This is a genomic window from Azospirillum sp. TSH20 (genome assembly GCF_003115935.1).
Lineage (GTDB): Bacteria > Pseudomonadota > Alphaproteobacteria > Azospirillales > Azospirillaceae > Azospirillum.
Window position 1 is genome coordinate 1 of the sequence record NZ_LGQU01000050.1, and the last position, 53,432, is coordinate 53,432.

Consider the following 53,432-nt stretch of genomic DNA (forward strand, 5'->3'; position numbering starts at 1 on the left):
GGGACAAGGCCCGCCACATCTCCTTCATCGGCAGCTGTTCCGGCCGCTTGCCGGTGACCGCGACGACGCCACGGTCGAAATCGGCAAGCACGCCGTCGAGGTCGAGGAACAGCGGCGACGCCACCTCACGCCCCGCTCAGTTCCGTCCGTTCGCGGAATTCGTCCAGCGCCTGCGGGTTGGACAGCGCCTCCGTATTCTTGATCGGACGGCCGTGGACGGCGTCGCGCACCGCCAGCTCGGTGATCTTGCCGGAGCGGGTGCGCGGGATGTCGGTGACTTGGACGATCTTCGCCGGAACATGGCGGGGGGAACAGTTGTCCTTGATCCGCTTACGGATGGTGCCGGCGAGAGCCTCGTCCAGCTTCAGCCCCTCGCGCAGGACGACGAACAGCACGACGCGCACGTCGCCGTCCCATTCCTGGCCGATGCAGACCGCCTCCATGATTTCCGGAAGCTGTTCGACCTGGCGGTAGATCTCCGCCGTGCCGATGCGCACGCCGCCGGGGTTAAGCACCGCGTCCGACCGGCCATAGATCACCCAGCCGCCATGCTCGGTCTGTTCGATGAAATCGCCATGGACCCAGACATTGGGGAAGCGGTCGAAATAGGCGGAGCGGTATTTCGACCCGTCCGGATCGGCCCAGAAGCCGATCGGCATGATGGGGAAGGGGCGGGTGCAGACCAGTTCGCCCTTCTCGCCGCGCACGGCGTGGCCGTTGTCGTCGAACGCCTCCACCGCCATGCCGAGGCCGCGCGTCTGGATCTCGCCCTTCCACACAGGGGAGATCGGGTTGCCCAGCACGAAGCAGGACATGATATCGGTGCCGCCGCTGATGGAAGCGAGATGGACATCCTGCTTGATCGAGCGGTAGACGAACTCGAAATTCTCCGGCATCAGCGGCGAGCCGGTGGAGGCCAGGGCGCGGACGCTGGCCAGAGAATGGGTCTTCATCGGCTCCAGCCCCGACTTCTCCAGCGACTGGATGAATTTGGCCGAGGTGCCGAACAGCGTGATCCGCTCCGCATCGGCATAGTCGAACAGGATGTTGCCGGTGGGCGCGAAGGGCGAGCCGTCATAGAGAACCAGCGTCGTGCCGCTGGCCAGCCCGGTCACCAGCCAGTTCCACATCATCCAGCCGCAGGTGGTGAAGTAGAACAGCCGGTCACCGCGCTTCAGGTCGCAATGCAGCCGGTGCTCCTTCACATGCTGAAGGATGGTGCCACCGGTGCCATGGACGATGCATTTCGGCTTTCCGGTGGTGCCGGACGAATAGAGGATGAACAGCGGATGGTCGAAGGCGACGCGCTCGAAGGTCGGCTCGGCCACCGGATGGGGTGCCATGAAGTCGTGGAAGCCGACGGCGCCGGGGATCGTCGACAGGTCGGGCGCCTTGTCGACGTAGGGAATGATGACGGTGGCGACGACGGTCGGCAGATCCTTCAGCACCTCCGCCACCTTGGCACGCACGTCGTGGCTCTTGCCGTTATACCAATAGGCGTCGGGGGCGAAGACCACCTTCGGCTCGATCTGGCCGAAGCGGTCGGTGATGCCCTGGATGCCGAAATCGGGGGAGCAGGAGGACCAGACCGCGCCGAGGCTGGTGGTGGCGATCATCGCCGCCAGCGTTTCCGGCATGTTCGGCATGATGGCGGCGACGCGGTCGCCCTTGCCGACGCCCTTGGCCTTCAGCGCCTGCTGCAGGCGGGAGACGGTGGCCTTCAGTTCCGCCCCGCTCCAGCGGTACTTCACCTTGTCCTCGCCCCAGAAGACGACCGCATTGTCGTCCGGTGCGCCGGCCAGCAGATTCTCGGCATAGCTGAGGCGGGCTTCCGGGAACCAGCGGGCACCCGGCATCTTGTCGCCGTCCAGCAGATCGACGCTGCCAAGGTCGCCGGTCAGCCCGGCCCATTCCCACAGGAAGCGCCAGAACCGCTCCTTCTCCGCGATCGACCAGTTGTAGAGCGCGTCGTAATCGTCCAGCCGCAGTCCGAATCGCGCATTCGCCGCCTCGCGGAAAGCGGTCAGGTTGGCCTGCGCGATGCGCTCCTCACTCGGGCTCCACAGCGGAGTGTCCATTCTCGGTTCCCTCAGCGTCTCGTTGTCCGCCGGCGCCAGCCGCCGGCTCACCTGCCGGGTTGCTTGTTCGTGCCCCGGATTGCCGTGCAGCATAGCGCATGGCCGCACCGGTTGTCTGCGTCCGGGTGGGCGAAATCGGATAGTGAGGACGAGGGAACTCTAACAAAATCAGAGGACTGCAAACGAAAAGGGCGGGGAGTTGCCTCCCCGCCGCCCGTTCGGTCCGCCTCTTCGATCTGCCCGCTCAGGCAGCCTTCTTCTTGCCTGCGCCGATCTTCGGCTCCTCGCCTTTCAGCAGGCGCCGGATGTTTGCCTCGTGGCGGATGAAGACCAGCGCCGCGATGAACAGGCAGAGGCCGCCGACCAGCGGCCCACCAAAATACCAGCCGGTCAGCGGGCTGATGCCCAGCGCCGTCAGCGCCGACAGCGACGAGATGCGGAACAGCGCCGCCATCACCAGCCAGGTCAGACAGGCCAGCAGCCCAACCGGCCAAGACACAGCAAGCAGAACGCCGATCGCCGTGGCGACGCCCTTGCCGCCCTTGAAGCCCAGCCACACCGGGAAGCTGTGGCCCAGCATGGCGCCGCCGGCGGCCAGCACCGCCGCTTCCGGTCCGGCCAGCCACTGCGCCAGCAACGCGGCGATGGCACCCTTGCCGCTGTCGAGCAGCAGGGTGGCGAGCGCCAACGGCTTGTTGCCGGTGCGCAGCACGTTGGTGGCGCCGATGTTGCCGGAGCCGATCTGGCGGATGTCGCCCAGACCGGCCATCCGGGTCAACACCAGCCCGAAGGGAATCGAGCCCAGCAGGTAGCCCAGCAGGGCGGCGAACAGGAGGATCGGCACCGGATCAGTCCTCCGCCTGCCAGACGGTGCGGCCGTCGACGATGGTGCGCAGCGGCCGGCCCTGGACCGGGCGATTCTCGAAGGGCGAGTTCTTCGACTTCGACTTGAAGCGGGTGACGTCGATCTGCCACGGCACGTCAGGATCGAAGACGACCAGATCGGCCGGCCCGCCCTTGACGATGCGGCCCACGGCCAAGTCGAGGATCGCCGCCGGGTTGGCGGTGACGCAGGCGAGAGCCTTCAGAAGCGGCATCTTGCCCTTGTGCACCAGTTCCAGCGTCAGCGGGAACAGCGTCTCCAGCCCGATCACGCCGGGGGCGGCCTGGGCGAAGGGCAGGCGCTTCTGGTCCTGGTCCTGCGGCACATGGTCTGAGGCGATGGCGTCGATGGTGCCGTCGGCCAAGCCCTCGACGATGGCGCGCCGGTCCATTTCGCCGCGCAGCGGCGGGGAGACCTTGGCATAGGTGCGGTAGTCGCCGACGTCGGTCTCGGTCAGGGCGAAATAATGCGGAGCGGTGTCGCAGGTCACCTTCTGCCCGCGCGCCTTGGCGCGGCGGATCAGGTCGACCGATTCACCGGTACTGATGTGGGCGAAATGCAGGCGCCCGCCGGTCAATTCGGCCAGCCGCAGGTCGCGCTCGATCATGATGATCTCGGCTTCGCGCGGGATGCCGACGAGGCCGAGGCGGGTCGCGATCTCGCCCGAATTCATCATGCCGCCGGATGCCAGCGACGGCTCTTCCGGATGCTGGACGATCAGCTTGCCGAAGGTCTTGGCGTAGCTGAGCGCCCGGCGCATGGTCTTGGCGCTGGCGATGGCCTTTGTGCCGTCGGTGAAGGCGACCGCACCGGCCTGACCCAGCAGGCCCATCTCGGTGATCTCGTTGCCTTCGGTGCCGCGGGTGGCGGAGCCGTAGGCGAAGACCTTGACCAGCTTCACCTCGCGGGCGCGGCGCGCGATGAACTCCAGCCCGGCGACCTCGTCCAGCACCGGGTCGGTGTTGGGCAGCAGCGCCATGGCAGTGATGCCGCCGGCCGCGGCGGCGCGGGACGCGCTCTTGATCGTGTCCTTCTCTTCCTCGCCCGGTTCGCCGATCAGCACCCGCATGTCGACGAGACCGGGGGCGAGGCACTGGCCGGCGAGGTCGATGACCTCCGCACCCTCGGGCGTGGAGTCGTTGAACAGGCCGGGACCGAAATCGGCGATGGTCTCGCCGTCGATCAGCAGGTCGCCGCGCTGGTCCAGGCCCGTCGCCGGGTCGAGCAGGCGGGCGTTGCGGTAGACGATACGGCTGCTCATCAGACGGCTCCCGCAAGGTCGGACTGGCGGCGTTCACGGGTCAGCAGGTCGAGCACGGCCATGCGCACGGCCACGCCCAGCTCCACCTGATCGAGGATCATCGAGCGCTTGAGGTCGTCGGCGACTTCCGAGTCGATCTCGACGCCGCGGTTCATCGGCCCCGGATGCATGATGACCGCGTCGGGCTTCGCCACCTCCAGCTTCTCGTAATCGAGGCCGTAGAAATAGAAGTATTCGCGGGTCGAGGGGACATACTGGCCGCTCATCCGCTCGGTCTGCAGGCGCAGCATCATCACAACGTCGGCGTCGCGCAGGCCGGTCTTCATCGAATGATGGACCTCGACGCCCAGCCGTTCGATCTGCGACGGCAGCAGGGTCGGCGGCGCCACGCAGCGCACCCGGGCGCCCATGGCGTTCAGCAGATGGATGTTGGAGCGCGCGACGCGGCTGTGCAGGATGTCGCCGCAGATCGCCACGATCAGACCATCCAGCCGGCCGAGGCGGCGGCGGATCGCCAGCGCGTCGAGCAGGGCCTGGGTCGGGTGTTCGTGATGGCCGTCGCCGGCATTGATGACGGAGCAGTTGACCTTGTCGGCCAGCAGCTTCACCGCGCCCGAATCGGCGTGGCGCACCACCAGCGCGTCCAGGTGCATGGCGTTCAGCGTCATCGCCGTGTCGATCAGGGTCTCGCCCTTCTTCACCGAACTGCTGTCGGTCGACATGTTGATGACGTCGGCCCCCAGCCGCTTTCCGGCCAGCTCGAAGCTGGTGCGGGTGCGGGTGGAGTTCTCGAAGAACAGGTTCACCTGCGTGCGGCCGTCCAACAGGTTGGACTTCTTCACGGGGCGGCGGTTCTGCTCGACATAGCCATCGGCAAGGTCGAGGATCTGGGTGATCTCGCCGGCCCGCAGCCCCTCGATTCCGAGGAGATGGCGGTGCGGGAAGACCGTGTCGGGGGACGGGTTCGCGCTCATGGGCGCGGACTATAGGAGCGGTCCGTTACGCCCGCAAGCCGCTCAATACGGCGCTTTTCAGACCGCTTCCGCCTCTTCGAACAACCAGTCGTGGAAGGCCTTCACCTTGGGCCGGGAAAAGTAATGCTGCGGCGCCACGACATAGTAGGCGAGGCTCCCCGGCAGCCGCACTTCGAACAGGCGGACCAGCCGGCCGGCCGCGATGTCGTCGGCCACCAGCACGCCGCGGGCCAGCGCGATGCCGTGGCCGTTGATCGCAGCCTGCAGGGTGAAGGACGAGTCGTCGAATCGCAGGCCGCGGTCGGTATCCACCCCCTCGATCCCCGCCGCCCGGCACCACACCGCCCAGGAGATGTTGTAGTCGTCGTGCAGCAGCGTGTGGTGCCGCAGATCCTCCGGATTGACCAGCGGCCGGTCGCCGGCCAGCAGCGATGGGTGACCGACCGGGAAGATGTCCTCGGTCAGCAGCCGTTCGACCCGCAAATCCGGCCACAGGCCATTGCCGAAGCGGATCGCCAGATCGACGTCGTGGCGGGCGAAGTCCACCACCTGTGAGGTGCTGTGGACCCGCACATCCATTTCCGGATGGCGCTTCTGGAAACGCACCAGCCTCGGCACCAGCCATTTCGACGCGAAGCTGGGCATGGTGGAAATGGTCAGCGTGCCGCTGCTGTCGGCGCGGATCAGGCGGTCGGTCGCCTGGGACAGCGTGTCCATCGCCTCGCGTACCGGCGGCAGGTAGTTCTGCCCGGCCTCGGTCAGCGCCAGCGCCCGGTTCATTCGGCGAAACAGCGGTAATCCGAGCCACTCCTCCAGCGCCTTGATCTGGTGGCTGACGGCGGCCTGCGTCACATGCAGCTCGTCAGCGGCTTTTGTGAAGGAAAGATGGCGTGCGGCGGCTTCGAAGGCGCGCAGCGCGTTCAGCGGGGGCAGGCGGCGGGACATGGCGGGGGAGGGACCAGCGGCTGGATTCGGATTAGCTTAGCTAATCGATTCTATGAGAAAGCGTCGTTTGTCGGCAAGCGGTCTCTGTACCATCCTCAGTTTCACAAGCGATCTGACCAACGGAGCGGCGAGGCCGAGGCCCCGCTCCCCATTCACCGGAAGGAACCGGATCATGGCAAAGGGAACGCATTCACCGATGTCCGGCGCAGAACTGTTCGTCCGCAAGCCGGCCCCGGCCGGCGTGGGGCTGGGCGAGCGCGTGGTGGCGCTGTTCGACCGCCTTGCGACCTGGAACGAGCGCCGCCGGCAGCGCCGCGCGCTGGAGGCTCTGCCCGACCATCTGCTGTCGGATATCGGCATTTCCCGCGCCGATGCGGACTATGAGGCTGAAAAGCCGTTCTGGCGGGGCTGAGCGATGGGCGACGTGAAGGCAAGCGGGGAGGGGGAGCGGGTCTGGACCGGCGGCTGTCTTTGCGGCGGCGTGCGCTATGCCAACGACACCCGGCCGGAACCGATCTCCTTCTGCCATTGTTCCCAGTGCAGGCGCCAGCACAGCCATGTCGGCGCCTACGCCGGCCTGCCCCGTGCGGCGTTGCGTCTGCTCACCGACTCGACTCTGACGTGGTACGCCTCCTCCGAGCGCGCCCGGCGCGGCTTCTGCGCGCGTTGCGGTGCCGGGCTGTTCTGGGAGGCGTTGGAACAGGCCGGTGCGGAGCGCCGCATCACGGTGACCGCCGGCAGCCTGGACGATCCGTCCGGGCTGCGGGTGGATCGCCATATCTTCGTCGACCACAAAGGCGCCTATTACGACATCGGCGACGATGGTGTCGAACGCCGGATCAGCACGGGAGAGGTGGTGGAATGAGCGAAGGCGTGACGGGGCGGGAGCGGGCGCTGGCCGGCGGTTGCCTGTGCGGCGGCGTGCGCTTTCTGCTGGCGGAACGGCCGGATGGGGTCGTGACCTGCCATTGCGGCCAGTGCCTCCGCTTCCACGGCCACATCGGCGCCTATGTCACGGTTCCGCGCGATACCGTCACCTTCGACGCCGATGAAACGCTGTCCTGGTACCGCTCCTCCGACATTGCGGAGCGGGGATTTTGCGGGCGCTGTGGCTCGTCCCTGTTCTGGAAGGGCGACGGCAAGACCGAGATCGAGATCGCCGCGGGCAGTTTGGACCAGCCCACCGGGCTGACGACGCTCCGCCATGGCTATGTGGCCGACAAGGCCGACTACTATGAGATCACCGACGGGCTGGAGCAGTTTCCCGGCTCGTCGGAAGCTTGAGCGCCTGACAAAACAGGGTTTGAGCTATTGGGAGGCGGATGGCTGCACATCACGTCTCCGACGCCCTTTGGGTAGTGGTTGAACTGTTGCTCGCTCCAGAGCCTCCGAAGCCGAGTGCCGCCATCGGGCGGGGCGAGACCAACAGCGCATTCCAGATTCCGTAAATCCGCCGGTCCTTGAACACAGTGACCACGTCACGGCGCGTGGGCACGGCGGGACGAAAGCCCCTGATCCGCGCCGCAACGGAAGCCACCGCTCCAGGGAGCGCTGCTTGGTTGTGAAAAACTTAGCCAATCGGCGAAGTGTTTGCTTGCAAGCGCGATGTCGCGCTGATACTTAGCGACATGGCTAAGCATGAACCCGATCTCTCGCTGCTCTTCCACGCGCTTGCTGATCCGACCCGACGGTCAATCCTGACCCGGCTCGCCAGAGAACCCGCGCGTGTAACGGACTTGGCCGGTCCCACTGGACTGCGTCTGCCCACCGTGATGCGGCACCTTTCCGTGCTCGAGGAAGCTGGGTTGATCTCAACCTCTAAGGAAGGGCGAACACGGATCTGCGCCATGGTGCCGGAGGCCATGGAGCCGGTGCGGACATGGCTGGATGAACACCGGGCGATTTGGGAGGCCCGTCTCAGCCGACTGGATGCATTTGTGATGAACGTCATGAAGGAGCGCAAAGAATGACATCGGACCCCGTTTCGACCGGCATGGCGCCGGATGACAGGCCGGATGACAGGAAGGATCGCTTTGCGACGCTGACCTTTGAGCGGGAGGTGGCCGCGCCGTTATCGGTGCTGTGGCATGCGTGGACGGCCCCGGCCGCCCGGATGGTTTGGGCCGCCCCCACGCCCTTGATCATCGTGGAGTTTCTGGAGGCCGACACCAGGGTGGGAGGACGTGAGGTCTCTCTCTGCAAGGTGGAGGGGCAGCCCGATATCCGTTGCGAGGTTGGCTGGCTGGACCTGCAGCCTGCGCAGCGCAGCGTGAATTACGAGGTGGTTTCGTCCGGGCAGGTGACACAATCAGCCGCGCTGGTGTCGGCAGATTTCTCAGGGACGGACAAATGCAGTCGGCTGGTCGTTACGGTGCAGCTTTCCTCGATGGCCAAGAACATGGAGGCCGGATACCGGCAGGGCTTTGGTGCGGGACTGGACAACCTCTCGGGCGTGGCCGAGCGGACCATGGTGCTTGAGCGAGTGATACAGGCACCCCGGTCCCTGGTCTGGGGGGCGTGGATGAACCCTGAGACGCTCCCGCAATGGTGGGGCCCGGACGGGTTCTCGTGTCGGACGACGCGGATTGATCTGCGCGCGGGCGGCGAATGGGTCTTCGACATGATTGCGCCGGATGGAACGGTGTTTCCGAACCACCATCGTTATGGGGAGGTCCGGCCCGAGGAAAGAATCGGCTACACGCTTCTTTGGGGCGAGAACGGGCCGAAACATGCCGACGCCTGGGCCATGTTTGAGGACCTAGACGGCGCAACGAAGGTGACGTTGGGCATGGTGTTCACCACAGCTTCCGAGTTCCAGGAGGCGAAGGGGTTCGGCGCCGAGAAACTGGGGCAGCAAACGCTGGGCAAATTGGAGCGCTTCGTCGCATCCCGTTGAAACGCCGAGGCTTCGCGTCGTCTCGACCTGGGCATGTCGAGACGGGCGAACCTGGGTAGGTGGCACGCTACGCCGCCGGGGTGCGCGATTCCGTCGCAGGTGCGTTGCGGAGCCTGCGGGTGCCTTTTCATTTGACCCCGGGGGACTTGAGTGAGAATGATTTTCAGAAGCAATGGCCCACCAGCCCCTGAGGTTTTCCGCGAATGCGTCGTGTCTCTCTGCTTTCCGCCGCCTTCGGCATCGCCCTGTCCGGAGCCGCCCTGATCCACGCCGTCCCGGCGCAGGCTGCCGATACGGTGACCATCGTCATCAAGGATCACAAGTTCGAACCGGCGGAGGTGAAGGTTCCGGCCAACAAGCGGGTGACCCTGCTGGTCGACAATCAGGACGCCACGTCGGAAGAGTTCGAAAGCGGCGAGATGAAGGTCGAGAAGATCGTCGGCGGCCGCAAGCAGATCAAGGTCATGGTCGGTCCGCTGAAGCCGGGGCGCTATCCCTTCTTCGGCGAATTCCACGAAGCGACGGCGCAGGGCGTCGTGATCGCCGAGTGACGTTGTCCCAGCAGACCGCCCAGTACCGGAGACGACCATGCTCGCCAGTCTGATCATCGTCTTTCGCGAGGTCCTCGAAGCGGGCCTCATCGTCGGCATCGTGCTGGCCGCGACCCAGGGAGTGCCCGGCCGCGGCCGGTCGATTTCGCTGGGCATCGTCGGCGGCATGGTCGGGTCCTGCATCGTCGCCGCCTTCGCCGACGGCATCAGTTCGCTGTTCGCCGATACCGGACAGGAGATGTTCAACGCCACCGTACTGCTGATCGCCGTCGTCATGCTGGCTTGGCACAATGCCTGGATGGCGCAGCATGGCCGCGAACTGGCGCGCGACATGAAGGCGGTCGGCCGGGCGGTGCAGAGCGGGGAGAAGTCGCTGGCGGCGCTGGCCATCGTCATCGGCGTCGCCGTGCTGCGCGAAGGGTCGGAGGTCGTGCTGTTCCTGACCGGCATCCTTGCGTCGGAAGAGGGCGGCATCGCCACGGTGGCCACCGGCGGGCTGGGCGGCATGGCGCTGGGCGCGCTGGTCTCCGTCCTGCTCTATGCCGGGCTGCTGCAGATCCCGACGCGGCACCTGTTCGCCACCACCACTTGGCTGCTGACGCTGCTGGCCGCCGGCATGGCCGCCACGGCGGTCAATTTCCTGGCACAGGGCGGCATCCTGATGGCGGGCGGCACCGTGCTGTGGGACACCTCGGACGTCCTGCGCGACAACAGCCTCGTCGGGCAGGCGCTGCATGTGCTGGTCGGCTACACCGATCGTCCGACGGAGGCGCAGTTGATCGCCTATGTCGGCGTGGTCGTCGGCATCCTCCTGCTGACCCGCTGGGCGGCCAATGGGGCGCCGCCGTCGAACAACTCGCACGTGGCTTCCGCGGCCGAATAATCAATAGCATCTAGGTATATGGCCGGGCTGACGGTTAAGTGTCTGGCATCGGCCGTTGAAATCGCGCCATAGTGCCCCTGCGACAGTCGAGCGGCGGGGGACATGGCGGAGCTTGTGACGTTGGTTGTGCTGCTGGCGGCGATGGTGGTCGCCGTGCCGGTGGCAAAAAGGTTCGGGTTCGGTGCGCCGCTCGGCTATCTCGCCGCCGGGCTGGCGGTTGGTCCGGCCGGGCTCGGGCTGGTCACCAATGTGGGGGCGATCGCCCACGCCTCGGAACTCGGCGTCGTCATGCTGCTGTTCCTGATCGGGCTGGAGCTGAGGCCCGCCCGCCTGTGGGTCATGCGGAAATCGGTGCTGGGGCTTGGCGGTGCGCAGGTCGCGGTGACCGGCGCCGCGATCACCGCGCTGTGCGGCTGGGGGCTGGGGCTCGCCTGGCCGACGGCGGTGGTTCTGGGCTTCGGCTTCGCCCTGTCCTCCACTGCCATGGCGCTGCCGATGATGGCGGAGCGCGGGCTGCTCGCCAACCAATCCGGGCGCAATGCCTTTTCCGTCCTGCTGTTCCAGGATCTCGCCATCATTCCCGCGGTGGCGCTGTTGCCGCTGTTGGGCAACGGCAGTGTTCCCCAGGCCGACGGTGCGTGGCTGTCCGTCGCCAAGGCGGTGGTCGCGGTGGTCGTGGTGCTGATTGGCGGACGCTATCTGCTGCGGCCGATCTTCCACGCGGTCGACCGCGCCGGCGCGCCGGAGATCTTCACCGCCACAGCCCTGCTGATCGTCATCGGCACCGCCGTCCTGATCCAGGAGGCCGGTCTGTCGATGTCGCTGGGTGCCTTCATGGCCGGTGTCCTGCTGTCGGATTCGGAATACCGGCACGAGGTGCAGGCGGACATCGAACCCTTCGAGGGCTTGCTGCTCGGGCTGTTCTTCGTGTCGGTCGGCATGGGCGCCGACGTGCCGACGCTGATGGCGCATCCCGTCCGCTTCCTAGGACTTGCCGTGGCGCTGCTGCTGGTGAAGGGACTGGCGATGCTGGTGCTGGCCCGCATCGCCGGGGTTCCCTGGGCCGGGGCGACGCGGATGGCGACGGTGCTGAGCCAGGGCGGCGAATTCGGCTTCGTGCTGTTCGGGCTGGCGGTCGGCGGCGGCGTGATGGCCGGGGAACAGGCGTCGGCGGCGATGCTGGTGGTCACCCTGTCGATGCTGGCGACGCCCTTCCTGTTCGCGGCGGAGGAGCGCTGGTTTGCGCCGCGCCTGATGTCGGCGAAGCCCAAGCGTCCCTTCGATACCCCGCCCGACGACAACCCGCCGGTCATCATCTGCGGCTTCGGCCGGGTGGGGCAGGTGGTCGGCCGCGTGCTGCGGGTGCGCGGCATTCCCTTCACAGCGCTGGAGAGCAGCGCGGCCCAGGTCGATTTCGTCCGCAGGTTCGGCAGCAAGGCCTACTACGGTGACCCGACCCGCGTGGAGCTTCTGCGCGCCGCAGGGGCGGAGAAGGCCAAGGTGCTGGTGGTGGCGCTGGACGACATGGAGCAGTCGCTGCGCGTGGTGGAGATGGCGACGCGCCATTTCCCCAATCTGACCATCTTCGCCCGCGCCCGCAACCGCCGCCATGTCCATCATCTGATGGACCGAGGCGTCACCCACATCGTGCGCGAGACCTTCGATTCCAGCCTGCGCATGACCGGCGATGTGCTGCGGCAGATGGGCTTGGCGGAAGGCGAAGTGACGCGGACGCTCGACACCTTCCGTGCCCATGACGAACGGACCCTGATCCGCCAGCATGCCGTCCATAATGACGAGATCAAGCTGATCCAGACCTCCCGCGATGCCGCCGCCGAGCTTCAGTCGCTGTTCGAGGCGGACCGGGAAGGCGAGGCCAGGACGAAAGCGGAGGCTTAGCCGATCAGCAGGCTGTCGTCGCTGATCTCCACCCCGCCGCGCTGCTTGGCGAACAAGGCCAACAGGTGCGGCACATCCAGCCCGGCGCGCTCCTCGCCCGCCACGTCGAGCACGACGCGGCCCTCGTGCAGCATCAGCGTGCGGTCGCCATAGTCCAGCGCCTGCCGCATCGAATGGGTGACCATCAGCGTGGTCAGGCGGTTGTCGCGGACGATGCGCCGGGTAAGATCCAGCACGAAATCGGCGGTGGCGGGGTCGAGCGCCGCGGTGTGCTCGTCCAGCAGCAAGATCTTGGAGCCGGCCAGCGTCGCCATCAGCAGGCTGACCGCCTGACGCTGCCCGCCGGACAGCAGGCCCATGCGGTCGTGCAGCCGGTTCTCCAGCCCCAGCCCCAGCGCCGCGATGCGGTCGCGGAAGTTCCTGCGGCGGTCGCTGCCCAAAGCGAGCGCGAGGCCCCGGCGGCGTCCGCGGGCGGCGGCCAGCGCCATGTTCTCCTCGATGGTCAGGGCGGCGCAGCTGCCGGCCATCGGGTCCTGGAAGACGCGGGCGACCAGCCCGGCGCGACGCGGCGTGTCCCAGCGGGTGACGTCGGTGCCGTCGATGGAGATGCGCCCTTGCTCCGCCAGCACGTCGCCGGCCAGCGAGCCGAGGAAGGTCGACTTGCCGGCGCCGTTGGAGCCGATGACGGTGACGAACTCGCCTTCGGGGATGGTCAGGTCGACGCCGCGCAGCGCGTGCTTTTCCAGCGGCGTGCCGCGGCCAAAGGTGACGTGGATGTCCTCGACGACGATCATTTGGCGGCACTCGGGCTGCGGGAGACGCTACGCGAGGCCTTGGCCTTCAGGCGCGGCAGGATCAGGGCGACGGCGACCAGCACCGCGGTCACCAGATTGAGGTCGGAGGCCTGCAGGCCGATGGAGTCCGCCGACAGCGCCAGCTGCACCGCGAGGCGGTAGAGGATCGAGCCGGCGACGCAGCCGACCAGGGCGAGCGCCAGGGCGCGGGCGGGCAGCACCGTCTCGCCGACGATCACGGCGGCGAGGCCAACCACGATGGTGCCGATGCCGGTGGTGACGTCGGCGAAGCCGTTGGTCTGGGCGAACAGGGCGCCGGCCAGACCGGTCAGGGCGTTGGACAGGGCGATGCCGGCATAGACATGGGCGTCGGTGTCGACGCCCTGCGCCCGCGCCATCCGCGCGTTGACGCCGGTCGCCCGCATCGCCAGTCCGAATTCGCTGGACAGGAAGCGGGCGAGCAGCAGCACGACGACCGCGACGATGACGCCAACCACCAGCGGGCGGACGATGTGGTCTGGGATCCCAAGGCCGTAGAAGGGCGTCAGCACCGTATCCTGCATCAGCAGAGCCACGTTCGGCCGCCCCATGACCCGCAGATTGACGGAGAAAAGGGCGATCATCGTCAGGATGCTGGCGAGCAGATGCAGGATCTTGAAGCGCACGTTCAGCGTCGCCGTGACCAACCCGGCCGCAGCGCCAGCGAGGGCGGCGGCGAGGCTGGCGAGCCAGGGATTGACTCCGGCGATCAAGAGCACCGCGCAGACGGCCGCCCCCAGCGGAAAGCTTCCGTCCACCGTCAGGTCGGGGAAGTCCAGGATGCGGAAGGACAGATAGACGCCGATGGCGACCAGCGCATAGACGAGGCCGATCTCGATGGCGCCGAAGAGGGCGATTTCAGTCATTGCGGTGCTTTTGAAGAAGGCTTGGTTTGGGGAGCGTTTTGCCCCCTCCCTATCCCTCCCCCGCTTGCGCGGGAGAGGGGACAGGAGCTTTGTCGGCGTTCGGCGGAAGTTCCCTCTCCCACCGCAGGTGGGGGAGGGCTAGGGAGGGGGCAGAGCACTACCCCCAGACATTCCCTTACTGCCCGACCACCTTCGTCGCGCGCTTCACCACCGCGTCGGGCAGGGTGACGCCCATGGCGGCGGCGGATTTCGGATTGACGAACAGGTCGGTGCCCTTGGCGAGCGACACCGGGATGTCGCCGGGCTTCTCGCCCTTCAGGACGCGGGCAACGATGGCGCCGGTCTGCTTGCCGACCTGGAGATAGTCGAAGCCGATCGAGGCAACGGTGCCGCGGGCGACGCTGTCGGTGTCGGCGGAGAAGATCGGCAGCTTGGCCTGCTGGCCGACGGCGATCACGCTTTCCAGTGCCGAGACGACGGTGTTGTCGAGCGGGATGTAGACGGCATCGGCCTTGCCGACGAGGCTGCGCACCGCCTGCTGGGCGTCCGACGATTTCGGCACGGAGGCCTCGACCACGGTCAAGCCGGCCTTGGCGGCCTCGTCCTTCAGCGCCTTGACCAGCACGATGGAGTTCGGCTCACCCGGGTTGTAGAGCACGCCGATGCGCTTGGCCTGGGGCAGGATCTCGCGGATCAGGGCGACATGCTCGCCGACCGGGGCCATGTCGGACAGGCCGGTGATGTTGGCGCCGGGCTTGTCCATCGACTTCACCAGCTGGGCCGACACCGGATCGGTCACCGCGGTGAACACCACCGGGATGTCGCGGGTCGCGGCCGCCACCGCCTGGGCCGACGGGGTCGAGATCGGGACGATCACGTCGGGGCGGGAGCCGGCGAACTGGCGGGCGATCTGGGCGGCAGTGGCCGGGTTGCCCTGCGCGCTTTGATACTCGACCTTCAGGTTCTGGCCCTGGACAAAGCCGGCGTCCTTCAGCGCCTCCACCACGCCGTCGCGCGTCGCGTCGAGTGCCGGGTGCTGGACGATGGCGGTGATGGCGACGGTTTTGGTCTGCGCCATCGCCGAGACCGGCATGGCGATCGGGCCGACGAAGGCGGCGAGGGCAGCGGCAGCGCACAACAGGCGGGTGAAGGGCATGGCTGGGTCTCCGGAACGCAAAGGTCTTCCCCTAGACCGCGCGGTCGCCGCCGTCAACTCGGCAGCAGGGTTGGGGAGGCTGGAGTTGAACATTTGAAACGCTATGAAACAGAATCCGGAAGATGTTCCACTGTTTCATCCGGCATCCGATCCATCATGTCCCCCATATCGCCTCTGCGGCTGCAAACAGGCTGCCCTCTTCATAGCACGGGACAGGAGACGGGATAAGGACGGCCCGAAAATCCGGCGGATCGCCGTAAGCCGGCCTCCGCATGCCCGACCTGTTCGCAATCGGGGGTGTGGTTTGGCTGGCAAGAGCCTATATTGTGGGCAACACGGAAGGAGTGGCCATGATCGCAGGAACCGAAGCGGCTCCGTCGAAGTTTCTCGCCTCTTTCCGCGGCTTGATCGGCTGCTGTCCCAATTGCGGGCGCGGCCGGCTGCTGCGGAACTTCCTGAAGCCGGTGGACCAATGCTCGGCCTGTGGGGAGGCTTATGGCCATCTGCGCGCCGACGACGCGCCGCCCTGGATGACCATCCTGATCGTCGGCCACATCGTCATCCCCGCCCTGCTGTTCGTCGAACAGAATTATGAGCCGCCGACCTGGTTGCATCTGGCGATCTGGCCGGCGCTGACCCTGCTGCTGACGCTGATTCTGCTGCCGCGCTGCAAGGGTCTGGTGCTGGGGCTTCTGTGGTGCACCGGCGCACCGGGGTCGGAACGCGGATAGGCGGTTGGAGACATCCTGAATGCGAAAACGGCACCGCGCAGCAATGCACGGTGCCGTTTCTCTATCCGGGCCGTTTCTCTATCCGGCTGGAGCCTCGCCGGTCGTCGGGGGCCCGTCTGCCGTCAGCGCACGCTCGGCAGCGCGGTGCCGTGGCCGGCGCGGGCGCCGAACAGGCCGGCGCGCAGCTTGCCGAACAGGTCGCGCAGATGATCGGCGCGCATCTGGCGGGCGGCCAGGATGATCTCGTCGTAGGAACGGGGATCGCGGACTTCGTTGAAATTGCTGTTCATGGCTTTGGGAATCTCCACGTGAGGTGAGAGACGTCCACTCCCTTGGGTTCGTATGAGGCGTTGGTTCGCCTTGTGAAACCCAAGATAGGGCAGAGCCGCTGTCCCATGAAGCGCAGTCCGCGCAATGCCGCCCGACAGTTTCCGTATCAGCTTCCTCAATCAACGGAGATGCGAACTATTGTCGACGGCCATGGTCCGTGGTCTGTCCGACAATAGTTCGCCATACCGATTACTTGCGGTCCCGCGCGCCGTCGACTGCGACGTTGCGGTCTGAGACGATACGGTCGGTCGATCCCCGCTCGGTTCCCCTGGTGGTCCGGCCCTGAGGGTGGTCGGGCTGGCGCGGCGGCAGCGGGCCGGTGCCGAGGCCGCCGGCCTCCTCGCTGCCGGGGATGCCGAAATCCTCGTCGGGCTGGTCGATCGGCCCACCGGCGCCGGGGCCGATGATGCGCTGGAAGCCCTCGATCCGTTCGTCCACGTCGGGATGGTCGACCGTCCGGGGGATATCCAGCGGGATCTCGCGCTCATCGATGCCGCCGCTGTCGCTGGGGCCGGTGGCGTTGCCGATGTTGCGGTCGTCCCTGGGGCGGTCATCCGCCTTGCGGTGGTCGGCGTCGCGGCGGTCGATGTTGCGATCGTTGGCGGCCATGGGCGCTCTCCCGTCTGCTGTGTCGAGGTCTCGGTTCCCTCAACAGGGCGGGAGGACACTCGTCACCGTCCGCACATCGAACCAGCCGCCGACGCTGTGGCGCAGATCCTGCCGCCGGTCCTGCTCCGGCGCCGGGGCGATGTCCCACAGCCAGGACATGTCGGGGGCGGGGAGGGCGAGACCCCAGGTCGAATCCTCCACCTCGGTCACGGAGCCGCCATGCATCCAGGAGGCGTCGATGTCGGTGAACAGGGCCGCGCGTTCGGCGATGGCGGACAGCCAGCACAGATGGCCGTGGACCATGCGCAGGGCGAAGGCCATCCGCTCCGCCTCCGTGGTCGCCGGGGCGCGGCGTTCCACCGCCTCCAGCGGCAGCAGCGGCAGTTGGGACAGCAGGTTGCAGGACACGGCGAAACGGAAGCGGCCGCCTTCGGGAACCGGCGGTTCGAAATCGGTGGGCAGCGGGCCGCCGCTGTCCAGCGCGGCGGCAAGCGGTGCCAGCGCGCCGCTGACGTCCATCTCGACGAGGCGGACATTGGGCAGGGCCGCCGCGCGGCGGCGGACGGCGCGGCTGTGCAGGATGTCCGCCAGAACCACCTCGTCGAAACGGGCGGTGAGCGTCTCCAGCGGGATCTCGATCAGCAGCCCCGATCCGGCGACCAGCGCCCGCCCACCCGGTTCCACCCGCTGCACCGCCTGATTGATGAAGCGGTGGCAGGCGGCGACATGCGGCGCCCAGGCCCGCTTCTGGCGCCGATAGCGGGCTCCCAAGGCCACCATTTCCGACAGGTAGCCGAAACGGCGCGCCAACGGCGGGCAGGGCGTGGTCAGATATTCGAAGGCTTCGCGCAACATCGCCGGCTTACCCCCTCCGCCAACTTCGCCGCCAACGTCGCCATTGGCCCGTCGATCGGCCGCTTTTCCGGCCGTCTCACCCCTTGACCCGCGACGGTGGCAAGGTACCTATGGCGCCATGGTCGAGATCAAGAGGAAAACGGCCCTGGTCACAGGGGCCGGCAAGCGCATCGGGCGGGCCATCGCGCTCGATCTTGCGGGGCAGGGGTGGGACGTCGCCGTCCATTACCGTAGCTCCCGAGAGGAGGCCGATGCCGTCGTCGCCGAGATCGAGCGGGCGGGCGGCCGTGCCATGGCCTTCGCCGCCGACCTCGACCGTGAGGCGGAGGTGAAGACGCTGGTGCCGGCGGTGACGGAGCGGCTCGGTCCGCTGACACTGCTGGTTAACAACGCCTCCCGCTTCGAACGCGACGAGATGGCCGACGTCACACGCGAATCGTGGGACGCGCATATGGAGGCGAACCTGCGGGCTCCCTTCGTGCTGTCGCAGGATTTCGCGTCGCGGTTGCCGGAGGGCGAGCGTGGGCTGATCGTCAACATCATCGATCAGCGCGTGTGGAATCCGACTCCGCACTTCGTGTCCTATACCCTGTCGAAGATGGGGCTGTGGGCGCTGACCCGGACAATGGCGCTGGCGCTGGCCCCGCGCATCCGGGTCAACGGCATCGGACCCGGTCCGACGCTGCGCAATGACCGCCAGACGGTGGAGGAGTTCGCCGCCCAGTGGGACTCGACCCCGCTGCATCGCGGCACCACGCCGGAGGAGATCTGCGCCGCCATCCGCTTCCTGATCGCCGCCCCGGCGATGACCGGCCAGATGATCGCGCTGGACGGTGGGGAGCATCTGGGATGGGCGCAGCCGGCGCATGGCTTCGTGCCCAACGAATAGCGGCGGATTGCAATCCTTAAACAGGGAAAGGCACGTCCGTCCGGAGCCTTGCGGCCGGCGGGGCGGGTGCGGTGCGGCGAAAATGACCGCGCGTTTTACACAGGTGCCCCACCCCGCGCAAGAGGCGCCTGTAGCCCCGAGACAATTTTGTGGCCGCGCGTCAATTCCCGCCCTTGACTCGTACCTGACCTAAGGAAATCAACGGCTTAACAAAAATGCCTAAAAAATAGGCGGAAGCATGCGACCCGTTGTGGCGCCTAGCTCCGGATGGGCTACCCCCGTCGTTATAGACAAACTTATCCACAGGTTTCGTGGATATTCTTCCGGAGGGGCGAGTCGCTCCGCATGCGTCCTTCGCGTGCCCAACAGTTGACCCGCGACGGCCGCTCGACGACATTCTGGTCATGTCCGAAACGCATTCCTCAGAGCCCCTGGTTTCCTCTTCCGACGCCGATGCCTCGGGCGGTGAGGACGTTGCCGCGCGTCCGAAACGGCGGCCGGCCGACATCAACCGGGGCGTCGAGATCATTCGTGAGCATCTGAAGACCCTGCCGCAGACGCCGGGCGTCTACCGCATGCTGGCGGGTGACGGGGCGGTCCTGTATGTCGGCAAGGCGCGCAACCTGAAGCGCCGGGTGACCAACTACACCCAGGTCGGAAAGCTGCCGGTCAGGCTCCAGCGCATGGTCGCGGAGACCGAGACGATGGAGTTCGTCAACACCCACACCGAGGTGGAGGCGCTGCTTCTCGAATCGAACCTGATCAAGAAGCTGATGCCTCGGTACAACGTGCTGTTGCGGGACGACAAGACCTTTCCGCACATCATGATTACCAGGGACCACGACTATCCGCAGTTGACCAAGCACCGTGGCGCGCGCGGGCGCGATGCCGACTATTTCGGTCCTTTCGCTTCCGCCGGGGCGGTCAACCGGACGATCACGGCGCTGCAGCGCGCCTTCCTGCTGCGCAACTGCGCCGACACGGTGTTCGCCAGCCGCACCCGGCCCTGCCTGCAATACCAGATCAAGCGCTGCACCGCGCCCTGCGTCGGCCGCGTCAGCCCGGCGGAGTATCAGGCGCAGGTCGGTCAGGCCCGCGCCTTCCTGTCGGGCAAGAGCCGCGACATCCAGACGGAATTCGCCGACCGGATGATGGCGGCCTCCGACGCCATGGATTTCGAGACGGCGGCGCGCTACCGCGACCGTATCCGCGCGCTGACCGCGATCCAGGCCCACCAGGACATCAATGTCGAGGGGGTGGTGGAGGATGCCGACGTCATCGCCGCCTATGCCGAGGGCGGGGTGACCTGCATCCAGGTCTTCTTCTTCCGCGGCGGGCGCAACTACGGCAACCGCGCCTATTTCCCCAGCCATGACAAGGCGGCGGAGACCGAGGAGGTGCTGGCCGCCTTCATCGCCCAGTTCTATGAGAACAAGGCGGCGCCGCCGCTGGTGCTGGTCAGCCACGCCCTGCCGGAGCTGGAGCTGCTGAGCGAGGCGCTGGCCGTGCGCGCCGGGCACAAGGTCGAACTGGCGGAGCCGAAGCGCGGCGAGAAGCGGCGGATCGTCGAGCATGCGCTGACCAACGCGCGCGAGGCGCATGGGCGCCGGCTGGCCGAAAGCTCCAGCCAGGCGCGGCTGCTGGACGGGGTGGCCGCCGCCTTCGGCATGGACGGACCGCCGGAGCGGGTGGAGGTCTACGACAACTCCCACATCCAGGGGGCGCACGCCATCGGCGCGATGATCGTCGCCGGGCCGGAAGGCTTCATCAAGAACGCCTACCGCAAGTTCAACATCCGGAGCGAAGGCGCGGCCGGCGACGACTTCGCCATGATGCGCGAGGTGCTGACCCGCCGATTCGGCCGGGCGGTGAAAGAGGATCCGGAACGCAGCCTGGGGACGTGGCCCGATCTGGTGCTGATCGACGGCGGTCTGGGACAGCTGAACGTCGCGCTGGAGGTGTTCGCGGAACTGGGCATCGACGACGTGACGCTGGTCGGCATCGCCAAGGGGCCGGACCGTGACGCCGGGCGCGAGCATTTCTTCATGGAGAACCGCCCGCCCTTCCAGATGGAGCCGCGCGACCCGGTGCTGTATTTCCTGCAGCGGCTGCGCGACGAGGCCCACCGCTTCGCCATCGGCACCCACCGGGCCAAGCGGACCAAGGCCATCGGCAAATCGCCGATCGACGAGATCGCCGGCATCGGTCCCGCCCGCAAGAAGGCTCTGCTGCATCACTTCGGCAGCGGGGCGGCGGTGGCGCGCGCCGGGCTGGCCGATTTGGAGGCGGTGGAAGGGATCAATCGCACGGTTGCGAAAAAGATATACGATCACTTCCATCCCGATGGTTAGAATGCGGGCACAACAAACCAGCCGGCGCTCTCACGGGTGCCGAGCGGGGACATCCTCCAGCGGTTCGAGTTTTCCGTCATGCTGACCAGCCTGCCCAACCTGCTGACCCTGTCGCGAATCGCGGTGATCCCGCTGGTGGTCGGGCTGTTCTATGTGCCGGAGGCCTGGGCGGCCTATACCGCGTGCTCGCTCTATGCCGCCGCCTGCATCACCGATTGGTTCGACGGCTATCTGGCGCGGGCCTGGGCGCAGGAAAGCGTGATCGGCAAGTTCCTGGATCCCATCGCCGACAAGCTGCTGGTGGCGGCGACCCTCATCATGCTGGCGGGGTTCCACCGGCTGACCGGCCTGTCGATCCTGCCGGCGGTGGTGATCCTGCTGCGTGAAGTGCTGGTTTCGGGGCTGCGCGAGTATCTGGCCGGGCTGCATGTCGGCGTGCCGGTAACCTGGCTGGCGAAATGGAAGACGACGATCCAGATGATCGCGCTGGGCTTCCTGATCGTCGGCGATTATGGTCCGGCGGAACTGCCGGTGACCTTCATCGGCACGGTTGGGCTGTGGATCGCCGCGGCTCTGACCTTCTACACCGGGTGGGATTACATGCGCGCCGGACTGACCCATATGATGGCCGAGCAGCCGGCGAAGCCCGGCGCCGCCCGTTCCGCCCGCAGCGCCGGTTGAAAGTTTCCGACATGAAAATCTTTGGGCTGACCGGCTGGAGCGGCAGCGGCAAGACCTCGCTGATGGTGCGGCTGATTCCGGCGCTGACGGCGCGCGGCTTGCGCGTGTCGACGGTCAAGCATGCCCACAAGGGCTTCGACATCGACCATCCCGGCAAGGACAGCCACAACCATCGCCTGGCCGGCGCCACGGAGGTGCTGGTAAGCTCCCCCCGGCGCTGGGCCCTGATGCACGAGCTGCGCGACGGCGAGCCGGAGCTGACGCTTGAGCAGCTGATCGGCAAGGTGGCGCCGGTCGACCTGCTGCTGGTCGAGGGCTTCAAGCGCGACCGTCACGAAAAGATCGAGGTCTGGCGGGCCGAGGTGGACAAGGCGCTGATCGCGCCCGACGATCCCACCATCGTCGCGGTCGCCAGCGACGGCGCGGTGCCGGGCTGCCCGGTGCCGGTGCTGGACCTGAACGACGCCGAGGCGATTGCGGCGTTCGTGGTGGAGCGGTGCGGGTTGGGGTGAGGCCCCGCCTTCGCTGTTTTGACATACCAAGAGACGACATGGATACCGCACATTCCCGCATGCCGCAGGCGCTCGATCGCCGCGGTTATCGGCTCGCCGTCTTCGATTTCGACGGCACATTGGCCGACTCGTTTCCCTGGTTCATCGGCGTCTTGAACGGTGTCGCCGACCGTTATGGCTTCAACCGCGTGCAGGCGGACGAGGTGGAGCGGTTGCGCGGCTATGACGCGCGGCAGATCATGCGGCACCTGCGGGTGCCGAACTGGAAGCTGCCCTTCATCGCCAACCACATGCGGCAGCTGATGGCGCGCGACATCGACGGCATCCGGCTGTTCGACGGTGTGCCGGAGATGCTGCGGGCATTGCACGACAGCGGCGTGACCGTCGCCATCGTCAGCTCGAACTCGGTGGAGAACATCCGCAGCATCCTGGGATCGGAGGCGGCCGGGCGGGTGGCGCATTACGGCTGCGGCGCCTCGCTGTTCGGCAAGGCGGCGAAGTTCCGCAAGTTGCTGCGCAAGGCCGGCGTTCCGGCGGAGCTTGCCATCGGCATCGGCGACGAGGTGCGCGACATCGACGCCGCGCGGGCGCTGGGCATGGGCTGTGCCGCAGTCGCCTGGGGTTATGCGCGCGAGGATGCGCTGGCGGCGCGGCGGCCGGACCGGCTGCTGACGCGGGTGGAGGAGATTCCCGGGCTGTTCGGCGGCTGAATGCCACGTCCCGGAAAGGACGCCTTTTCCCTCTTCGCAGCGGACGCCGCGGCGGACTAGAGTGGCGACCATGGTGCAACTCGACAATGATTGCTTCGCCTTCGGCGGGCCGATGATGGCGGTGGAGCCGGCGCTGGCGCTGCTGGCCGGACGGGTCGGGCCGGTGACGGCGACGGAGACCGTGCCGCTGTCCGCTGCGCTCGGCCGGGTGCTGGCCGCCGATCTGGTGGCTCCCTTCAACGTGCCGCCGCACGACAATGCCGCGGTGGACGGCTATGCCGTGTTCTTCGACGATCTCGCCGCCGATGGGGAGACCGTGCTGCCGGTGACGGCGCGGGTGGCCGCCGGGCAGTGGCTGGGCCGGCCGGCGGTGCGGGGGGAGGCGGTGCGCATCTTCACCGGCGCGCCGATGCCGGCCGGCATGGACACGGTGTTCATGCAGGAGGATTGCCGCAGCGACGGAGCCACCGTCACCCTGCCGGCGGGCATCCGCCGCGGCGTCAATCGGCGACTGGCTGGTGAGGACGTGCGCGAGGGGTCGGTGGTGCTGGCCGCCGGGCGGCGCCTGCGGCCGGAGGATATCGCGCTGGCCGCTTCGCTGGGGCATGCGACGTTGGCGGTGCGCTGCCGGCTGCGCGTTGCGGTGTTTTCCACGGGCGACGAGTTGCGGCAGCCGGGGCAGGTGCTGGAGCCCGGAGCCGTCTATGACGCCAACCGCTTCGCCCTGATCGCGCTGCTGACCCGGCTGGGCTGCGCCGTCACCGACCTCGGCATCCTGCCCGACCGGTTCGAGGCCATCCGAGATGCGCTGGCCGATGCGGCGATGAGCCATGACGCGCTGATCACCTCCGGCGGCATGTCCACCGGGGAGGAGGATCACGTCAAGCCGGCGGTGGAGGCCAATGGGCGGCTGGATTTCTGGCGGCTGGCGATCAAGCCGGGCCGGCCGGTGGCACTGGGTCGTGTGCGCGACGCGGTGTTCGTCGGGCTGCCGGGCAATCCGGTCGCGGTGGTGGTGACCTTCCTGCGCATCGCCCGGCCGATCCTGCTGCGGCTGATGGGGGCGGCGGACGAGACGCCCCGGGCGATCCCGGTGCGCGCGAGCTTCGCCCACAAGAAGAAGCCCGGGCGGCGCGAGTTCTTGCGCGGGTCGCTGGCCCGTGGTGAGGACGGCGCGCTGGTTGCGGCGAAATACCCCCGCGACGGTGCCGGTGTGCTGTCGTCACTGGTGGAGTCCGAGGGCCTGATCGAGTTGCCGGAGGATCTGGCGCGGGTCGAACCCGGCATGACCGTCGATTTCCTGCCTTTCAAAGAATTCCTGTAGAGGTCGCGTGATGAAGATTCTCTATTTCGCCTGGCTGCGCAGCAAGATCGGCGTGCCGACCGAGACCGTGGAGTTGCCGGCGGAGGTGACCACGGCCGGCGCTCTGGTCGAATGGCTGAAGACCCGCAGCCCGCGCCATGCCGAGGCGCTGGCCAACAGCAAATTGGTCAAGGTGGCGGTGAACCAGGAGCATGTGCCCTACGACCACCCGATCTCCGCGACGGATGAGATCGCGCTGTTCCCGCCGGTGACGGGGGGCTGACGCCATGGCGATCCGCGTCCAGGCTGAGGATTTCGACGTCGGCGCCGAATATGCCGCCTTCACCGCCGGTCGAACCAGCGTCGGCGGGGTGGCGATGTTCGTCGGGCTGGTGCGTGACATCGCCGGTGGTGCTGCGGTCAGCGCCATGACGCTGGAGCACTATCCAGGCATGACCGAGAAGCAGCTGGAAGCCATCGAGGAGGAGGCGCGGCGCCGCTGGCCGTTGGACGATGTGCTGGTGATCCACCGTTACGGCCGGCTGGAGCCGGGCGACCGCATCGTGATGGTGGCCACCGCGTCGGCCCACCGCGACGCCGCCTTCGAGTCCTGCCGTTTCCTGATGGACTGGCTGAAGACCAAGGCGCCGTTCTGGAAGCTGGAAGCAACGCCGGAAGGCGAACGCTGGGTCGAGGCCAAGGAGAGCGACGACGCGGCGGCTGCGCGGTGGGCGGAGTAAACTGTCAGGCGGGATAGGGCGCGCTCAGGCGTGCCCGGCCTCGCCCGACAGCATGGAGACGCTGACGCCGAGCTTGCCGATGGCGCGTTCCCACTTGGCGTCCAGGTCGGTGTCGAACAGCAGCTTTTCGTCGCAGGGCACGTTCAGCCAGCCGTTGGCCTGGAATTCGGCGTCCAGTTGCCCCGGCCCCCAGCCGGCATAGCCGAGCAGCAGCAGGTTGCGGCGCGGGCCGCGGTCTTCGGAGATGGCACGCAGGATGTCGATGGTGGCGGTCAGGGCCACGTCGTCGTTCACCACCAGCGTGCCGTCGCGGACATAGTCGGTGGAGTGCAGGACAAAGCCGCGGCCCGACTCGACCGGACCACCGTAATGCACCGGCAGATTGTGGGTCGGCTGCGGGATGTCCATGTCGAGCTGTTCCAGCAAATCCTCGAACGTGATCGACCCGAACAGCCGGTTCACCACCAGACCCATTGCGCCGTCTTCATTGTGGGCGCACACATAGATGACCGTGCGCTGGAAACGCGGGTCCTCCATTCCGGGCATGGCGATCAGCAGCTGGCCGGTCAGCGATTCCGTGGTCTTGGAGTCCGGAGACTTGGTCAGGCGCGGCATGGGCGATTATCCTTGTCGTCGGTTCGGTGCGGAAGACCGCCCCCGTCCCTACGGTCGGTTGTGGTTGGCGCTCTGGCGACGCTTTCACCGGAGTGTGACAGCACCGGCCGAGCTTTGTCACCATTATATGGGCTATCATATAGGGTGTCGGGGACGCCGATGCGCCCCTTCCAGGGAAGAGAACAGTGCGCGCGATGAAAAGACATGCCCTTACCCTCCTGCTGCTTCTGGCCGTGCTGGCCGGCGGCGCCATCCCTGCTTTTGCTCAGAGCGCTGGGGCAGGGGATGGGATCGGCGCCTGGACCAAGACCGGACCGGTCGAGGCGCGGCTGGTGTCCGCGGTGCGCGGCACCGGTGACCTGACGGCGCTGCCGCTGGGGCTGGAGTTGCGGCTGGAGCCGGGGTGGAAGACCTATTGGCGCTCCCCCGGCGATGCCGGATTCGCGCCGCGCCTGGACTGGAGCCGCTCCGGCAACCTGGGCGAGGCGATGCTCTCTTATCCGGCGCCGCACCGTTTCTCCGTTCTGGGGTTCGAGACGGCGGGATACGACACCGCCGTGCTGTTCCCGATCCAGGGGGCGCCGGCCACGCCCGGCAAGCCGGTCGATCTGGCGCTGACCGCCGAACTGCTGGTCTGCTCGGAGATCTGCGTGCCGCAGACGCTGGACCTCGCGCTTGCACTGCCGGCCGGGCCGGCGGAGCCCAGCGGGGTCGCCAATGACGTGGCGCGCGCCCAGGCGCTGGTGCCGAAGGGTCCGAACGGGCTGCTGCGCATCGAGTCCGTGCGCGGCAAGGGGGCATCGCTGGAGGTGGAGGCGACCGCCGCCGACGGCTTCGTCACCCCCGACCTGTTCGTCGAGACCGATCCGGCCCTGACCTTCTCCGCCCCCAAGACCGTTTTTTCCGACAATGACCGCCATGTCCGTCTGACCCTGACGGTGACCGACCCGCAGCCCGGGCTGGATCTGGCCGGGCGCGCGATGACGCTCACCCTGGTCGACGGTGACAAGGCGATCGAAGCGCCGGTCACGGCATCAGCCGGTTCCGTCGCGCCGACTCCTGGCAGCGTCGGTCTGGTGGCGATGCTTGGGGTGGCGCTGCTGGGCGGGCTGATTCTGAACCTGATGCCCTGCGTGCTGCCGGTGCTGTCGCTGAAGCTGATGTCGGTGGTCAAGCATGGCGGACGGGCACCCGCCGCGGTGCGCGCCGGATTCCTGGCAAGCGCGGCCGGAATCCTGACCTCCTTCCTGCTGATGGCCTCGGTTCTGGTCGGCATCAAGGCGGCGGGCGGGGCGGTCGGCTGGGGCATCCAGTTCCAGCAGCCGCTGTTCCTGGTCTTCATGGTCGTGCTGGTCACGCTGTTCTCGGCCAATTTGTGGGGGCTGTTCGAGGTGCCGCTGCCGCGCGCGCTGGCCGACAGGCTGGGCGGCGACGGGCTGGCCGGGCCGTTCGCCACCGGCATGTTCGCGACCCTGCTGGCGACGCCCTGTTCGGCGCCGTTCCTCGGCACGGCGGTGGGATTCGCGCTGTCCAAGGGGCCGGTGGAGGTCTACGCGATCTTTGCGACTCTGGGTGTCGGGCTGGCGCTGCCCTATCTGGCGGTGGCGGCTTGGCCGCGGGTGGCCGGATGGCTACCGCGGCCGGGACGCTGGATGGCGAAGCTGAAGATCGTGTTGGGCTTCGCGCTGATGCTGACGGCGGTTTGGTTGCTGTCGGTGCTGACCGCGCAGATCGGCGAGGTGGCAGCGGCGACGGTCGGGTTGCTGATGGCGGCGCTGGTGCTGGCGCTGTGGGTCGGGCGGAGTGCCGGAGGCCTGGCGCGGACCGCCGGCCCGGCGCTGGCCGGTGTGCTGGCGGTCGCCGCTTTCGCCATGCCGGCGGCGGTCGGCCCGTCGGCCGGCGCGGCGCCGGTGGTCAGCGACAGCAAGGCGCGCTGGGTGCCCTTCGTCGAATCGACGATCCGCGACCATGTTGCCGCCGGCCGCACCGTCTTCGTCGACGTGACCGCCGACTGGTGCATCACCTGTCAGGCCAACAAGAAGCTGGTCCTGAACCGCGGTGAAGTTGCCGAGCGGCTGGAGGACAAGGGCGTGGTGGCGATGCGCGCCGACTGGACCCGGCCGGACGCAACGATCGCGAAGTTTCTGTCCGATCACGGCCGGTACGGCATTCCCTTCAACATCGTCTACGGCCCCGGCGCGCCGGACGGCATCGCCCTGCCGGAACTGCTCAGCGATGGCGTGGTGCTGGAGGCCCTGGGTAAGGCGGCGGGGAAGGCGGGGGCCAAGTCATCCTAAGCGTGAACGGGAAAAGGCCTATGGCTGTTGCGGCTATTCTGCGGTAACAGAGCGGCTCCGGGAGCTTCTCCCGCGCCATGAGGACGATGATGGACGATCAGATCAACTGCCCGCAGTGCGGCTCCGAAAACGCCTACAATGACGGCAGCCTGTGGAACTGCCCCGACTGCGGCCATGAATGGAACCCCGATACGGCGGCCGCCGCGGTGGAGGCCGATGCGGGGCAGGGCGTGCGCGACGCCAACGGCAATCCGCTGGCCGATGGCGACAGCGTCACGGTCATCAAGGACCTGAAGGTCAAGGGATCGTCCCTGGTGGTCAAGGGCGGGACCAAGGTGAAGAACATCCGTCTGACGGACGGCGCCGACGGCCACAACATCGCCTGCAAGATCGACGGCATCGGCGCCATGAACCTGAAGTCGGAGTTCGTGAAGAAGGCGTGACCTTGGCCGTCCAATGCCAAGCGGACAGTCGGGCCAACCGTGCCTTGCGGCCATTCGCCGCGGGGGATAGAAGGGATGCAGGGTCGGGCTCCGCAACGAGGGTCCGGCCGAACCCGAAAAGCGGGCAAACCCAGAAAATCGGAAGGGTTAGAGACGATGAGCATCCAGGTTGGCGATACCATCCCGTCCGTCACGCTGAAGTGGCTGACCGACAACGGCATGCAGGAAGTGACGACGGACGAGCTGTTCAAGGGCAAGAAGGTCGTCCTGTTCTCCGTCCCCGGCGCCTTCACCCCGACCTGCTCCGCCAAGCATCTGCCGGGCTTCGTCCAGCAGGCCGACGCGCTGAAGGCCAAGGGCGTAGACAGCATCATCTGCCTCGCCGTCAACGATCCCTTCGTGATGCGCGCCTGGGGTGACAAGGGCGGCGTCGGCGACAAGGTGAAGATGCTGCCGGACGGCAACGCCACCTTCACCACGGCTCTCGGCCTGACCATGGATGGTTCCGCCCACGGCCTGGGCACCCGCGGCCAGCGCTTCGCCCTGGTGGCGGAGGACGGCAAGGTCACCCACGTCGCCGTTGAGGCCCCCGGCAAGTTCGAGGTGTCCTCGGCCGAAGCGGTGCTGGAGAAGGTTTGAGGTTATGCCTCCCTCTCCCCCCTGGGGAGAGGGTCGGGGTGAGGGGGATGCACGGCGTGGATTGATGGGAGAGCACGAGGTCCGCGATTCTTGAAAATCCCCGCTCTGCCTCCCCCTCACCCTAACCCTCTCCCCGGGGGGGGGAGAGGGGACATCTTCTGTTCACCCCTGCGCCCGCACGTCGGCCACGCCACGGCGCGCCAGTTCATCGGCACGTTCGTTTTCGGGGTGGCCGGCGTGGCCGCGGACCCAGTGGAATTCGATCTGGTGCTGCCGCTTCGCCTCTTCCAGACGCTGCCACAGGTCGACGTTCTTCACCGGTTTGCGGTCGGCGGTCATCCAGCCCTTGGCCTTCCAGCCGTGGATCCACTTGGTGATGCCGTTCTTTACGTATTCGCTGTCGGTGAAGAGGCGGACGGTCACCGGCTTCTTCAACGCTTCCAGCGCCATGATGGCGGCCATCAGTTCCATGCGGTTGTTGGTGGTCGCCGGCTCGCCGCCATACAGCTCCTTCTCCACCTCGCCATAGCGCAGGATGGCGCCCCAGCCGCCGGGGCCGGGATTGCCGCTGCAGGCGCCGTCGGTGAAGATGTCGACTGTCTTGAGACCGGCTTCGGTCGGTGAGGTGGCGTCAGTCATTCAGTCAGGCCCCGCCCACGTCCGAATCGTCGAGGAAATAGTCGCCCAGCCCGCGAACCGACTGGTGGAAGCGCAGCTTGCGCAGATATTCCAGCGGGTCCTTCGGCCGCACGAAGGCACCCGGCGGGTGGTTCAGCCAATCATAGAGGCGGGTCAGCAGGAAGCGCACGGCGCTGCCGCGGCACAGCCAGGGCAGGGCGTCCAGCTCTTCGCGGGACAGCGGCCGGACCTTGCGGTAGTTGGACAGCAGCAGACGCGCCTTGGTGGCGTTGAACGACCCGTCGATTTCGAAGCACCAGGCGTTGATGCAGATCGCCACGTCGTAGACGAAGAAGTCGTTGCAGGCAAAATAGAAGTCGATCAGGCCGGACAGACTGTCGCCGCGGAAGAAGACGTTGTCCGGGAACAGGTCGGCATGGATGACACCGGCCGGCAGGCCGACCGGCCAGTTGGCCTCCAGCGCCGCCAATTCGGTCTCCAGCGTTGCACGCAGGCCGGGGGCAACCTCGTCGGCGCGTTCGGCGGACTTGGCGAACAGATCCTTCCAGCCGGGCAGGGCCAGCGCGTTCGGCCGTTCCATGCGGAAGTCGCCGACCGCCAGATGCAGGCGGGCCAGCGCCTCGCCCAACTGAGCGCAATGCTGTGGCATGATCCGGCGCGGCCACATGCCGGCCAGGAAGGTGACGATCACCGCCGGGCGACCGCACAGCTCGCGCAGAGCCACACCGTCGCGCCCCGGTACCGGCAGCGGGCAGGCGATGCCCTTCTCCGCCAGATGCTCCATCAGGCCGAGGAAGAAGGGCAGATCCTCCTTCCGCGTGCGCTTCTCGTAGAGCGTCAGGATGTAGGGTCCGCGTTCGGTCACCAGAAGGAAGTTGGAATTTTCCACCCCCTCCGCGATGCCCTTGCACGACAGCACCGCGCCCAGATCGTACTGGGCGGCGAAGGTGCTGAGATCCTCGTCGGTGACTTCGGTGTATACGGCCATGATGTCCAGCGCCTTACCGGGTTTCCGGCCTGCGGTCAATTTCGGGAGTGATCGGCTCGTAATATTCCGGGCCGAAGCCGGCAAGCTGGCGGCTGGCGGTGTTGAAGGGGCGCTTCAGCCCGCCGCGGAAATGGCGGCCGACAAGCTCCTGCCACAGGGCAACCGGCTCGGCTCCGCGCTCGGCGCAGAGATGGACGAACCAGCGCCGGCCGGCGGCGACGTGGCTGATTTCCTCGTCATGGATGGTCTGGAGCAGGTCGGCGCTCTCGCCGTCGCCGAAATCGCGCAGGCGGCGCACGGTGTCGGGCGTGACGTCCAGGCCGCGCGCCTCCAGCACCATCGGCACCACGGCCAGCCGGGCGGCGAGGTCGTGGGCGGTTTCCGTCGCGGCCTGCCACAGCCCGTCATGGGCGGGCAGGTCGCCATAGGAGGAACCCAGCGCGTTCAGCCGGGTTTCCAGCATCTGGAAATGCCGGGCCTCGTCATCGGCCACCTGGAGCCAGTCGTCGGTGAAGCCCCTCGGCAGGTCGAGGGGCGCGAATCGGGCGACGATGTCCCAGGCGAGGTCGATGGCGTTCAGTTCGATGTGCGCCAGCGCGTGCAGCAGGGCGATGCGGTTCTGGGCGCTGCCGCCGCGCCCGCGCTTGGGCATGTCGCGCGGCAGCTTCAGCTCCGGCCGGTCGGGACGGGCGGGGCGGTCGGGCGGCGGGGCCGGCACGTCGGGCGACAGCAGGCCGTCGCGCCATGCGGCGGCATGAAGGCGGGTCAGGCGCACTTTCTCAAGCGGCGCCGCGGTCGTCAGCACCGCGGTCGCCGCCTCACCCAGGCACGAAACAGAAGACGTCATTTCCAGCCGTAGGCGACGAAGTGCGGGTTGAGGATGTCGTCCTTGCCATAGACCATCGGCGAGCCGTCCGGCTGCTCCACCCGGCCGCCGGCGCCGATCAGCACGGCGTGGCCGGCGGCGGTGTCCCACTCGCTGGTCGGTCCGAAGCGCGGGTAGAGGTCGGCCTTGCCGCTCGCCACCGTGCAGAATTTCAGCGAGCTGCCGCAGGACACCCGGTCCTTGACCGTGTACTTGCCGAGGAAGTCGTCCAGCACCGACCCGTTGCCGTGGGAACGGCTGGCGACGACGGTCAGCCCGTCGGCCGGCGGGTTGCGGACGGCGATGGGGTGGTCGTGGCGGCCCTCCGCGCAATGGACGGCGGTGCCGGGGCCGGCCGCGGCGTACATGTCGCCGGTGGCCGGGGCATAGACGACGCCGAGGACCGGGACGCCGTTCTCGACCAGGGCGATGTTCACCGTGAACTCGCCATTGCGGGAGATGAATTCCTTGGTGCCGTCGAGCGGATCGACCAGCCAGAATCGGCCGCCGGAGATGTCGGGCTTGTGGCCCGCGGACATCGCCTCCTCCGCGACGACGGGCACGCCCGGCAGCAGGTGGTGCAGCGCCGGGACGATCACCGCCTCCGCCGCATGGTCGGCCTGCGTCACCGGGCTGCCGTCGACCTTGGTGGCGACGTCGATGCCGTCGTTGTAGAAGCGCAGGATGACCTGACCGGCCTCGTGGGCGATGGTGCGGACCGTCGGCAGCAGGCTCGCCACAGCGGCATCGGGCATGGGGTAATCTCCCTATGGTATGAAGAGTCAGCATATCCTGCCCGAAGGCGGGCCGGAAGCTCTTGAACGGGTGTGGAACGGAGAAGGCGGATGACGGCCGGGGAATTGTCGGACATCGGACGGACGGACGGCCACGGCGCATCGGCCCTATGGCGTGCTATGACCGCGGCCGATCTGGACCGGATCCTGGCCATCGCGGACATCGTTCATCCGGACTATCCGGAGGAGCGCGGCGTGTTCGAGGAGAGGCTGGCGCTCTATCCGGCCGGCTGCCGTGTGGCGGAATACCGCGGCGAGGCCATCGGCTATGGCGTCATGCATCCGGGCAGGCTGGGGGTGCCGCCGCCGCTCGACACGCCGCTGGGGGGCCTGCCGGAGGATGCGGACTGCCTGTACCTGCACGACATCGCTTTATTGCCGGAGGCGCGCGGCACCGGGTTGGGGGCGGCGGTGCTGGGTTATGCCCATGGGCTGGCGGCGCGGGAGGGGTGGCGGTGGCTGGCGCTGACCTCGACGCCGGGCGCGCGGAGCTATTGGGACCGCGTCGGCTTCGCACCCTATGCGGATGGCGGGCCGGCGCTGGAGGCCAAGCTGGCGAGCTATGGCGGCGGGATGAGCTACATGACGGCGCCGGTCAGCCGCTAGGCCGCCAGCATCGCCGTATCCGGGTCGGTCACCATGGATTGGAAGGCCGGCTTGGCGAACAGGTAGCCCTGCATCAGGGTGACGCCCAGGTCGCGCAGGGTCCTGGCCTCGCCGACCGTCTCGATGCCCTCGGCGATGGGGGTGATGGCGAGATCCTCGCACACCGCCAGGATGGCCTTGACGATGCTGCGCCGGGCCCGCTCGGTGTCGATGTTGCGGGTCAGCTCCATGTCCAGCTTGATGATGTCCGGCTGGAACTCGGCCAGCAGGTTCAGACCGGAATAGCCGGAGCCGAAATCGTCGATGGCGGTCAGGAAGCCCTGGCGCTTGTATTCGCTGAAGATGCTCTTCAGGTGGTCGTGGTCCACCACCCGCTCGTTCTCCGTCACTTCGAAGATGATGCGGTCGGTGGGGAAGCCGGTGCGGCGGGCGGCGGCCAGCGTTGCCTTGATGCAGGCCTCCGCCTTGTAGACGGCGTTGGGCAGGAAGTTGATGGACAGGCGGGCGCCGTTCATCGGCAGGGAGGAGGCCAGCTCGATTGCCTTGATGCGGCAGGACTGGTCGAAGGCGTAGCGGGTGGCGTCGGTCACCTGGCCCAGCACCCAGCCGGCACCCTGCCCCTCAGTGCCGCGCACCAGCGCCTCATGCGCCCAGACACCGCCGTTGGCGACATCGACGATGGGCTGGAAAGCCATCGTGAAATCCAGATTGAGGCGGTCCGCACATTGACCGCCGCACCCACCGTCGCCAAACGCCATCGCCCTACCCCTGTCGGATCAGAATTGCACTTTTAGGTAAGGAACAATGCCATGGATTTCATCAGACGGAGGTGTGGCAAGTGCCACACCTTCCGGTTAGGACTTTCCCCTATTCCGCCGCCATGCGGGTTTCGGCGTTGCGGATCGCTGCCCACACCGATTCCGGCGTCGCCGGCATGTCGATGTGGGTGATGCCGAGTTCGGACAACGCATCGACCACCGCATTGATGATGGCCGGCGGCGCGCCGATGGCCCCGGCCTCGCCGGCGCCCTTCATGCCGAGCATGTTGGTGGTGCTGGGCACGCTGTTCAGCTTCACCTCGATCGGCGGCATGTCGACCGCCCGCGGCATCTGGTAGTCCATGAAGGAGCCGGACAGCAGCTGCCCGTTGTCGGGATCAAACACCACCCGCTCCTGCAGCGCCTGACCCAGCCCCTGCGCCACGCCGCCATGGATCTGGCCGATCACCAGCATCGGATTGATGACCGTGCCGAAATCGTCGACGACGCTGTAGCGCAGCACCTCGACGATGCCGGTGGCGGGGTCGATCTCCACCTCCGCGATGTGGCAGCCGTTGGGGAAGGTGCTGGCCGGCGGGGTCCAGCGCGCCATCTCGGAGAAGGCGATGCCGCCGCTGCCGCCCGCCGCCGCCTTGGCCGCCACCTCCTTCAGCGATACCGAGCGGTCGGTGCCGACGATGGTGAAGCGGCCGTCGGCGAACTCCACGTCCACCTCGGCGGTTTCCAGCAGGTCGGCGGCGACCGTGGTCGCGGTCTTCACCACCTTGGCCGCCCCCTCCGCCAGCGCCGAGCCGCCGACCGGAACTGAACGCGAGCCGCCGGTGCCGGCGCCCCAGCTGACGCGGTCGGTGTCGCCCTGCACCACTTCCACATCTTCAGGCGGGACGCCCAGCCGGTCGGCGAGGATCTGCTTGTAGGCGGTCTCGTGGCCCTGGCCGTTGGTCTGGGTGCCGATCATCAGCACCACCTTGCCGTCGCCGTTGACCTGGACGGTCGCCTGCTCCGGCCCGCCGCCCGAGCAGGCCTCGATGTAGGTGGACAGCCCGGCGCCGCGCAGCTTGCCGCGGGCCTTCGCCTCCGCCTTGCGGGCGGGCAGGCCGGCCATGTCGGCGAGGATCAGGCCGTCTTCCAGATTCTGGACGAACTCGCCGGTGTCGTAGACCTGCCCCATCGGCGTGGCATAGGGCATGGCGGTCGGCGGGATGAAGTTGCGCCGCCGGATCTCCGCCGGGCCGAGGCCGGTGACGCGGCCGGCATGGTCGATCAGCCGTTCCAGCAGATAGGCCGCTTCCGGACGGCCGGCGCCACGATAGGCGTCCACCGGCTGGGTGTTGGTGAAGACGCCCTTCACCCGCACATAGACGGCCGGAGTCTTATAGGAGCCGACCAGCATCGCCGATCCGGCATCGGTCGGGATGAAGGGACCGTAGTTGGACAGATAGGCGCCGAGATTGGCGACGGTATCGACCCGCAGGCCCAGGAAATGGCCGTCGGCGTCGAGCGCCAGCCGCGCCTTGCTGACATGGTCGCGGCCGTGGTCGTCGCTGATGAAGCCCTCGATCCGGTCGGCGGCCCATTTGACCGCGCGGTTCAGCCGGCGGGCGGCGAACAGACAGGCGACATATTCCGGGTAGTTGAACAGCTTCATGCCGAAGCCGCCGCCGACGTCGGTGGTCAGCACGCGGATGCGCTGCTCGGGCTCGTTCAGGATCTTGGCGAACTGCTTCTGCAGGCCGTGGACACCCTGGCTGGTGACGTAGATCAGCAAACGGCCAGGACCGCCGTCGGCACCCGGTTCGACACCGGCGACGCAGGCGCGGCCTTCCATCGGGTTGGCGACGACGCGGTTGTTGACCAGTTCCAGCTCGACGACGCGGTGGGCGCCGGAGAGGGCGGCCTCGACCGCCGCCTCGTCGCCGGTATCCCAGTCGAAGCAGAGGTTGTTCGGCGCCTCGTCCCACACCAGCGGCCGGCCGGGCTCCAGCGCCGCCAGCGTGCCGGTGACGGGCTCGCGATCCTCGTAGTCGACCATCACCAGTTCGGCGGCCTCGCGCGCGGCCTCCAGCGTTTCGGCGACCACCATGGCGACCGGATCGCCGACATGGCGGGCGAAGCCGCGGACCAGCGCCGGTCGCGGGGTGCGGACATAGTTCGACCCGTCGCGCTGCTTCAGCACCGCCTGACAGGGGATCATGCCGACATTTTCGGCGTCGAGATCGGCGATGGTGTAGACCGCCAGCACGCCGGGCTGGGCCAGCGCGTCCGATGTGTCTATGGCGCCGATGGCGGCGAAGGCATGGGGCGAGCGGACGAAGGCCGCATAGGCCTGTCCAGGGAGAGACACGTCGTCGGTGTAGCGGCCGCCGCCGGTCAGCAGCCGGGCGTCTTCGGTGCGCGGAACCGCCTGTCCGATGCCGAACTTCATGGGTGAACTCCCGCCTTCCGGTTCGATGCGATTGTTGTGCCCCGCGAAGATAGGCCGGCTTAAGCGTCAGGGAAACCCCGACGGGCGACATGGGTGACGGTTGTCCGCTGCAAGGATTGTCGGCCGGACTCACCGAATCAGGGGGAATGCGGCTGGCGCGAGTGGCTTCTGAGGGCCATATTCGGGGCATGTGTGGACGCATGCTTCTCACCACCCCGGTCAGCGAGGTCCAGCGCCTGTTCGGCGTGCCCGAACGGCCGAACCTGATGCCGCGGTGGAATATCGCCCCGACGCAGGATATCCCCGTCATCCGTCGCGAGGAGGACGGCCGCCATCTGGCGATGGTCCGCTGGGGACTGGTGCCGCCCTGGGCCGACGATCCCGCCATAGGCGGGCGGATGATCAACGCGCGCGGCGAATCGGTGGCCGACAAGCCGGCCTTCCGCGATGCCTTCCGCAAGCGCCGCTGCCTGGTCCCGCTGGACGGATTCTATGAATGGACCAGCGTGGGGGAGGGGGCGAAGCCGCGCAAGCAGGGCCACGTCATCCGCCGCCGCGACCGCGGCCTGTTCGCGCTGGCCGGATTGTGGGAGCGCTGGCGCGGGCCGAAGGGCGCGCCGCCGCTCGATCCGCCTCTGGAAACCGCGACGGTGGTGACGACGGCGACCAACGCGACGCTGTCCTTCCTGCACGACCGCATGCCGGTGGTGCTCGACCCCGCCGACTGGGATGCATGGCTCGATCCGGCGACCCCGCTGCCGGTGCTGGAGGGGCTGATCCGCTCCGCGCCGGAAGAGTGGCTGGACGTGGTGCCGGTGGGGCCGAAGGTGAACAGCGTGCGGAACGACGACTGCTCCTGCCTGGATCCGCCGCAGGAACCCGCTCCGGCCAAGGCGAAGGACAAGCCGGGCGATGACCAGTCGAGCCTGTTCTGACGCGATGCTGAGGGCGGTGCTGCTGGCGGCGTCGCTCGCCCTGGCGGGACCGGCCGCGGCGCAGACCAATCAAACGGCCAAGGGGCAGGCGGCCAAGGGGCGCGGCCCCATCGCCAACACGCCGGACCAGACCATCAAGGGCACCGCCATGGCGGTGGAGGGCGACCTGCTGACCATCAACGGCACGGCGGTCCGGCTGATGGGCATCGATGCGCCGGATCCGGGGCAGAAATGCAAGAACCGGTACGGCCACGAGTTGGACTGCTTCAAGGTCGCCACCGCCGTGCTCTCCAATATGATGAAGGGAGAGGAGGTGACCTGCACCGTCACCGAACAGGACCGCACGGGCGAGAAGAAGGGAGAATGCCGTGTGCGCGGCGTCGATCTGGGGGCGGCGATGGTGTCGCGCGGCTGGGCCTTTCAGTATGCCAGCCTGTCGCCGGCCTATCAGAAGGGCGAGGCCTATGCCCAGAGCAAGCGCATGGGGCTGTGGGCCGGGCAGGTGGAAAAGCCCTGGCAATGGCGCAGCCGGCAGCTTCGCGAGAACGCCAAGTGAGATGAACCAGCCCTTTGACCAATCGGATTCGGTCGGCCCTGATCGTTGGGGCTTGATCATCGGTTGTCGGCCGGCACCCCCATTTCCCATTCGACCGCCACGCTGCCCATGATAGGATTCGTCGACGACGAAGGACGATCTCAAAACCTGGTTTATGGCCTGACACGATTCGGCAGGGTCGGCGCGTTTCCCCGGTGAACGGTTCGAGAGGCGCGGTTCCAGAGCGGCAACTCCCGTCGGGGAGCGGAGTCACGGGTATGCTCGTTTACGAATGCGAATTGTTCGAGGTGGTTCCGGTGCTGCGCCGCTATGCGCGGGCGCTGACCGGCACGACCGACCGTGGCGACGCGCTTGTGACCCGCTGTGTCGAGGCGGCGATGATGGCGCCCTCGCGCTTCGGTCTGGATCGTGGCGGCGACGGGGCGTTGCTGCCGATGTACGCGCTGTTGAACCTGCTGTTCGACCGGTCGGAGGATTTCGGCCCGCCGGGCCGGCCGCTTCCCTCGCCCCACCCCATCGAACGCGCCCTTACCGAACTGTCAGAGGTCGACCGCCGTCTGTATCTGCTGACCGCGCTGGAAGGGCTGAGCCTGCCGCAGGCGGCGAAGGTGCTGCAACTGCGGCCGGGGGAGGCGATCGAGAGGTTGAAGACCGCCCGTGCGTGGGTGCGCGGTGCCATGATCCAGCGGGTGATGGTGGTGGAGGACAACGCCATCCTGGCGATGGAACTGGGGGCGCTGGTCGCCGAGATGGGGCATGTCGTCTGCGGGACCGCTGGTAACGAGCCCGAGGCGCTCGCCCTGATGAAGGCGGAAAGGCCGACGCTGGCCCTGCTGGACGTCCGGCTGGCCGATGGCGGCAGTGGGATCGAGATCGCGCGGCGGCTGAAGCGCGTGCGTGAACTGCGCGCCATCTTCGTCACCGCCTTCGACGACGACATCGAAGCCGGCGATGCCCGCCATCTGGGGCAGATCGTCCGCAAGCCCTTCACCAATGCCGGCATCCAGGCCGCCATCTCCCGCGCCATCTTCATGCCGCAGCCGGTGGCGCTGGTTTGATCCGCTCCGAAATGAAAAAGGGACCGCCGGCCGTCCGGTGGTCCCCTTATCTTGTCTGGCTATGTCTTGTCCGGCTTTCAGGCAAGCCGGCGTGTTCCGCTGCCGTCGCTTAGACCGTCGTCCGGCGGCCGGCGATCATGCGGTAGATGGCCAGGATGATGATCGCGCCGACGATCGCGCCGATGAATCCCGCTCCCTCGCCCGGCCGGTACCAGCCGACGGCGGCACCCAGATACGTCGCGACGAAAGCGCCGGCGATGCCCAGCAGGGTGGTGATGATGAAGCCGCCCGGATCGCGACCCGGCATCAGGAACTTGGCGACGATGCCGGCGATAAAGCCGATGATGATCGTCCAGAGAATGCCCATGGTGATTTCCCTTCCGTTGCGGGACCGTCTTCCCATGCCCAATAACGGGCAGAGACGCATTTGGTTCTCGCCGATGCGTGATCTTTTAGGGTGCCTCGCCTTTGGGTATCCGAAACACGACCGGGAACCTTTCCGGTGCCGGCCATGTTCTCCGCATCACGTTTCCGACGCTGCACTGCGGTGCCGCCACGGACGACTGTTTAGGAGATGCGTTATGAACAAGACCTTCATTTTCACCGCTGTGGGTGCCGTTCTGCTGTCGACCGGCGCGATGGCCCAGTTGGCCGGTTCCGCGACGACGCCGCAGGCCGGCTCCAGCTACACGGTGGGCTCGACGACCGGCGTGCCGCCGCTGAGCGCGCCGGCCCGCGGCCTGCCGTTGACCGACACCGCGCAGGGCGGCAAGGTCGTCGTGCTGGGCGAGAGCATCGGCGAACGCCAGCTGGCCGAACGGCAGCGGGCGGAGAGCATGACCCCGCCAGTCACCTATTCCGGGTCGAGCGCCGGGACCTACGGCTACAGCAACTCCGGTTCGAGCTATACCGCTCCCAGCTATGCCGCTCCGAGCTATTCCGGGACCGGATCGCAGACGGAAGGCAACATGAGCACGCGCGGCATGACTGGCGGTGCGCCCTATACGCCGCCGACCCGCTGACGAGAGCTGCGGCCGGGTTGGTGACCATTCCGGCCTGAATCGAAGCGGCCCCGCAACGCTCCTCCCATCCGGGGGAGCATTGCGGGGCCGTTTGCGTTTATTCGAACTGTTCGTTCAGCGCAGCGCGCGGATGTTGGCGGCATACTGGTCCGGACCGCCGGTGAAGGTGGCGGTACCGGCGACCAGCACGTCGGCGCCGGCCTCGATCGCCAGACGGGCGGTCTCCGGGTTGATGCCGCCGTCCACCTCCAGGTCGATCTGCTTGCCGAGCGCGTCGATGCGGGCACGCAGGTCGCGGATTTTCGGAAGCTGGCTCTTGATGAAGCTCTGGCCGCCGAAGCCGGGGTTCACCGTCATCACCAGCACGAGGTCGATGTCCTCCAGCACATGCTGGATGGCGTCCACCGGGGTAGCCGGGTTCAGCGAGACGCCGGCCTTCTTGCCCAGCGACTTGATCAGCTGGATGGTGCGGTGCAGGTGCGGGCCGGCCTCCGGATGGACGGTGATGATGTCGGCGCCGGCCTTGGCGAAGTCCGGAATGAACAGGTCCACCGGCGAAATCATCAGGTGGACGTCGAAGACCTTGGCGGAATGCGGACGCAGCGCCTTCACCACGCCCGGCCCGATGGTGAGGTTCGGCACGAAATGGCCGTCCATCACGTCGATGTGGATGTAGTCGGCGCCGGCGGCGTCGACCGCGCGGACCTCCTCGCCTAGCCGGGCGAAATCGGCGGAGAGAATCGAGGGGGAAATCTTCACGGCGCGCATGGGGCTTTCCTGGTGCGGGAGGGGGAGCGGGAAGTGGTTATGAAACTGGTCCGATCAGCCGCACTTCCTATCACGGGGCCGCAACGCAAGTCATGACATGATGCGGATGGCCGCCATGCCTCCATGGTGCGGATTGCACCGTTTACGCTTTACCGCAACCGCGAAGCGTTGTATCCGTTGGAATATAAGCGAAGCGATGAGTTCGGCAGGAGGTGGCGATGGTCGGTTTGAATGGGACGTTCGAGCGTCGCGTATTCACGGCGGCGGTTTCGGCAGTCGTGCTGGGCATCGGACTGACGGTCACCGCCCCGGCGGCGATGGCGCAGGACGTGCTGGTCCTGGCGGCGGCCTCGACCAAGAATGCGGTCGAAAAGCTGGCGTCCCAGTTCAAGGCGAAGACCGGCAATAGCGTGACGTCGTCCTTCGCCGCCTCGTCTGCGCTGGCCAAGCAGATCGAGAATGGCGCCCCGGCCGACATCTTCATCTCGGCCGATCTCGACTGGATGGACTATCTGCAGAAGCGCGATCTCATCAAGACCGACAGCCGGGTGAACTTGCTGGGCAACGAGCTGGTGGCGGTGGTGCCGAAAGGCTCGCCCCTGAAGCCCGACCTCTCCAAGGGCGGCAAGCTGGCGGACCAGTTGGGCGACGGGCGGCTCGCCACCGGTGACCCGTCGAACGTTCCGGTCGGGAAGTACGCCAAGGCGGCGCTGGAGACGCTGGGGCAATGGACGGCGGTCGAACCGAAGCTGGCGCGGGCCGACAGCGTGCGCGCCGCGCTGGTGCTGGTCAGCCGTGGCGAGGTGCCGCTGGGCATCGTCTATCGCACCGACGCCGCCATCGATCCGGGGGTGGAGGTCGCCGCGGCCTTCCCGCCCGACAGCTATCCGGCCATCACCTATCCGGCGGCCCTGGCGGCATCGTCGAAGAGTCCGGCGGGGGTGGCCTTCCTCGACTACATGAAATCGCCGGACGGCATGGCGGTGTGGAAGGAATTCGGCTTCGTTCCGGCACCCAAGGCGCCGTAAGCTCTGCCGCATGGAACTCCTGACGCCGATGGAAACCACCGCGTTGCTGCTGAGCCTGCGTGTCGCGGGCGTCGCCATCGCGTTGGGTTTGCCGGTGGCCGTGCTCGCCGCCTGGGTGCTCGGCCGTTATTCCTTTCCGGGCAAGACGCTGGTCGATGGGCTGGTGCATCTGCCGCTGGTCCTGCCGCCCGTGGTCACCGGCTATATCCTGCTGGTGACGATGGGGACCAAGGGAGTGGTCGGCGGCTGGCTCTACCAGACCTTCGGCATCAAGCTGATCTTCACGGCGGAGGGCGCGTCGCTGGCGGTGGCGGTGACCTCCTTTCCGCTGATGGTGCGGGCGATCCGCCTGTCGGTGGAGGCCATCGACGGCGGGCTGGAGGCGGCGGCGCGCACGCTGGGCGCCGGGCCGGTCGATCGCTTCTTCACCATCCTGCTGCCGCTGATGGCGCCCGGCCTGCTGTCCGGCGCCATCGTCGCCTTCGCCGCCGCGATGGGCGAGTTCGGGGCGGTCATCACCTTCGTTTCCAACATCCCCGGCAAGACGCAGACGCTGCCGCTGGCGATCTATGCCGCGACGCAGGAACCGGGCGGCGACGCGGTTGCGGCGCGGCTGGCGACGATCTCCTTCGGCGTGGCGTTGCTGGCGCTGATGCTGTCGGAGTTTCTGGCGAACCGGGTTCGCCGCCTGATCGGGCAGGTCTGACCATGCTCGACCTGCACATCCGCCAGACCCTGGGCGCCTTCACGCTCGACATCGCCTTCACCGCGGAGGAGCGCGGGGTGACGGCGCTGTTCGGCCGCTCCGGTTCCGGCAAGACGTCGGTCATCAATGCGATTGCCGGGCTGAGGCGGCCCGACGCCGGGCATATCCGCATCGGCGACACCGTGTTCTTCGACAGCGCACGGCGCATCGACGTGCCGGTGGAAAGGCGGCGCATCGGCTATGTCTTCCAGGAATCGCGGCTGTTCCCGCACATGACGGTACGCAGCAACCTGGAGTACGGGCTGCGCCGTGTGCCTGCCGGGGAGCGGCGCATCGCCTTCGAGCCGGTGGTGGAGTTGCTGGGGCTGGGCCATCTGCTGGACCGCCGGCCGCGTGGCCTATCCGGTGGTGAAAAACAGCGGGTTGCCTTCGGCCGCGCCCTGCTGGCACAGCCGCGCCTGCTGCTGATGGACGAGCCGATGGCCTCGCTCGACGCCGCCCGCAAGGCGGAGATCATGCCCTATATCGAGCGGCTGCGCGACGAGATGAACATCCCCATCGTCCTGGTCAGCCACGCGCTGGACGAGGTGGTGCGGCTCGCCACCACGATGGTGCTGATCGCGGAGGGCAGGGTGCGTGCGGCCGGACCGGTGGGCGCGGTGATGGGCCGGCTCGACCTGTCGGCGGTGACCGGTGCGCATGATGCCGGTGCGGTGCTGGACCTGACGGTCGAGCGCCATGTTCCGGAGGATGGGCTGTCGGTACTGGCTTTCGACGGCGGGCACCTGACGGTGCCGCAGATCGACCGCCCGCCCGGCGCGGCGGTGCGGCTGCACATCCATGCCCGCGACGTCATCATCGCCTTGCAGCAGCCGAGCGGCGTCAGCCTGCGCAACGCGCTGACCGCAACCGTTGCGAAGGTGGCGGAGTCCGGCCCATCGTCGGCCGACGTGCGGCTGGCGGTGGGCGGCTCGTTCCTGATCGCGCGCATCACGCGGGCGGCCGTGCGTGAACTGGAACTGGTGCCCGGCCGCCCGGTGGTGGCGCTGGTCAAGGGCATCGCCTTCGAACCGGACAGCAGCGGCGAGGCATCGGACCGGCGGAGGCGGGTGGTGGACGTGTGACCGTCCACCACGTCCTGCCTTACTGGCTGCCCGACGGGGTGGGGGAGCCGCCGGTGCTGGCGCCGCCGCCGGCCGAACCGCCGGCCGTCGAGCCACCCGGCGCCGTACGGGTGGCGCCGCTGGTCTCGTTCATCGAATTGCCCGACGTGCCGCCCTGTACCGGAACGCCGGTCGAGGGCGGCGGGACGGTGGTGGAGCCGCTGCTCGACCCGCTGCTGGTGGTCGGGCTGCTCTGGTTCGACGCGTTGGAATTCTGGGCGTTTTGGTCGTCGCAGGCCGCCAGACCCAAAAGCAGGGCGGGCAGGGCCACGATCAGAAACTTGCTGCGCATGGGGTATCGCTCCTCAGCCAGTTGGCGGCGCCGTCGGCGGGACCGGAGGTGCGAAGACGCAATGGACTCGGACCCGGACACAACGGCACCGTGTGGGTCCAAACACGCCACCGCCGGTTTCATTCCATGCACCTTCGCTCTATGCCGGGTGGATGGCTGTACCTATGAGCGGGAGCGTAGCCCGATGGGACGCCCGATTGCCGACGAGAACTTTACGGGAACATGTTGTCGACTTGTGGGTTGGGCGTGACGGATACCCATTACTGGGTTGCGCAAAGATCACGAAGCTTTTGCGACTTGGCTGTTCCATCTTTTTCGTTTGACCGGTGGAAAGCCGCTGTGATTCCATCGTGCCACCATGACGATGATCGCCGACCTCACCGACACGCTCGCCCGCGCCGCCAAAAGCGCGCTCCGCCAAGCAATCATGCCGGCGCTGTGCGCTTGCGTGGTCGCCTACTTCGCCTACTACGCGATCCATGGCGACCGCGGGCTGGTGGCGATGAAGCAGATCCAGGGGGAAATCGCCCAGGCCGAAGAGGTCCTCAACCAACTCCACACCGAGCGGGAGGACATGGAACGGCGCGCCCAGCTGCTGCGCGGCGACGGTCTCGACCGCGACATGCTGGAGGAGCGGGCGCGGCTGATGCTGAATTTCGCTAACCCCCGCGACGTCATCGTCAAGCTTCCCAAACTGGCCGATCCGGAAGGGGCGAGCCAGCAGAAGTAAGGGGATATCAGCCGATTAACCGAATCGCGGTTAATCTGAAATAGCGCTGCAAAAACAGACGTTTGCGCGAGCCCTGAAGCTCGTGTAGTGTGCGCGCCATATTCGCTTCCGGTGCGGGCTCTCGCATGCCCGCAACGCGCGGCGGCAAAAGGTGTTGTCAACGACCTTTGCCGCTTGAACCCTGGGGAGGAATCATGGCCGCGTCCCGACGCCGTTCCACCAAGGCGCAGACCGACACCGCGCCCGCTCAAGCCGTCTCTTCCGAAGAGCTTCTTCATTACTATCGCGAGATGCTGCTGATCCGCCGCTTCGAAGAGAAGGCGGGCCAGCTGTACGGCATGGGCCTGATCGGCGGCTTCTGCCATCTTTACATCGGCCAGGAAGCCGTCGTCGTCGGCGTGCAGGCGGCGCTGAAGGATGGCGACACCGTCATCACCAGCTACCGTGACCACGGCCACATGCTGGCCTGCGGCATGGAAGCCAAGGGCGTGATGGCCGAGCTGACCGGCCGCATTGGGGGCTACTCCAAGGGCAAGGGCGGCTCGATGCACATGTTCAGCCGCGAGAAGAACTTCTACGGCGGCCACGGCATCGTCGGCGGCCAGGTTCCGCTCGGCACCGGTCTGGCCTTCGCGCACAAGTACCTCAATGACGGCGGCGTGTCCGCGGTCTATTGCGGCGACGGCGCCATCAACCAGGGCCAGGTGTACGAGAGCTTCAACATGGCGGCGCTCTGGAAGCTGCCGGTTCTGTTCGTCATCGAGAACAACAAGTACGCCATGGGCACCTCGCAGGAGCGTGCCTCGGCCGGTGAACTGCATCAGCGCGGCGCTGCCTACGGCATCCCCGGCTATCAGGTCAACGGGATGGACGTGCTCGAGGTGAAGGCCGCCGCCGACCAGTGGGTGAACTACATCCGCGAAGGCAACGGCCCGGTCATCCTGGAGATGAAGACCTACCGCTACCGCGGCCACTCCATGTCCGATCCGGCCAAGTACCGGACGAAGGAGGAGGTCGAGAAGATGCGGTCGGAGTCCGATCCCATCGACCAGCTGAAGTCGAAGCTGCTGGCCGGCGGCCATGCCGACGAGGACAAGCTGAAGGAGATCGATCGCGCTGTGAAGGCGATCGTGACCGAATCGGCCGAGTTCGCGCAGCAGAGCCCCGAGCCCGATCCGTCGGAGCTGTGGACCGACATCCTGGTCGAGAGCTGACCGTCGTCCACCGTCTGGTCCTGACGTCAACGAAAAGCAGGAGCGGCGCCAGAGGGACGGGTTGCCCCCATATAGGGAGCGGCAACCGGTTTCCCCGCGCCGCCGGAGGTTGAGGAATGCCGATCGAAGTGCTGATGCCGGCCCTGTCGCCCACCATGACCGAGGGCAAGCTGGCGAAATGGGTCAAGAAGGAAGGCGACACGGTGAAGTCCGGCGACGTGCTCGCCGAGATCGAGACCGACAAGGCCACCATGGAAGTCGAAGCGGTCGATGAAGGCCGCGTCGGCAAGATCCTGGTGCCCGAAGGCACCGACAATGTCGCGGTGAACACCCCCATCGCCATCCTGCTGGAAGAGGGCGAGGACGAGAGCGCGCTGTCCAAGGGCGGCAACGCCCCGGCCGCCGCCGCTCCGGCCAACGCGGCCCCGGCTTCGGAAGAGACCAAGGCCGCCCCGTCGGCGGTGCAGGCTCCGGCGCCGACCGTGCCGGCCGCTCCGGTTTCGGCTCCTGACTCGGACGAGGACAAGTTCTTCGCCAAGACGGTGAAGAAGACGGTCCGCGAGGCGCTCCGTGACGCGATGGCCGAGGAAATGCGCCGTGACGAGAAGGTCTTCGTCATGGGCGAGGAGGTCGCGCAGTACCAGGGCGCCTACAAGGTGACCCAGGGCCTGCTGCAGGAATTCGGCGAGCGTCGCGTCATCGACACGCCCATCACCGAGATCGGCTTCGCCGGTCTGGGCGTCGGTGCCTCCTTCAAGGGGCTGAAGCCGATCGTCGAGTTCATGACCTTCAACTTCGCCATGCAGGCGATCGACCACATCATCAACTCGGCCGCCAAGACGCTGTACATGTCCGGCGGCCAGATGGGCAGTCCGATCGTCTTCCGCGGCCCGAACGGCGCCGCCGCCCGCGTCGCCGCCCAGCATTCGCAGTGCTATGCCTCGTGGTACGCGCATTGCCCGGGCCTGAAGGTGGTCTCGCCCTGGTCGGCGGCCGACGCCAAGGGTCTGCTGAAGGCGGCGATCCGCGATCCGAACCCCGTTGTCTTCCTGGAGAACGAGATTCTCTACGGCCAGAGCTTCGAGGTTCCGGAGGACGAGGAGTTCGTCCTGCCGATCGGCAAGGCCAAGATCGAGCGTCAGGGCAAGGACGTGACGATCACCGCCTTCTCGATCATGGTCGGCCATGCCCTGGCCGCCGCCGAGGAACTGGCGAAGGAAGGCATCGACGCGGAGGTCATCAACCTGCGCACAATCCGTCCGCTGGACACCGCCACCATCGTCAACAGCGTCAAGAAGACCAACCGCCTCGTCTCCGTCGAGGAAGGCTGGCCCTTTGCCGGCATCGGTTCGGAAATGTGCGCGCTGATGATGGAGCAGGCATTCGACTATCTGGACGCGCCGGTGGCCCGCGTGGCCGGCCTGGACGTGCCGATGCCCTACGCCGCCAACCTGGAAAAGCTGGCGCTGCCGCAGGTCGCCGACATCGTCAAGGCCGCCAAGCAAGCCTGCTATCGTTGAGAGGAGGGCTGATAGGATGACCGTTCAGATTCTGATGCCCGCCCTCTCGCCCACGATGACCGAGGGCAACCTCGCCAAGTGGCTGAAGAAGGAAGGCGACACGGTGAAGTCCGGCGACGTGCTCGCCGAGATCGAAACCGACAAGGCCACCATGGAAGTCGAAGCGGTCGATGAAGGCCGCATCGGCAAGATCCTGATCCCGGCCGGCAGCCAGGGCGTCGCGGTGAACACCCCGATCGCCATCCTGCTGGAAGAGGGTGAGGACGAGAGCGCGCTGGCTTCGGCCGGCTCCGCTCCGGCCCCGGCTGCTGCGGCTCCGGCGGCAGCCGCCGCTCCGGCCGCTGCACCGGCGCCGTCGGCCGCCCCGGCGGCCGCCGCTGCTCCGGCTCCGGCCGCTGCCGCTCCGGCTGCTGCCGGTGAGCGCGTGTTCGCCAGCCCGCTGGCGCGCCGCATCGCCGAACAGGCCGGCGTCGACCTGAAGTCGGTCAAGGGCACCGGCCCGCACGGCCGCATCGTCAAGGCCGACGTGGAGGCCGCCAAGGCCGCCGGTCCGGCCAAGGCCGCTGCCGCTCCGGCGGCTGCCCCGGCACCGGCCGCGGCCGCTCCTGCTCCCGCCGCTGCTCCGGCACCGGCGAAGGCCGAGGGTGTGGATGCCAAGTCGCTCGCCGACAAGCTGGGCATGGCCTACACCGCCGTGCCGAACAGCGGCATGCGCAAGACCATCGCCAAGCGTCTGGGCGAGGTGAAGCGCACCGTCCCCGACTATTTCCTGACGGTGGATGTCGAGATCGACGCGCTGATGAAGGTCCGTGCCGAACTGAACGGCCGGTCCGACGCCTACAAGCTGTCGGTGAACGACTTCATCATCCGTGCCGTGGCGCTGGCGCTGAAGAAGGTCCCGGCGATCAACGCGTCCTGGACCGACGAGGCGATGCTGCAATACAGCCACGCCGACGTGTCGGTGGCCGTCGCCACTCCGACCGGGCTGATCACCCCGATCGTCAAGAAGGCGGAGACCAAGGGTCTGGCCGACATCTCCAACGAGATGAAGGCGCTGGCCAAGAAGGCGCGCGACAACGCGCTGAAGCCGGAAGAGTATCAGGGCGGCACGATCTCCATCTCCAACCTGGGCATGATGGGGATCAAGCAGTTCCAGGCGATCATCAACCCGCCGCAGGCCTGCATCCTGGCGGTCGGCGCCAGCGAGCAGCGCCCGGTGGTGAAGGACGGCGCGCTGGCCATCGCCACGGTGATGAGCCTGACCGGCACCTTCGACCACCGCGTCGCCGATGGCGCCGTCGGTGCGGAATTCCTTGCGGCGGTGAAGAAGCTGCTCGAGGATCCGCTCTCGATGCTGCTCTGATGGTTTGAGGATCCGGTTCCATGTCGAAAAGCCTTGCCCCGCTCCGCGCCGAGATCGACGCCATCGACGACGAACTCGTCGCGTTGCTGGGCAAGCGCCTGTCCGTCGTCCACCGCGTCGCAGCGGTGAAGATGGCGGAGAACCTGCCGGCCGTGCTGCCCGACCGCGTCGAAGCGGTGAAAAAGCGGGCGGCCGAGGCGGGGCTGGCGTACGGCCTGGATCCGGACTTCATGGCCACCCTGTACCAGACGATCATCGACGAGGCGTGCCGGGTCGAGGAAGGCATCTTTGCCGCCGGCCGCGAGGATGCGCCTCGCTCCTGAATGGGGAGAACACCCTTGGCCGACATGAATTACGACGTCATCGTCATCGGCGGCGGGCCGGGCGGTTACGTGGCGGCGATCCGCGCCGCGCAGCTTGGCCTGCACACCGCGGTCATCGAGCGTGAAAACCTGGGCGGCATCTGCCTGAACTGGGGCTGCATCCCGACCAAGGCGCTGCTGCGCTCGGCCGAGGTGCTGCATCTCGCCAAGCATGCCGCCGACTATGGTCTGGTCATCCAGAACCCGTCCTTCGACCTCGACAAGGTCGTCGCCCGGTCGCGCAAGGTCGCCGGGCAGCTGAACGGCGGCGTCAAGCACCTGCTGAAGAAGAACAAGGTCGCGGTGATTGAAGGCTCCGCCAAGCTGCTCGGCAAGGGGCAGGTGGCGGTGACCAAGGGCGAGGCCCCGGTCGGCACCTTCGGCGCCAAGCACATCATCATCGCCACCGGTGCGCGCGCCCGCACGCTGCCGGGGCTGGAGGATGACGGCAAGCTGGTCTGGACCTATCGCAAGGCGATGACCCCGGACAGCATGCCGAAGTCGCTGCTGGTGATCGGGTCCGGTGCCATCGGCATCGAATTCGCCAGCTTCTACAATGCCTTGGGCGCCAAAGTTACAGTGGTCGAGGTGATGGACCGCATCCTTCCGGTGGAGGATGAGGAAATCTCCGCAATGGCGCGGAAAGCCTTCGAGAAGCAGGGCATGCGCATCATCACCGGCGGCAAGGCCGGCAATCTGCGCAAAGCCGCCGACAGCGTGACCGTGGCCGTCGAGGCCGGCGGCAAGACCGAAGACATCACGGTCGACCGCGTCATCGTCGCCGTCGGCATCAGCCCGAACACCGAGGGCCTCGGCCTGGAGAACACCAAGGTCAAGACCGACCGCGGCCACATCCAGACCAACGGCATGTGCGAGACCGACGAGCCGGGCGTTTACGCCATCGGCGACGTGACCGGCGCCCCCTGGCTCGCCCACAAGGCCAGCCATGAAGGCGTGATCGTCGCCGAGCACATCGCCGGCAAGCACCCGCATGCGCTGAACGTCCGCAATATCCCGGGCTGCACCTACTCGCACCCGCAGATCGCGTCGGTCGGCCTGACGGAGAAGAAGGCGAAGGAAGCCGGTTACGAGATCAAGGTCGGCCGCTTCCCCTTCGTCGGCAACGGCAAGGCCATCGCGCTGGGCGAGCCGGAAGGCCTGATCAAGACCATCTTCGACGCCAAGACCGGCGAGATGCTGGGCGCCCACATGATCGGCGCGGAAGTGACCGAGCTGATCCAGGGCTACGGCATCGCCAAGTCGTCGGAGCTGACCGAGGCTGAACTGATGCACACGGTGTTCCCGCACCCGACCCTGTCGGAAATGATGCATGAGTCGGTCCTTGATGCCTATGGCCGGGCGATCCACTTTTAACTAAGATTTTCCGAGGTGACGTTTTTCCCCTTTGGACGGAGCCATGGACCGCAGCAGCGCCGCCTACGACGAGGATTTCTACGCCTGGACGCAAGCCCAGGCGCAGGAGCTTCGCCGTGCCGGCGCCGAGCGGAACAACGCCCCGGTCGACTGGGAGAACGTCGCCGAGGAGATCGAGAGCATGGGCCGCAGCCAGAAGTCCGAGATTGACAGCCGGCTGACCGTGCTGTTCGTGCATTTACTGAAATGGTTGTTCTGTCCTGACCTGCGCGAACGATGTGAGCGTGGTTGGCGGCTGACCATTCGGGAGCAGCGGGAAAAGCTGATCGACGAGATCTCTGCTAGTCCTAGCCTGCGGCCTTTCTGCGGCTCTGTCTTTGAGAAAGTCTACCGACGCGCCCGGCTGCGGGCGGCCGTCGAGGCGGATATGCCCGACGGGCATTTCCCGGTCTTGCCGCCTTTCACGCTTGACCAGGCGCTCGATCCGGCCTATCCGGCCGAACTGTTTCCGCCGGAATGGCGGGTTTGACATCCTCATCGCACCTATTGTCGGGGCCGGGGCATCGCGTCGGCCATCGGGAGCTTTAGACCATGACCCTCGTCGACCAGACCGAGAAGCTGCGCCACCCCGAAAAGGCCCATAAGCCCGACAACCCGATCCAGCGCAAACCGGCCTGGATCCGGGTCAAGGCGCCGATGAGCCAGGAATACAACGAGACCCGCCAGCTGATGCGCGGTCTGAAGCTGAACACCGTGTGCGAGGAGGCCGCCTGCCCGAACATCGGGGAGTGCTGGAAGCACAAGCACGCCACCTTCATGATCCTGGGCTCCATCTGCACGCGCGGCTGCGCCTTCTGCAATGTGGAGACCGGGCGTCCCGACCTGCTGGACCCGCATGAGCCGGACAATGTGGCCGAGGCGGTGGGCCAGCTGAAGCTGAGCCACGTCGTCATCACCTCGGTCGACCGCGACGATCTGGCCGACGGCGGCGCCGAGCATTTCGCCCGCACCATCCGTGCCATCCGCGCCGCGTCGCCGACGACAACCATCGAGATCCTGACCCCCGATTTCCAGAAGAAGAAGGGTGCGGTCGAGGTGGTGGTGGAGGCCAAGCCGGACGTCTTCAACCACAATCTGGAGACCGTTCCGCGCCTGTATCCCAACATCCGCCCCGGTGCGCGCTATTTCACCTCGCTTCAGCTGCTGGCGCGGGTGAAGGAGCTGGATCCGACGATCTTCACCAAGTCCGGCCTGATGGTCGGGCTGGGCGAGACGAAGGAGGAGATCGGGCAGGTTATGGACGATCTGCGCTCCGCCGATGTGGACTTTCTGACGATTGGGCAGTATCTCCAGCCCACGCCCAAGCATGCGGCGGTGGATCGTTTCGTGACTCCCGAGGAGTTCGACGGTTATTCCACTGTCGGCCGCGGCAAGGGCTTCCTGCTGGTGGCCTCGTCGCCGCTGACGCGCTCGTCCTACCATGCGGGCGCCGATTTCGAGAAGCTGCGCGAAGCCCGGCTGCGCAAGCTGGGGGTCGCGGCCGCCTGATGCAGGCGGTTCAATAGAAGGACACGGGTACGGGCATGCCGACGCACGCGGAAAAGAAGGTTCTTCCCTACACGCCCCAGCAGATGTACGACCTGGTCGCCGATGTGGAGAAGTATCCGGAGTTTCTGCCCTGGTGCCTGGCGGCCCGAATCCGCAAGCGTGAAGGCGATGTCATGTTCGCGGACCTGATCATCGGGTTCAAGATGGTCCGCGAGCGCTTCACCTCACGGGTGGAGTTGAGTGCGCCAGCCTGCCGGATCGACGTGCAGTACACCGACGGACCATTCCAGTACCTGAACAATCATTGGATCTTCAACGATCATCCCGGCGGCTGCTGCGTCGACTTCTTCGTCGATTTCGAGTTCCGCTCGAAGATGCTGCAGAAGATCATGGGCCTGCTGTTCAACGAGGCGGTGCGCCGCATGGTACAGGCCTTCGAAACGCGTGCGGCCCAGCTTTATGGGCCGGGCCGGGTGACGCAGCCGGCCTGACGCCGGGCTAGCCGTGGTCGGTCAGCTCTTGTCCGACCACAGCTCCCCGCCGCTGGCCCAATCGCTTTTCTTCACGTCCTGAAAGATGATGTCCACCGCCGAGGGCGAGCAGCCGAGGACCTTCACGGTCGCTTCGGTCAGCGCCTTGGCGTATTCGCGTTTCTGTTCGACGGTGCGGCCTTCGAACAGCTGGATGTTGATGGTCGGCATCGGGGGATTTTCCTTCTTGGTAAAGACGTTGGCGGCGATTCTTCAGCGCAGGCTTCCGGTCGGGCGGGCCAGCCGCAGCCTCTCCAGCGCCGCCTGAACCGTTGCCATGCGTACGGCGTCGCGGTCGCCGGGGAAGGTGTATTCCTTGGCCTTGGCCGCTCCGCCGCGCACGGCGGTGGCGACATAGACGCGGCCCACCGGCTTGGTCTCGGTCGCGCCGCCGGGGCCGGCGATGCCGGTCACCGCCACCGTCACGTCGGCCCGTGACTTCGCCAGGGCACCGACGGCCATGGCGACCGCCACCTCCGGGCTGACCGCGCCATGGGCGTGCAGCAGGCTGGCGGGAACGCCGAGCATCTCGGTCTTGGCGATGTTGGTGTAGGTGACGAAGCCGCGATCGACCACCTTGGACGAACCGGCGATGTCGGTCAGGGCGCCGGCGATCAGGCCGCCGGTGCAGGACTCGGCGGTCGCCAGCATGAAGCCGGAGAGGCCGTATTCGGCCAGCACCTGGGCGGCAAGCTCGCGGATGGGCTCGGGAAACATGACGGCTTCTCCCGGTTCTGGGCGTTGAATTGGATGTTAACCGGGGAGCCGGATGGTCGCCACTGCCTGGGCGGCGATGCCCTCGCGCCGGCCGGTGAAGCCCAACTGCTCGGTGGTGGTCGCCTTGACGCTGACCCGGCCGACCTCGATGCCCAGGATTTGGGCAATGCGCTCGGACATCGCGGCGCGGTGGGGGCCGACCTTGGGCCGCTCGCAGATGATGGTGACGTCGGCATGGGCGATGACGCCGCCGCGCTCCGCCACCAGATCGGCGGCGTGGCGCAGGAACTTGGCGCTGTCGGCACCGCGCCAGCGCGGATCGGTCGGCGGGAAGTGGCTGCCGATATCGCCGGCGGCCAGCGCGCCGAGAATCGCGTCGGTCAGGGCATGCAGGCCGACATCGGCGTCGGAATGGCCTTCCAGTCCGTGGTCGTGCGGCACGCGCAGGCCGCAAAGCGTCACGAAATCGCCGTCGGTGAAGCGATGAACGTCGAAGCCGCTGCCGGTCCGCACGTCCCAC

At 67.3% G+C, this 53,432-nt stretch carries 61 protein-coding genes (1 of these 61 running past the window's edge); 37 read left to right on the forward strand and 24 right to left on the reverse strand.

Annotated elements, in window-relative coordinates; translation table 11 throughout:
• Positions 1-125: 125 nt before the first annotated feature.
• The 5 genes from TSH20_RS14430 to TSH20_RS14450 all read right to left on the reverse strand — a co-directional run bounded on the left by TSH20_RS14430 (position 126) and on the right by TSH20_RS14450 (position 6,141).
• Positions 126-2,078, reverse strand: coding sequence for an acetoacetate--CoA ligase (locus TSH20_RS14430; RefSeq protein ID WP_109075389.1), 1,953 nt, complete (start codon positions 2,076-2,078; stop codon positions 126-128).
• Positions 2,079-2,322: 244 nt separating this feature from the next.
• Positions 2,323-2,922: a glycerol-3-phosphate 1-O-acyltransferase PlsY gene (gene plsY / locus TSH20_RS14435; RefSeq protein WP_109075390.1), complete on the reverse strand. Its 600-nt coding sequence runs from the start codon at positions 2,920-2,922 to the stop codon at positions 2,323-2,325.
• Positions 2,923-2,926: 4 nt separating this feature from the next.
• Positions 2,927-4,222 (reverse strand): dihydroorotase, encoded by a 1,296-nt coding sequence (pyrC, locus tag TSH20_RS14440; RefSeq protein WP_109075391.1) that lies wholly within the window; start codon positions 4,220-4,222, stop codon positions 2,927-2,929.
• The gene (locus tag TSH20_RS14445) at positions 4,222-5,196 is read right to left on the reverse strand and encodes an aspartate carbamoyltransferase catalytic subunit (protein ID WP_085089487.1); all 975 of its coding nucleotides are present in this window, start codon (positions 5,194-5,196) and stop codon (positions 4,222-4,224) included. The genes pyrC and TSH20_RS14445 overlap by 1 nt, the downstream gene beginning before the upstream one ends.
• Before the next feature lie 57 nt (positions 5,197-5,253).
• Positions 5,254-6,141, reverse strand: coding sequence for a transcriptional regulator GcvA (locus TSH20_RS14450; protein ID WP_109075392.1), 888 nt, complete (start codon positions 6,139-6,141; stop codon positions 5,254-5,256).
• A 196-nt stretch (positions 6,142-6,337) separates the two neighbouring features.
• On the opposite strand from TSH20_RS14450, the gene TSH20_RS14455 reads away from it, so the two are divergent.
• The 8 genes from TSH20_RS14455 to TSH20_RS14490 all read left to right on the forward strand — a co-directional run bounded on the left by TSH20_RS14455 (position 6,338) and on the right by TSH20_RS14490 (position 12,370).
• A complete protein-coding gene (locus TSH20_RS14455; protein WP_247871365.1) occupies positions 6,338-6,553 on the forward strand; it encodes a DUF1127 domain-containing protein in 216 nt (71 codons plus the stop codon).
• A 3-nt stretch (positions 6,554-6,556) separates the two neighbouring features.
• On the forward strand, positions 6,557-7,006 hold the full coding sequence (locus TSH20_RS14460) for a GFA family protein (RefSeq protein WP_109075394.1): 450 nt from the start codon (positions 6,557-6,559) through the stop codon (positions 7,004-7,006).
• Entirely contained in the window at positions 7,003-7,425 is a 423-nt protein-coding gene (locus tag TSH20_RS14465) for a GFA family protein (protein ID WP_109075395.1), read from the forward strand. Before TSH20_RS14460 ends, TSH20_RS14465 begins: the two co-directional genes overlap by 4 nt.
• A 344-nt stretch (positions 7,426-7,769) precedes the next feature.
• Positions 7,770-8,111: a metalloregulator ArsR/SmtB family transcription factor gene (locus TSH20_RS14470; RefSeq protein WP_109075445.1), complete on the forward strand. Its 342-nt coding sequence runs from the start codon at positions 7,770-7,772 to the stop codon at positions 8,109-8,111.
• On the forward strand, positions 8,108-9,037 hold the full coding sequence (locus tag TSH20_RS14475; protein WP_199231992.1) for an SRPBCC family protein: 930 nt from the start codon (positions 8,108-8,110) through the stop codon (positions 9,035-9,037). Before TSH20_RS14470 ends, TSH20_RS14475 begins: the two co-directional genes overlap by 4 nt.
• Positions 9,038-9,240: 203 nt before the next feature.
• Positions 9,241-9,588, forward strand: a complete 348-nt coding sequence (locus TSH20_RS14480) for a cupredoxin domain-containing protein (protein WP_109075396.1) — start codon at positions 9,241-9,243, stop codon at positions 9,586-9,588.
• Between the two features lie 37 nt (positions 9,589-9,625).
• A complete protein-coding gene (locus TSH20_RS14485) occupies positions 9,626-10,471 on the forward strand; it encodes an FTR1 family protein (RefSeq protein ID WP_109075397.1) in 846 nt (281 codons plus the stop codon).
• A 102-nt stretch (positions 10,472-10,573) separates the two neighbouring features.
• Complete coding sequence (locus TSH20_RS14490) at positions 10,574-12,370, forward strand: monovalent cation:proton antiporter-2 (CPA2) family protein (protein WP_109075398.1); 1,797 nt, start codon at positions 10,574-10,576, stop codon at positions 12,368-12,370.
• Here the strand turns inward: TSH20_RS14490 and TSH20_RS14495 are convergent.
• The 3 genes from TSH20_RS14495 to TSH20_RS14505 all read right to left on the reverse strand — a co-directional run bounded on the left by TSH20_RS14495 (position 12,367) and on the right by TSH20_RS14505 (position 15,225).
• Positions 12,367-13,164, reverse strand: a complete 798-nt coding sequence (locus tag TSH20_RS14495) for an ABC transporter ATP-binding protein (RefSeq protein WP_109075399.1) — start codon at positions 13,162-13,164, stop codon at positions 12,367-12,369. The two genes, TSH20_RS14490 and TSH20_RS14495, sit on opposite strands and share 4 nt — an antisense overlap.
• The gene (locus TSH20_RS14500; RefSeq protein WP_109075400.1) at positions 13,161-14,069 is read right to left on the reverse strand and encodes an ABC transporter permease; all 909 of its coding nucleotides are present in this window, start codon (positions 14,067-14,069) and stop codon (positions 13,161-13,163) included. The genes TSH20_RS14495 and TSH20_RS14500 overlap by 4 nt, the downstream gene beginning before the upstream one ends.
• 175 nt (positions 14,070-14,244) lie before the next feature.
• Positions 14,245-15,225 carry an ABC transporter substrate-binding protein gene (locus tag TSH20_RS14505; protein WP_109075401.1) on the reverse strand — a complete coding sequence of 327 codons (981 nt, stop codon included), beginning with the start codon at positions 15,223-15,225 and terminating at the stop codon, positions 14,245-14,247.
• A 350-nt stretch (positions 15,226-15,575) separates the two neighbouring features.
• On the opposite strand from TSH20_RS14505, the gene TSH20_RS14510 reads away from it, so the two are divergent.
• Entirely contained in the window at positions 15,576-15,956 is a 381-nt protein-coding gene (locus TSH20_RS14510) for a DUF983 domain-containing protein (RefSeq protein WP_109075402.1), read from the forward strand.
• 122 nt (positions 15,957-16,078) lie between these two features.
• On the opposite strand, the gene TSH20_RS34960 is transcribed toward TSH20_RS14510, so the two are convergent.
• The 3 genes from TSH20_RS34960 to TSH20_RS14520 all read right to left on the reverse strand — a co-directional run bounded on the left by TSH20_RS34960 (position 16,079) and on the right by TSH20_RS14520 (position 17,750).
• Positions 16,079-16,246, reverse strand: a complete 168-nt coding sequence (locus tag TSH20_RS34960) for a hypothetical protein (RefSeq protein WP_158281999.1) — start codon at positions 16,244-16,246, stop codon at positions 16,079-16,081.
• A 229-nt stretch (positions 16,247-16,475) separates the two neighbouring features.
• Positions 16,476-16,895, reverse strand: coding sequence for a hypothetical protein (locus TSH20_RS14515; RefSeq protein ID WP_109075403.1), 420 nt, complete (start codon positions 16,893-16,895; stop codon positions 16,476-16,478).
• Between the two features lie 39 nt (positions 16,896-16,934).
• Positions 16,935-17,750, reverse strand: coding sequence for a hypothetical protein (locus TSH20_RS14520; protein ID WP_109075404.1), 816 nt, complete (start codon positions 17,748-17,750; stop codon positions 16,935-16,937).
• A 118-nt stretch (positions 17,751-17,868) separates the two neighbouring features.
• On the opposite strand from TSH20_RS14520, the gene TSH20_RS14525 reads away from it, so the two are divergent.
• The 8 genes from TSH20_RS14525 (at position 17,869) to moaE (ending at position 24,936) form a co-directional block, all read left to right on the forward strand.
• The gene (locus TSH20_RS14525) at positions 17,869-18,639 is read left to right on the forward strand and encodes an SDR family oxidoreductase (protein WP_109075405.1); all 771 of its coding nucleotides are present in this window, start codon (positions 17,869-17,871) and stop codon (positions 18,637-18,639) included.
• Between the two features lie 404 nt (positions 18,640-19,043).
• Positions 19,044-20,990 (forward strand): excinuclease ABC subunit UvrC, encoded by a 1,947-nt coding sequence (gene uvrC, locus TSH20_RS14530; RefSeq protein ID WP_109075406.1) that lies wholly within the window; start codon positions 19,044-19,046, stop codon positions 20,988-20,990.
• A 78-nt stretch (positions 20,991-21,068) separates the two neighbouring features.
• Positions 21,069-21,671 carry a CDP-diacylglycerol--glycerol-3-phosphate 3-phosphatidyltransferase gene (gene pgsA / locus TSH20_RS14535; RefSeq protein ID WP_109075407.1) on the forward strand — a complete coding sequence of 201 codons (603 nt, stop codon included), beginning with the start codon at positions 21,069-21,071 and terminating at the stop codon, positions 21,669-21,671.
• Positions 21,672-21,682: 11 nt separating this feature from the next.
• A complete protein-coding gene (mobB, locus tag TSH20_RS14540) occupies positions 21,683-22,183 on the forward strand; it encodes a molybdopterin-guanine dinucleotide biosynthesis protein B (protein WP_109075408.1) in 501 nt (166 codons plus the stop codon).
• Between the two features lie 38 nt (positions 22,184-22,221).
• The gene (locus TSH20_RS14545; RefSeq protein WP_247871364.1) at positions 22,222-22,893 is read left to right on the forward strand and encodes an HAD hydrolase-like protein; all 672 of its coding nucleotides are present in this window, start codon (positions 22,222-22,224) and stop codon (positions 22,891-22,893) included.
• 70 nt (positions 22,894-22,963) lie between these two features.
• Positions 22,964-24,217, forward strand: coding sequence for a gephyrin-like molybdotransferase Glp (glp, locus tag TSH20_RS14550; protein WP_109075410.1), 1,254 nt, complete (start codon positions 22,964-22,966; stop codon positions 24,215-24,217).
• 10 nt (positions 24,218-24,227) lie between these two features.
• On the forward strand, positions 24,228-24,479 hold the full coding sequence (moaD, locus tag TSH20_RS14555) for a molybdopterin converting factor subunit 1 (protein WP_109075411.1): 252 nt from the start codon (positions 24,228-24,230) through the stop codon (positions 24,477-24,479).
• A 4-nt stretch (positions 24,480-24,483) separates the two neighbouring features.
• Complete coding sequence (moaE, locus tag TSH20_RS14560; protein ID WP_109075412.1) at positions 24,484-24,936, forward strand: molybdopterin synthase catalytic subunit MoaE; 453 nt, start codon at positions 24,484-24,486, stop codon at positions 24,934-24,936.
• A 24-nt stretch (positions 24,937-24,960) separates the two neighbouring features.
• Here the strand turns inward: moaE and TSH20_RS14565 are convergent, their stop codons facing one another.
• Positions 24,961-25,551 carry a YqgE/AlgH family protein gene (locus tag TSH20_RS14565; RefSeq protein WP_085089466.1) on the reverse strand — a complete coding sequence of 197 codons (591 nt, stop codon included), beginning with the start codon at positions 25,549-25,551 and terminating at the stop codon, positions 24,961-24,963.
• Between the two features lie 194 nt (positions 25,552-25,745).
• Here TSH20_RS14565 and TSH20_RS14570 point away from each other — a divergent pair, with 194 nt between their 5' ends.
• From TSH20_RS14570 to TSH20_RS14580, 3 genes are all read left to right on the forward strand, one after another.
• Positions 25,746-27,848, forward strand: coding sequence for a protein-disulfide reductase DsbD domain-containing protein (locus TSH20_RS14570; RefSeq protein WP_109075413.1), 2,103 nt, complete (start codon positions 25,746-25,748; stop codon positions 27,846-27,848).
• A gap of 89 nt (positions 27,849-27,937) precedes the next feature.
• On the forward strand, positions 27,938-28,291 hold the full coding sequence (locus tag TSH20_RS14575) for a zinc ribbon domain-containing protein YjdM (protein WP_109075414.1): 354 nt from the start codon (positions 27,938-27,940) through the stop codon (positions 28,289-28,291).
• Between the two features lie 156 nt (positions 28,292-28,447).
• Entirely contained in the window at positions 28,448-28,930 is a 483-nt protein-coding gene (locus tag TSH20_RS14580) for a peroxiredoxin (protein ID WP_085089463.1), read from the forward strand.
• A 162-nt stretch (positions 28,931-29,092) separates the two neighbouring features.
• On the opposite strand, the gene rnhA is transcribed toward TSH20_RS14580, so the two are convergent.
• From rnhA to cysQ, 4 genes are read right to left on the reverse strand one after another with little or no spacing between them, the layout of a single operon-like run.
• Positions 29,093-29,569 carry a ribonuclease HI gene (rnhA, locus tag TSH20_RS14585; protein ID WP_109075415.1) on the reverse strand — a complete coding sequence of 159 codons (477 nt, stop codon included), beginning with the start codon at positions 29,567-29,569 and terminating at the stop codon, positions 29,093-29,095.
• Positions 29,570-29,573: 4 nt separating this feature from the next.
• Complete coding sequence (locus TSH20_RS14590) at positions 29,574-30,557, reverse strand: homoserine kinase (RefSeq protein WP_109075416.1); 984 nt, start codon at positions 30,555-30,557, stop codon at positions 29,574-29,576.
• A 13-nt stretch (positions 30,558-30,570) separates the two neighbouring features.
• Positions 30,571-31,404, reverse strand: coding sequence for a ferritin-like domain-containing protein (locus tag TSH20_RS14595; RefSeq protein WP_109075417.1), 834 nt, complete (start codon positions 31,402-31,404; stop codon positions 30,571-30,573).
• Positions 31,401-32,177, reverse strand: a complete 777-nt coding sequence (cysQ, locus tag TSH20_RS14600; RefSeq protein WP_109075418.1) for a 3'(2'),5'-bisphosphate nucleotidase CysQ — start codon at positions 32,175-32,177, stop codon at positions 31,401-31,403. Before cysQ ends, TSH20_RS14595 begins: the two co-directional genes overlap by 4 nt.
• Positions 32,178-32,267: 90 nt before the next feature.
• On the opposite strand from cysQ, the gene TSH20_RS14605 reads away from it, so the two are divergent.
• Positions 32,268-32,822, forward strand: coding sequence for a GNAT family N-acetyltransferase (locus TSH20_RS14605; RefSeq protein ID WP_109075419.1), 555 nt, complete (start codon positions 32,268-32,270; stop codon positions 32,820-32,822).
• On the opposite strand, the gene TSH20_RS14610 is transcribed toward TSH20_RS14605, so the two are convergent.
• On the reverse strand, positions 32,819-33,517 hold the full coding sequence (locus tag TSH20_RS14610; RefSeq protein WP_247871363.1) for an EAL domain-containing protein: 699 nt from the start codon (positions 33,515-33,517) through the stop codon (positions 32,819-32,821). The genes TSH20_RS14605 and TSH20_RS14610 overlap by 4 nt on opposite strands.
• 172 nt (positions 33,518-33,689) lie before the next feature.
• Complete coding sequence (locus tag TSH20_RS14615; RefSeq protein ID WP_109075421.1) at positions 33,690-36,026, reverse strand: xanthine dehydrogenase family protein molybdopterin-binding subunit; 2,337 nt, start codon at positions 36,024-36,026, stop codon at positions 33,690-33,692.
• Positions 36,027-36,226: 200 nt separating this feature from the next.
• Between TSH20_RS14615 and TSH20_RS14620 the strand changes: the two genes are divergently transcribed.
• The 3 genes from TSH20_RS14620 to TSH20_RS14630 all read left to right on the forward strand — a co-directional run bounded on the left by TSH20_RS14620 (position 36,227) and on the right by TSH20_RS14630 (position 38,575).
• On the forward strand, positions 36,227-36,961 hold the full coding sequence (locus tag TSH20_RS14620; protein WP_109075422.1) for an SOS response-associated peptidase: 735 nt from the start codon (positions 36,227-36,229) through the stop codon (positions 36,959-36,961).
• A complete protein-coding gene (locus TSH20_RS14625) occupies positions 36,939-37,517 on the forward strand; it encodes a thermonuclease family protein (protein ID WP_109075423.1) in 579 nt (192 codons plus the stop codon). The genes TSH20_RS14620 and TSH20_RS14625 overlap by 23 nt, the downstream gene beginning before the upstream one ends.
• Positions 37,518-37,774: 257 nt before the next feature.
• On the forward strand, positions 37,775-38,575 hold the full coding sequence (locus TSH20_RS14630) for a response regulator (protein ID WP_109075424.1): 801 nt from the start codon (positions 37,775-37,777) through the stop codon (positions 38,573-38,575).
• A 109-nt stretch (positions 38,576-38,684) separates the two neighbouring features.
• On the opposite strand, the gene TSH20_RS14635 is transcribed toward TSH20_RS14630, so the two are convergent.
• Complete coding sequence (locus TSH20_RS14635) at positions 38,685-38,942, reverse strand: GlsB/YeaQ/YmgE family stress response membrane protein (RefSeq protein WP_109075425.1); 258 nt, start codon at positions 38,940-38,942, stop codon at positions 38,685-38,687.
• A 214-nt stretch (positions 38,943-39,156) separates the two neighbouring features.
• On the opposite strand from TSH20_RS14635, the gene TSH20_RS14640 reads away from it, so the two are divergent.
• Positions 39,157-39,597: a hypothetical protein gene (locus tag TSH20_RS14640; protein WP_109075426.1), complete on the forward strand. Its 441-nt coding sequence runs from the start codon at positions 39,157-39,159 to the stop codon at positions 39,595-39,597.
• A gap of 114 nt (positions 39,598-39,711) precedes the next feature.
• On the opposite strand, the gene rpe is transcribed toward TSH20_RS14640, so the two are convergent.
• Positions 39,712-40,365, reverse strand: a complete 654-nt coding sequence (rpe, locus tag TSH20_RS14645) for a ribulose-phosphate 3-epimerase (RefSeq protein ID WP_109075427.1) — start codon at positions 40,363-40,365, stop codon at positions 39,712-39,714.
• 218 nt (positions 40,366-40,583) lie between these two features.
• Here rpe and modA point away from each other — a divergent pair, with 218 nt between their 5' ends.
• Genes modA through modC form a run of 3 tightly spaced genes read left to right on the forward strand, consistent with a single transcriptional unit; the run spans position 40,584 to position 43,223 of the window.
• Entirely contained in the window at positions 40,584-41,393 is an 810-nt protein-coding gene (gene modA / locus TSH20_RS14650) for a molybdate ABC transporter substrate-binding protein (protein ID WP_109075428.1), read from the forward strand.
• A gap of 10 nt (positions 41,394-41,403) precedes the next feature.
• A complete protein-coding gene (gene modB / locus TSH20_RS14655) occupies positions 41,404-42,099 on the forward strand; it encodes a molybdate ABC transporter permease subunit (protein ID WP_109075429.1) in 696 nt (231 codons plus the stop codon).
• 2 nt (positions 42,100-42,101) lie between these two features.
• Positions 42,102-43,223 (forward strand): molybdenum ABC transporter ATP-binding protein, encoded by a 1,122-nt coding sequence (gene modC, locus TSH20_RS14660; protein WP_109075430.1) that lies wholly within the window; start codon positions 42,102-42,104, stop codon positions 43,221-43,223.
• A gap of 19 nt (positions 43,224-43,242) precedes the next feature.
• On the opposite strand, the gene TSH20_RS34965 is transcribed toward modC, so the two are convergent.
• Complete coding sequence (locus TSH20_RS34965) at positions 43,243-43,554, reverse strand: hypothetical protein (RefSeq protein WP_158282000.1); 312 nt, start codon at positions 43,552-43,554, stop codon at positions 43,243-43,245.
• A gap of 358 nt (positions 43,555-43,912) precedes the next feature.
• Here TSH20_RS34965 and TSH20_RS14675 point away from each other — a divergent pair, with 358 nt between their 5' ends.
• The 9 genes from TSH20_RS14675 (at position 43,913) to TSH20_RS14715 (ending at position 52,156) form a co-directional block, all read left to right on the forward strand.
• Complete coding sequence (locus TSH20_RS14675) at positions 43,913-44,284, forward strand: septum formation initiator family protein (RefSeq protein ID WP_199231991.1); 372 nt, start codon at positions 43,913-43,915, stop codon at positions 44,282-44,284.
• A 194-nt stretch (positions 44,285-44,478) separates the two neighbouring features.
• Entirely contained in the window at positions 44,479-45,498 is a 1,020-nt protein-coding gene (gene pdhA / locus TSH20_RS14680; RefSeq protein ID WP_109075431.1) for a pyruvate dehydrogenase (acetyl-transferring) E1 component subunit alpha, read from the forward strand.
• Positions 45,499-45,614: 116 nt separating this feature from the next.
• Entirely contained in the window at positions 45,615-47,018 is a 1,404-nt protein-coding gene (locus TSH20_RS14685; protein ID WP_109075432.1) for a pyruvate dehydrogenase complex E1 component subunit beta, read from the forward strand.
• A gap of 16 nt (positions 47,019-47,034) precedes the next feature.
• The gene (locus TSH20_RS14690) at positions 47,035-48,381 is read left to right on the forward strand and encodes a pyruvate dehydrogenase complex dihydrolipoamide acetyltransferase (RefSeq protein ID WP_109075433.1); all 1,347 of its coding nucleotides are present in this window, start codon (positions 47,035-47,037) and stop codon (positions 48,379-48,381) included.
• 20 nt (positions 48,382-48,401) lie between these two features.
• Entirely contained in the window at positions 48,402-48,704 is a 303-nt protein-coding gene (locus tag TSH20_RS14695) for a chorismate mutase (protein WP_109075434.1), read from the forward strand.
• Between the two features lie 15 nt (positions 48,705-48,719).
• On the forward strand, positions 48,720-50,117 hold the full coding sequence (gene lpdA / locus TSH20_RS14700; protein ID WP_109075435.1) for a dihydrolipoyl dehydrogenase: 1,398 nt from the start codon (positions 48,720-48,722) through the stop codon (positions 50,115-50,117).
• 43 nt (positions 50,118-50,160) lie between these two features.
• Positions 50,161-50,646, forward strand: coding sequence for a DUF29 domain-containing protein (locus TSH20_RS14705; protein ID WP_109075436.1), 486 nt, complete (start codon positions 50,161-50,163; stop codon positions 50,644-50,646).
• Positions 50,647-50,708: 62 nt separating this feature from the next.
• Entirely contained in the window at positions 50,709-51,665 is a 957-nt protein-coding gene (lipA, locus tag TSH20_RS14710; RefSeq protein ID WP_109075437.1) for a lipoyl synthase, read from the forward strand.
• A 35-nt stretch (positions 51,666-51,700) separates the two neighbouring features.
• The gene (locus TSH20_RS14715) at positions 51,701-52,156 is read left to right on the forward strand and encodes a type II toxin-antitoxin system RatA family toxin (protein WP_085089439.1); all 456 of its coding nucleotides are present in this window, start codon (positions 51,701-51,703) and stop codon (positions 52,154-52,156) included.
• A 21-nt stretch (positions 52,157-52,177) separates the two neighbouring features.
• On the opposite strand, the gene TSH20_RS14720 is transcribed toward TSH20_RS14715, so the two are convergent.
• The 3 genes in view from TSH20_RS14720 to TSH20_RS14730 are tightly spaced (at most 42 nt apart) and all read right to left on the reverse strand, a layout consistent with a single transcriptional unit that may run on beyond the window.
• Entirely contained in the window at positions 52,178-52,366 is a 189-nt protein-coding gene (locus TSH20_RS14720) for a 4-oxalocrotonate tautomerase (protein WP_098739878.1), read from the reverse strand.
• 42 nt (positions 52,367-52,408) lie between these two features.
• The gene (locus TSH20_RS14725; protein ID WP_109075438.1) at positions 52,409-52,912 is read right to left on the reverse strand and encodes a CinA family protein; all 504 of its coding nucleotides are present in this window, start codon (positions 52,910-52,912) and stop codon (positions 52,409-52,411) included.
• A gap of 36 nt (positions 52,913-52,948) precedes the next feature.
• Positions 52,949-53,432: the end of a bifunctional 2-C-methyl-D-erythritol 4-phosphate cytidylyltransferase/2-C-methyl-D-erythritol 2,4-cyclodiphosphate synthase gene (locus tag TSH20_RS14730; RefSeq protein ID WP_109075439.1), read on the reverse strand. Its footprint extends 689 nt past the window's final position; 484 of the gene's 1,173 nt are visible here — the last part of the coding sequence; the start codon falls outside the window, past its right edge; it ends in the stop codon at positions 52,949-52,951.

Bases quoted from the DNA above. Each gene is read 5' to 3' on its own strand.
- TSH20_RS14430 (WP_109075389.1), bottom strand. From the start codon at position 2,078: ATGGACACTCCGCTGTGGAGCCCGAGTGAGGAGCGCATCGCGCAGGCC.
- pyrC (WP_109075391.1), bottom strand. From the start codon at position 4,222: ATGAGCAGCCGTATCGTCTACCGCAACGCCCGCCTGCTCGACCCGGCG.
- TSH20_RS14445 (WP_085089487.1), bottom strand. From the start codon at position 5,196: ATGAGCGCGAACCCGTCCCCCGACACGGTCTTCCCGCACCGCCATCTC.
- TSH20_RS14450 (WP_109075392.1), bottom strand. From the start codon at position 6,141: ATGTCCCGCCGCCTGCCCCCGCTGAACGCGCTGCGCGCCTTCGAAGCC.
- TSH20_RS14455 (WP_247871365.1), top strand. From the start codon at position 6,338: ATGTCCGGCGCAGAACTGTTCGTCCGCAAGCCGGCCCCGGCCGGCGTG.
- TSH20_RS14460 (WP_109075394.1), top strand. From the start codon at position 6,557: ATGGGCGACGTGAAGGCAAGCGGGGAGGGGGAGCGGGTCTGGACCGGC.
- TSH20_RS14465 (WP_109075395.1), top strand. From the start codon at position 7,003: ATGAGCGAAGGCGTGACGGGGCGGGAGCGGGCGCTGGCCGGCGGTTGC.
- TSH20_RS14470 (WP_109075445.1), top strand. From the start codon at position 7,770: ATGGCTAAGCATGAACCCGATCTCTCGCTGCTCTTCCACGCGCTTGCT.
- TSH20_RS14475 (WP_199231992.1), top strand. From the start codon at position 8,108: ATGACATCGGACCCCGTTTCGACCGGCATGGCGCCGGATGACAGGCCG.
- TSH20_RS14480 (WP_109075396.1), top strand. From the start codon at position 9,241: ATGCGTCGTGTCTCTCTGCTTTCCGCCGCCTTCGGCATCGCCCTGTCC.
- TSH20_RS14485 (WP_109075397.1), top strand. From the start codon at position 9,626: ATGCTCGCCAGTCTGATCATCGTCTTTCGCGAGGTCCTCGAAGCGGGC.
- TSH20_RS14490 (WP_109075398.1), top strand. From the start codon at position 10,574: ATGGCGGAGCTTGTGACGTTGGTTGTGCTGCTGGCGGCGATGGTGGTC.
- TSH20_RS14495 (WP_109075399.1), bottom strand. From the start codon at position 13,164: ATGATCGTCGTCGAGGACATCCACGTCACCTTTGGCCGCGGCACGCCG.
- TSH20_RS14500 (WP_109075400.1), bottom strand. From the start codon at position 14,069: ATGACTGAAATCGCCCTCTTCGGCGCCATCGAGATCGGCCTCGTCTAT.
- TSH20_RS14505 (WP_109075401.1), bottom strand. From the start codon at position 15,225: ATGCCCTTCACCCGCCTGTTGTGCGCTGCCGCTGCCCTCGCCGCCTTC.
- TSH20_RS14510 (WP_109075402.1), top strand. From the start codon at position 15,576: ATGATCGCAGGAACCGAAGCGGCTCCGTCGAAGTTTCTCGCCTCTTTC.
- TSH20_RS34960 (WP_158281999.1), bottom strand. From the start codon at position 16,246: ATGAACAGCAATTTCAACGAAGTCCGCGATCCCCGTTCCTACGACGAG.
- TSH20_RS14515 (WP_109075403.1), bottom strand. From the start codon at position 16,895: ATGGCCGCCAACGATCGCAACATCGACCGCCGCGACGCCGACCACCGC.
- TSH20_RS14520 (WP_109075404.1), bottom strand. From the start codon at position 17,750: ATGTTGCGCGAAGCCTTCGAATATCTGACCACGCCCTGCCCGCCGTTG.
- TSH20_RS14525 (WP_109075405.1), top strand. From the start codon at position 17,869: ATGGTCGAGATCAAGAGGAAAACGGCCCTGGTCACAGGGGCCGGCAAG.
- uvrC (WP_109075406.1), top strand. From the start codon at position 19,044: ATGTCCGAAACGCATTCCTCAGAGCCCCTGGTTTCCTCTTCCGACGCC.
- pgsA (WP_109075407.1), top strand. From the start codon at position 21,069: ATGCTGACCAGCCTGCCCAACCTGCTGACCCTGTCGCGAATCGCGGTG.
- mobB (WP_109075408.1), top strand. From the start codon at position 21,683: ATGAAAATCTTTGGGCTGACCGGCTGGAGCGGCAGCGGCAAGACCTCG.
- TSH20_RS14545 (WP_247871364.1), top strand. From the start codon at position 22,222: ATGGATACCGCACATTCCCGCATGCCGCAGGCGCTCGATCGCCGCGGT.
- glp (WP_109075410.1), top strand. From the start codon at position 22,964: ATGGTGCAACTCGACAATGATTGCTTCGCCTTCGGCGGGCCGATGATG.
- moaD (WP_109075411.1), top strand. From the start codon at position 24,228: ATGAAGATTCTCTATTTCGCCTGGCTGCGCAGCAAGATCGGCGTGCCG.
- moaE (WP_109075412.1), top strand. From the start codon at position 24,484: ATGGCGATCCGCGTCCAGGCTGAGGATTTCGACGTCGGCGCCGAATAT.
- TSH20_RS14565 (WP_085089466.1), bottom strand. From the start codon at position 25,551: ATGCCGCGCCTGACCAAGTCTCCGGACTCCAAGACCACGGAATCGCTG.
- TSH20_RS14570 (WP_109075413.1), top strand. From the start codon at position 25,746: ATGAAAAGACATGCCCTTACCCTCCTGCTGCTTCTGGCCGTGCTGGCC.
- TSH20_RS14575 (WP_109075414.1), top strand. From the start codon at position 27,938: ATGGACGATCAGATCAACTGCCCGCAGTGCGGCTCCGAAAACGCCTAC.
- TSH20_RS14580 (WP_085089463.1), top strand. From the start codon at position 28,448: ATGAGCATCCAGGTTGGCGATACCATCCCGTCCGTCACGCTGAAGTGG.
- rnhA (WP_109075415.1), bottom strand. From the start codon at position 29,569: ATGACTGACGCCACCTCACCGACCGAAGCCGGTCTCAAGACAGTCGAC.
- TSH20_RS14590 (WP_109075416.1), bottom strand. From the start codon at position 30,557: ATGGCCGTATACACCGAAGTCACCGACGAGGATCTCAGCACCTTCGCC.
- TSH20_RS14595 (WP_109075417.1), bottom strand. From the start codon at position 31,404: ATGACGTCTTCTGTTTCGTGCCTGGGTGAGGCGGCGACCGCGGTGCTG.
- cysQ (WP_109075418.1), bottom strand. From the start codon at position 32,177: ATGCCCGATGCCGCTGTGGCGAGCCTGCTGCCGACGGTCCGCACCATC.
- TSH20_RS14605 (WP_109075419.1), top strand. From the start codon at position 32,268: ATGACGGCCGGGGAATTGTCGGACATCGGACGGACGGACGGCCACGGC.
- TSH20_RS14610 (WP_247871363.1), bottom strand. From the start codon at position 33,517: ATGGCTTTCCAGCCCATCGTCGATGTCGCCAACGGCGGTGTCTGGGCG.
- TSH20_RS14615 (WP_109075421.1), bottom strand. From the start codon at position 36,026: ATGAAGTTCGGCATCGGACAGGCGGTTCCGCGCACCGAAGACGCCCGG.
- TSH20_RS14620 (WP_109075422.1), top strand. From the start codon at position 36,227: ATGCTTCTCACCACCCCGGTCAGCGAGGTCCAGCGCCTGTTCGGCGTG.
- TSH20_RS14625 (WP_109075423.1), top strand. From the start codon at position 36,939: ATGACCAGTCGAGCCTGTTCTGACGCGATGCTGAGGGCGGTGCTGCTG.
- TSH20_RS14630 (WP_109075424.1), top strand. From the start codon at position 37,775: ATGCTCGTTTACGAATGCGAATTGTTCGAGGTGGTTCCGGTGCTGCGC.
- TSH20_RS14635 (WP_109075425.1), bottom strand. From the start codon at position 38,942: ATGGGCATTCTCTGGACGATCATCATCGGCTTTATCGCCGGCATCGTC.
- TSH20_RS14640 (WP_109075426.1), top strand. From the start codon at position 39,157: ATGAACAAGACCTTCATTTTCACCGCTGTGGGTGCCGTTCTGCTGTCG.
- rpe (WP_109075427.1), bottom strand. From the start codon at position 40,365: ATGCGCGCCGTGAAGATTTCCCCCTCGATTCTCTCCGCCGATTTCGCC.
- modA (WP_109075428.1), top strand. From the start codon at position 40,584: ATGGTCGGTTTGAATGGGACGTTCGAGCGTCGCGTATTCACGGCGGCG.
- modB (WP_109075429.1), top strand. From the start codon at position 41,404: ATGGAACTCCTGACGCCGATGGAAACCACCGCGTTGCTGCTGAGCCTG.
- modC (WP_109075430.1), top strand. From the start codon at position 42,102: ATGCTCGACCTGCACATCCGCCAGACCCTGGGCGCCTTCACGCTCGAC.
- TSH20_RS34965 (WP_158282000.1), bottom strand. From the start codon at position 43,554: ATGCGCAGCAAGTTTCTGATCGTGGCCCTGCCCGCCCTGCTTTTGGGT.
- TSH20_RS14675 (WP_199231991.1), top strand. From the start codon at position 43,913: ATGACGATGATCGCCGACCTCACCGACACGCTCGCCCGCGCCGCCAAA.
- pdhA (WP_109075431.1), top strand. From the start codon at position 44,479: ATGGCCGCGTCCCGACGCCGTTCCACCAAGGCGCAGACCGACACCGCG.
- TSH20_RS14685 (WP_109075432.1), top strand. From the start codon at position 45,615: ATGCCGATCGAAGTGCTGATGCCGGCCCTGTCGCCCACCATGACCGAG.
- TSH20_RS14690 (WP_109075433.1), top strand. From the start codon at position 47,035: ATGACCGTTCAGATTCTGATGCCCGCCCTCTCGCCCACGATGACCGAG.
- TSH20_RS14695 (WP_109075434.1), top strand. From the start codon at position 48,402: ATGTCGAAAAGCCTTGCCCCGCTCCGCGCCGAGATCGACGCCATCGAC.
- TSH20_RS14705 (WP_109075436.1), top strand. From the start codon at position 50,161: ATGGACCGCAGCAGCGCCGCCTACGACGAGGATTTCTACGCCTGGACG.
- lipA (WP_109075437.1), top strand. From the start codon at position 50,709: ATGACCCTCGTCGACCAGACCGAGAAGCTGCGCCACCCCGAAAAGGCC.
- TSH20_RS14715 (WP_085089439.1), top strand. From the start codon at position 51,701: ATGCCGACGCACGCGGAAAAGAAGGTTCTTCCCTACACGCCCCAGCAG.
- TSH20_RS14720 (WP_098739878.1), bottom strand. From the start codon at position 52,366: ATGCCGACCATCAACATCCAGCTGTTCGAAGGCCGCACCGTCGAACAG.
- TSH20_RS14725 (WP_109075438.1), bottom strand. From the start codon at position 52,912: ATGTTTCCCGAGCCCATCCGCGAGCTTGCCGCCCAGGTGCTGGCCGAA.